The 55,057-nt window shown below is 69.3% G+C and carries 55 protein-coding genes and 2 pseudogenes (1 of these 57 cut by a window edge); 39 read left to right on the top strand and 18 right to left on the bottom strand.

The genetic code is table 11. The features are described 5' to 3' along the window. Window positions 1-199, bottom strand: the 5' portion of a protein-coding gene (locus tag ACFOWZ_RS39935; RefSeq protein ID WP_382379163.1) for a YidH family protein. The gene continues 146 nt to the left of window position 1, outside the view; the window shows 199 of its 345 coding nt (coding positions 1-199); the start codon lies at window positions 197-199; its stop codon lies off the left edge, out of view. A 213-nt stretch (window positions 200-412) separates the two neighbouring features. Here ACFOWZ_RS39935 and ACFOWZ_RS39930 point away from each other — a divergent pair, with 213 nt between their 5' ends. Then, on the top strand, window positions 413-1,156 hold the full coding sequence (locus ACFOWZ_RS39930) for an SDR family NAD(P)-dependent oxidoreductase (protein ID WP_382379162.1): 744 nt from the start codon (window positions 413-415) through the stop codon (window positions 1,154-1,156). A gap of 23 nt (window positions 1,157-1,179) precedes the next feature. After that, window positions 1,180-2,034: an SDR family NAD(P)-dependent oxidoreductase gene (locus tag ACFOWZ_RS39925; RefSeq protein ID WP_382379161.1), complete on the top strand. Its 855-nt coding sequence runs from the start codon at window positions 1,180-1,182 to the stop codon at window positions 2,032-2,034. Window positions 2,035-2,245: 211 nt separating this feature from the next. On the opposite strand, the gene ACFOWZ_RS39920 is transcribed toward ACFOWZ_RS39925, so the two are convergent. Further along, complete coding sequence (locus ACFOWZ_RS39920; protein WP_382379160.1) at window positions 2,246-2,641, bottom strand: DUF5313 family protein; 396 nt, start codon at window positions 2,639-2,641, stop codon at window positions 2,246-2,248. After that, window positions 2,638-3,030, bottom strand: a complete 393-nt coding sequence (locus ACFOWZ_RS39915; RefSeq protein ID WP_382379159.1) for a response regulator — start codon at window positions 3,028-3,030, stop codon at window positions 2,638-2,640. Before ACFOWZ_RS39915 ends, ACFOWZ_RS39920 begins: the two co-directional genes overlap by 4 nt. 106 nt (window positions 3,031-3,136) lie before the next feature. Here ACFOWZ_RS39915 and ACFOWZ_RS39910 point away from each other — a divergent pair, with 106 nt between their 5' ends. The 10 genes from ACFOWZ_RS39910 (at window position 3,137) to ACFOWZ_RS39865 (ending at window position 13,414) form a co-directional block, all read left to right on the top strand. Continuing rightward, the gene (locus tag ACFOWZ_RS39910) at window positions 3,137-3,487 is read left to right on the top strand and encodes an ArsR/SmtB family transcription factor (RefSeq protein WP_382379158.1); all 351 of its coding nucleotides are present in this window, start codon (window positions 3,137-3,139) and stop codon (window positions 3,485-3,487) included. Window positions 3,488-3,575: 88 nt separating this feature from the next. Beyond that, window positions 3,576-4,061 (top strand): NADH-quinone oxidoreductase subunit B family protein, encoded by a 486-nt coding sequence (locus ACFOWZ_RS39905; protein WP_382379157.1) that lies wholly within the window; start codon window positions 3,576-3,578, stop codon window positions 4,059-4,061. Continuing rightward, window positions 4,058-6,052 (top strand): proton-conducting transporter transmembrane domain-containing protein, encoded by a 1,995-nt coding sequence (locus ACFOWZ_RS39900; RefSeq protein WP_382379156.1) that lies wholly within the window; start codon window positions 4,058-4,060, stop codon window positions 6,050-6,052. Before ACFOWZ_RS39905 ends, ACFOWZ_RS39900 begins: the two co-directional genes overlap by 4 nt. Beyond that, the gene (locus ACFOWZ_RS39895) at window positions 6,049-6,996 is read left to right on the top strand and encodes a respiratory chain complex I subunit 1 family protein (protein WP_382379155.1); all 948 of its coding nucleotides are present in this window, start codon (window positions 6,049-6,051) and stop codon (window positions 6,994-6,996) included. The genes ACFOWZ_RS39900 and ACFOWZ_RS39895 overlap by 4 nt, the downstream gene beginning before the upstream one ends. A 27-nt stretch (window positions 6,997-7,023) precedes the next feature. Further along, a complete protein-coding gene (locus ACFOWZ_RS39890) occupies window positions 7,024-7,668 on the top strand; it encodes a hypothetical protein (RefSeq protein ID WP_382379154.1) in 645 nt (214 codons plus the stop codon). Further along, a complete protein-coding gene (locus ACFOWZ_RS39885; RefSeq protein WP_382379153.1) occupies window positions 7,668-9,122 on the top strand; it encodes a proton-conducting transporter transmembrane domain-containing protein in 1,455 nt (484 codons plus the stop codon). The genes ACFOWZ_RS39890 and ACFOWZ_RS39885 overlap by 1 nt, the downstream gene beginning before the upstream one ends. After that, window positions 9,119-10,591, top strand: coding sequence for a hydrogenase large subunit (locus tag ACFOWZ_RS39880; RefSeq protein ID WP_382379152.1), 1,473 nt, complete (start codon window positions 9,119-9,121; stop codon window positions 10,589-10,591). Before ACFOWZ_RS39885 ends, ACFOWZ_RS39880 begins: the two co-directional genes overlap by 4 nt. Window positions 10,592-10,671: 80 nt before the next feature. After that, complete coding sequence (locus ACFOWZ_RS39875) at window positions 10,672-10,878, top strand: hypothetical protein (protein ID WP_382379151.1); 207 nt, start codon at window positions 10,672-10,674, stop codon at window positions 10,876-10,878. Beyond that, the gene (locus ACFOWZ_RS39870; protein WP_382379150.1) at window positions 10,875-11,627 is read left to right on the top strand and encodes a hypothetical protein; all 753 of its coding nucleotides are present in this window, start codon (window positions 10,875-10,877) and stop codon (window positions 11,625-11,627) included. The genes ACFOWZ_RS39875 and ACFOWZ_RS39870 overlap by 4 nt, the downstream gene beginning before the upstream one ends. Then, window positions 11,624-13,414 carry a phosphoenolpyruvate carboxykinase (GTP) gene (locus ACFOWZ_RS39865; protein WP_382379149.1) on the top strand — a complete coding sequence of 597 codons (1,791 nt, stop codon included), beginning with the start codon at window positions 11,624-11,626 and terminating at the stop codon, window positions 13,412-13,414. Before ACFOWZ_RS39870 ends, ACFOWZ_RS39865 begins: the two co-directional genes overlap by 4 nt. Window positions 13,415-13,424: 10 nt before the next feature. On the opposite strand, the gene ACFOWZ_RS39860 is transcribed toward ACFOWZ_RS39865, so the two are convergent. Next, window positions 13,425-14,090 carry a CBS domain-containing protein gene (locus ACFOWZ_RS39860; protein WP_382379148.1) on the bottom strand — a complete coding sequence of 222 codons (666 nt, stop codon included), beginning with the start codon at window positions 14,088-14,090 and terminating at the stop codon, window positions 13,425-13,427. 155 nt (window positions 14,091-14,245) lie between these two features. Between ACFOWZ_RS39860 and ACFOWZ_RS39855 the strand changes: the two genes are divergently transcribed. Continuing rightward, window positions 14,246-14,614 carry an ArsR/SmtB family transcription factor gene (locus ACFOWZ_RS39855; protein WP_382379147.1) on the top strand — a complete coding sequence of 123 codons (369 nt, stop codon included), beginning with the start codon at window positions 14,246-14,248 and terminating at the stop codon, window positions 14,612-14,614. A gap of 307 nt (window positions 14,615-14,921) precedes the next feature. Here ACFOWZ_RS39855 and ACFOWZ_RS39850 read toward each other — a convergent pair whose 3' ends face one another. The 5 genes from ACFOWZ_RS39850 to ACFOWZ_RS39830 all read right to left on the bottom strand — a co-directional run bounded on the left by ACFOWZ_RS39850 (window position 14,922) and on the right by ACFOWZ_RS39830 (window position 19,115). Beyond that, a complete protein-coding gene (locus ACFOWZ_RS39850) occupies window positions 14,922-15,329 on the bottom strand; it encodes a four-helix bundle copper-binding protein (protein ID WP_382379146.1) in 408 nt (135 codons plus the stop codon). 148 nt (window positions 15,330-15,477) lie between these two features. After that, entirely contained in the window at window positions 15,478-17,700 is a 2,223-nt protein-coding gene (locus tag ACFOWZ_RS39845; protein WP_382379145.1) for a heavy metal translocating P-type ATPase, read from the bottom strand. Then, window positions 17,690-18,565 carry a hypothetical protein gene (locus tag ACFOWZ_RS39840; protein ID WP_382379144.1) on the bottom strand — a complete coding sequence of 292 codons (876 nt, stop codon included), beginning with the start codon at window positions 18,563-18,565 and terminating at the stop codon, window positions 17,690-17,692. Before ACFOWZ_RS39840 ends, ACFOWZ_RS39845 begins: the two co-directional genes overlap by 11 nt. 24 nt (window positions 18,566-18,589) lie before the next feature. Next, window positions 18,590-18,796: a heavy-metal-associated domain-containing protein gene (locus ACFOWZ_RS39835; RefSeq protein ID WP_030469930.1), complete on the bottom strand. Its 207-nt coding sequence runs from the start codon at window positions 18,794-18,796 to the stop codon at window positions 18,590-18,592. A 37-nt stretch (window positions 18,797-18,833) separates the two neighbouring features. Continuing rightward, complete coding sequence (locus ACFOWZ_RS39830; RefSeq protein WP_030469931.1) at window positions 18,834-19,115, bottom strand: metal-sensitive transcriptional regulator; 282 nt, start codon at window positions 19,113-19,115, stop codon at window positions 18,834-18,836. A 175-nt stretch (window positions 19,116-19,290) separates the two neighbouring features. Here ACFOWZ_RS39830 and ACFOWZ_RS39825 point away from each other — a divergent pair. Continuing rightward, window positions 19,291-20,259 (top strand): annotated as a pseudogene (locus ACFOWZ_RS39825) (multicopper oxidase family protein); the annotation flags it as partial. 147 nt (window positions 20,260-20,406) lie between these two features. Next, a complete protein-coding gene (locus ACFOWZ_RS39820) occupies window positions 20,407-20,802 on the top strand; it encodes a multicopper oxidase domain-containing protein (RefSeq protein ID WP_382379179.1) in 396 nt (131 codons plus the stop codon). Between the two features lie 5 nt (window positions 20,803-20,807). Here the strand turns inward: ACFOWZ_RS39820 and ACFOWZ_RS39815 are convergent, their stop codons facing one another. From ACFOWZ_RS39815 to ACFOWZ_RS39790, 6 genes are all read right to left on the bottom strand, one after another. Then, the gene (locus tag ACFOWZ_RS39815) at window positions 20,808-21,752 is read right to left on the bottom strand and encodes a M56 family metallopeptidase (protein ID WP_382379143.1); all 945 of its coding nucleotides are present in this window, start codon (window positions 21,750-21,752) and stop codon (window positions 20,808-20,810) included. After that, the gene (locus ACFOWZ_RS39810) at window positions 21,749-22,111 is read right to left on the bottom strand and encodes a BlaI/MecI/CopY family transcriptional regulator (RefSeq protein ID WP_382379142.1); all 363 of its coding nucleotides are present in this window, start codon (window positions 22,109-22,111) and stop codon (window positions 21,749-21,751) included. The genes ACFOWZ_RS39815 and ACFOWZ_RS39810 overlap by 4 nt, the downstream gene beginning before the upstream one ends. A gap of 68 nt (window positions 22,112-22,179) precedes the next feature. Further along, window positions 22,180-23,112, bottom strand: coding sequence for a M56 family metallopeptidase (locus ACFOWZ_RS39805; RefSeq protein ID WP_382379141.1), 933 nt, complete (start codon window positions 23,110-23,112; stop codon window positions 22,180-22,182). Next, entirely contained in the window at window positions 23,109-23,471 is a 363-nt protein-coding gene (locus ACFOWZ_RS39800; RefSeq protein WP_382379140.1) for a BlaI/MecI/CopY family transcriptional regulator, read from the bottom strand. The genes ACFOWZ_RS39805 and ACFOWZ_RS39800 overlap by 4 nt, the downstream gene beginning before the upstream one ends. Window positions 23,472-23,597: 126 nt before the next feature. Further along, window positions 23,598-24,206: a DUF305 domain-containing protein gene (locus tag ACFOWZ_RS39795; RefSeq protein ID WP_382379139.1), complete on the bottom strand. Its 609-nt coding sequence runs from the start codon at window positions 24,204-24,206 to the stop codon at window positions 23,598-23,600. 56 nt (window positions 24,207-24,262) lie between these two features. Further along, window positions 24,263-24,640 carry a DUF6153 family protein gene (locus ACFOWZ_RS39790; protein WP_382379138.1) on the bottom strand — a complete coding sequence of 126 codons (378 nt, stop codon included), beginning with the start codon at window positions 24,638-24,640 and terminating at the stop codon, window positions 24,263-24,265. 162 nt (window positions 24,641-24,802) lie between these two features. Here ACFOWZ_RS39790 and ACFOWZ_RS39785 point away from each other — a divergent pair, with 162 nt between their 5' ends. From ACFOWZ_RS39785 to ACFOWZ_RS39760, 6 genes are all read left to right on the top strand, one after another. Continuing rightward, on the top strand, window positions 24,803-25,765 hold the full coding sequence (locus tag ACFOWZ_RS39785) for an NlpC/P60 family protein (RefSeq protein ID WP_382379137.1): 963 nt from the start codon (window positions 24,803-24,805) through the stop codon (window positions 25,763-25,765). A 3-nt stretch (window positions 25,766-25,768) separates the two neighbouring features. Further along, window positions 25,769-26,473, top strand: coding sequence for a M23 family metallopeptidase (locus ACFOWZ_RS39780; RefSeq protein WP_382379136.1), 705 nt, complete (start codon window positions 25,769-25,771; stop codon window positions 26,471-26,473). A 57-nt stretch (window positions 26,474-26,530) separates the two neighbouring features. Beyond that, window positions 26,531-27,031, top strand: coding sequence for a DUF4396 domain-containing protein (locus ACFOWZ_RS39775; RefSeq protein ID WP_382379135.1), 501 nt, complete (start codon window positions 26,531-26,533; stop codon window positions 27,029-27,031). Window positions 27,032-27,142: 111 nt separating this feature from the next. Beyond that, window positions 27,143-28,543 (top strand): MFS transporter, encoded by a 1,401-nt coding sequence (locus ACFOWZ_RS39770; protein ID WP_382379134.1) that lies wholly within the window; start codon window positions 27,143-27,145, stop codon window positions 28,541-28,543. Between the two features lie 252 nt (window positions 28,544-28,795). After that, window positions 28,796-30,196, top strand: a complete 1,401-nt coding sequence (locus ACFOWZ_RS39765; protein WP_382379133.1) for a DHA2 family efflux MFS transporter permease subunit — start codon at window positions 28,796-28,798, stop codon at window positions 30,194-30,196. Window positions 30,197-30,215: 19 nt separating this feature from the next. Beyond that, window positions 30,216-30,794: a TetR/AcrR family transcriptional regulator gene (locus ACFOWZ_RS39760; RefSeq protein ID WP_382379132.1), complete on the top strand. Its 579-nt coding sequence runs from the start codon at window positions 30,216-30,218 to the stop codon at window positions 30,792-30,794. On the opposite strand, the gene ACFOWZ_RS39755 is transcribed toward ACFOWZ_RS39760, so the two are convergent. Further along, on the bottom strand, window positions 30,786-31,271 hold the full coding sequence (locus ACFOWZ_RS39755) for a DUF2269 domain-containing protein (protein ID WP_382379131.1): 486 nt from the start codon (window positions 31,269-31,271) through the stop codon (window positions 30,786-30,788). The genes ACFOWZ_RS39760 and ACFOWZ_RS39755 overlap by 9 nt on opposite strands. Window positions 31,272-31,451: 180 nt before the next feature. Between ACFOWZ_RS39755 and ACFOWZ_RS39750 the strand changes: the two genes are divergently transcribed. The 12 genes and pseudogenes from ACFOWZ_RS39750 (at window position 31,452) to ACFOWZ_RS39695 (ending at window position 44,088) form a co-directional block, all read left to right on the top strand. Continuing rightward, complete coding sequence (locus ACFOWZ_RS39750) at window positions 31,452-32,030, top strand: TetR/AcrR family transcriptional regulator (protein ID WP_382379130.1); 579 nt, start codon at window positions 31,452-31,454, stop codon at window positions 32,028-32,030. Window positions 32,031-32,215: 185 nt separating this feature from the next. After that, entirely contained in the window at window positions 32,216-32,428 is a 213-nt protein-coding gene (locus ACFOWZ_RS39745) for a DUF2933 domain-containing protein (protein WP_382379129.1), read from the top strand. Then, on the top strand, window positions 32,428-33,084 hold the full coding sequence (locus ACFOWZ_RS39740; RefSeq protein WP_382379128.1) for a methyltransferase family protein: 657 nt from the start codon (window positions 32,428-32,430) through the stop codon (window positions 33,082-33,084). The genes ACFOWZ_RS39745 and ACFOWZ_RS39740 overlap by 1 nt, the downstream gene beginning before the upstream one ends. After that, the gene (locus ACFOWZ_RS39735; RefSeq protein WP_382379127.1) at window positions 33,081-33,518 is read left to right on the top strand and encodes a hypothetical protein; all 438 of its coding nucleotides are present in this window, start codon (window positions 33,081-33,083) and stop codon (window positions 33,516-33,518) included. The genes ACFOWZ_RS39740 and ACFOWZ_RS39735 overlap by 4 nt, the downstream gene beginning before the upstream one ends. A 5-nt stretch (window positions 33,519-33,523) precedes the next feature. Beyond that, complete coding sequence (locus ACFOWZ_RS39730) at window positions 33,524-33,952, top strand: hypothetical protein (protein WP_382379126.1); 429 nt, start codon at window positions 33,524-33,526, stop codon at window positions 33,950-33,952. Beyond that, on the top strand, window positions 33,949-34,590 hold the full coding sequence (locus tag ACFOWZ_RS39725) for an ABC transporter ATP-binding protein (protein WP_382379125.1): 642 nt from the start codon (window positions 33,949-33,951) through the stop codon (window positions 34,588-34,590). Before ACFOWZ_RS39730 ends, ACFOWZ_RS39725 begins: the two co-directional genes overlap by 4 nt. Further along, window positions 34,587-36,050 carry an ABC transporter permease gene (locus tag ACFOWZ_RS39720; protein WP_382379124.1) on the top strand — a complete coding sequence of 488 codons (1,464 nt, stop codon included), beginning with the start codon at window positions 34,587-34,589 and terminating at the stop codon, window positions 36,048-36,050. Before ACFOWZ_RS39725 ends, ACFOWZ_RS39720 begins: the two co-directional genes overlap by 4 nt. Next, complete coding sequence (locus ACFOWZ_RS39715; protein ID WP_382379123.1) at window positions 36,047-37,447, top strand: multicopper oxidase family protein; 1,401 nt, start codon at window positions 36,047-36,049, stop codon at window positions 37,445-37,447. The genes ACFOWZ_RS39720 and ACFOWZ_RS39715 overlap by 4 nt, the downstream gene beginning before the upstream one ends. Further along, complete coding sequence (locus ACFOWZ_RS39710) at window positions 37,444-39,711, top strand: heavy metal translocating P-type ATPase (protein WP_382379122.1); 2,268 nt, start codon at window positions 37,444-37,446, stop codon at window positions 39,709-39,711. Before ACFOWZ_RS39715 ends, ACFOWZ_RS39710 begins: the two co-directional genes overlap by 4 nt. Window positions 39,712-40,164: 453 nt before the next feature. Beyond that, window positions 40,165-42,906 carry a beta-L-arabinofuranosidase domain-containing protein gene (locus ACFOWZ_RS39705; protein WP_382379121.1) on the top strand — a complete coding sequence of 914 codons (2,742 nt, stop codon included), beginning with the start codon at window positions 40,165-40,167 and terminating at the stop codon, window positions 42,904-42,906. A gap of 17 nt (window positions 42,907-42,923) precedes the next feature. Next, a pseudogene (locus tag ACFOWZ_RS39700) lies at window positions 42,924-43,052 on the top strand (pentapeptide repeat-containing protein); the annotation flags it as partial. A gap of 172 nt (window positions 43,053-43,224) precedes the next feature. After that, window positions 43,225-44,088, top strand: coding sequence for a phosphotransferase (locus tag ACFOWZ_RS39695; RefSeq protein ID WP_382379120.1), 864 nt, complete (start codon window positions 43,225-43,227; stop codon window positions 44,086-44,088). 9 nt (window positions 44,089-44,097) lie between these two features. Here the strand turns inward: ACFOWZ_RS39695 and ACFOWZ_RS39690 are convergent, their stop codons facing one another. Further along, complete coding sequence (locus ACFOWZ_RS39690) at window positions 44,098-45,672, bottom strand: PucR family transcriptional regulator (RefSeq protein ID WP_382379119.1); 1,575 nt, start codon at window positions 45,670-45,672, stop codon at window positions 44,098-44,100. Window positions 45,673-45,882: 210 nt separating this feature from the next. On the opposite strand from ACFOWZ_RS39690, the gene ACFOWZ_RS39685 reads away from it, so the two are divergent. The 3 genes from ACFOWZ_RS39685 to ACFOWZ_RS39675 are packed head-to-tail and all read left to right on the top strand — an operon-like array spanning window position 45,883 to window position 51,394. Beyond that, window positions 45,883-47,142 carry an aspartate aminotransferase family protein gene (locus tag ACFOWZ_RS39685; protein ID WP_382379118.1) on the top strand — a complete coding sequence of 420 codons (1,260 nt, stop codon included), beginning with the start codon at window positions 45,883-45,885 and terminating at the stop codon, window positions 47,140-47,142. Then, window positions 47,139-49,958, top strand: coding sequence for an FAD-binding and (Fe-S)-binding domain-containing protein (locus ACFOWZ_RS39680; RefSeq protein ID WP_382379116.1), 2,820 nt, complete (start codon window positions 47,139-47,141; stop codon window positions 49,956-49,958). Before ACFOWZ_RS39685 ends, ACFOWZ_RS39680 begins: the two co-directional genes overlap by 4 nt. Beyond that, on the top strand, window positions 49,955-51,394 hold the full coding sequence (locus ACFOWZ_RS39675) for an NAD-dependent succinate-semialdehyde dehydrogenase (protein WP_382379115.1): 1,440 nt from the start codon (window positions 49,955-49,957) through the stop codon (window positions 51,392-51,394). The genes ACFOWZ_RS39680 and ACFOWZ_RS39675 overlap by 4 nt, the downstream gene beginning before the upstream one ends. Before the next feature lie 50 nt (window positions 51,395-51,444). Here the strand turns inward: ACFOWZ_RS39675 and ACFOWZ_RS39670 are convergent, their stop codons facing one another. Continuing rightward, entirely contained in the window at window positions 51,445-52,191 is a 747-nt protein-coding gene (locus tag ACFOWZ_RS39670; RefSeq protein WP_382379114.1) for an IclR family transcriptional regulator, read from the bottom strand. Window positions 52,192-52,371: 180 nt separating this feature from the next. On the opposite strand from ACFOWZ_RS39670, the gene solA reads away from it, so the two are divergent. The 3 genes from solA to ACFOWZ_RS39655 form a co-directional block, all read left to right on the top strand. Beyond that, window positions 52,372-53,505, top strand: coding sequence for an N-methyl-L-tryptophan oxidase (gene solA / locus ACFOWZ_RS39665; RefSeq protein ID WP_382379113.1), 1,134 nt, complete (start codon window positions 52,372-52,374; stop codon window positions 53,503-53,505). Window positions 53,506-53,527: 22 nt separating this feature from the next. Beyond that, the gene (locus ACFOWZ_RS39660) at window positions 53,528-54,499 is read left to right on the top strand and encodes a succinylglutamate desuccinylase/aspartoacylase family protein (RefSeq protein ID WP_382379112.1); all 972 of its coding nucleotides are present in this window, start codon (window positions 53,528-53,530) and stop codon (window positions 54,497-54,499) included. A gap of 93 nt (window positions 54,500-54,592) precedes the next feature. After that, window positions 54,593-55,057 (top strand): transporter substrate-binding domain-containing protein (locus tag ACFOWZ_RS39655; protein WP_382379111.1); only part of this gene is annotated, 465 nt, incomplete at its 3' end.

The following is a 55,057-nucleotide window of genomic DNA, read 5'->3' as shown; positions in this document are numbered from 1 at the left end:
CGACGACGGCGGCCAGGACGATGCACGCGAGCGCGAGCAAGGTGGTCGCTCCGGCCACGGTGAACGGTGGCACGAACTGGCGTACCGCGACTCCGGCCGCGAGCAGCCCCAGCGCCGTGCGGATCCAGGCCAGAAAGGTGCGTTCGTTGGCGAGCGTGAACCGGTAGTCGGGCTCCTGGTCCGGTCGTTCGGCCGTCATCACCTCTCCTTGCTGTCGCGCGTGGCGGTGGGCTTGATCGTGATGGTAGGCGTGGGCTCGGCCGGATTCGTGGAGGTGACAAGAACCGGCTCGTCCTGCGTCGACACACCACATCCCGTCGTCAGGCGTGCGAGTCGTCTTTGCCGAGAGGTGGCCGACTGTGAAGTGGTTCACATGTGGTCACAGCCGAGCGGGGAGCGGTGTCTGGTGTGCATGACGAACGCGGAACAGACCACGGTGTTGATCACCGGAGGCAACAAGGGGCTCGGTCTCGAGGCGGCCCGCAGGCTCGGCGAGTTGGGCTGGACGATCTTTCTCGGCTCGCGCGACGAAGGTCGCGGACAGGCGGCGGTCGACAAGCTTGCAGCCGGCGGCGCGCGGGTGTTCCTGGTCCCGCTGGACGTGACCTCGGACGAGTCGGTGGCCGACGCCGCACGGCTGGTTCGAAAGCACACCAGCCGGCTGGACGTGCTGATCAACAACGCCGGCGCGCCGGGCGGGATCGTCCACCCCGCGGAGGCCACAGCCGACGAGATCCACGCCGTCTACGACACCAACGTGTACGGGCCGGTCCGGGTCACGCACGCGTTCCTGCCCCTGCTGCAGGCGGCCGACCAGCCGCGGGTGGTGATGGTGTCCAGCGGCGGCGGTTCCTTCGCGGTCGTGACCGACCCGAACCAGGCCGTCTCGAAAATGCACGAGCTCGCCTACAGCTCGTCCAAGGCGGCACTGAACATGCTCACCGTCCGGTACGCCCAGGCGTTCCCGAACATCAAGTTCAACGCCGTCACGCCCGGCGAGGTCGCCAACCACAAGTTCACTGCCACGGACATGAACAACCACATGGGCCAGCTGACGGTCACCGAGGGCGCCGACCCGTTCATCAAGCTGGCGACGCTCGGCGCCGACGGCCCGACCGGAATCTTCATCGACCGCCTCGGCCCCGTGGCCTGGTAACCCACTCCACTGAAAGGGAAGTCATGAACAGCAAGGTTTGGTTCGTCACCGGTTCTTCCCGCGGCCTCGGTCGCGAGTTCGTCGAGACCGCCCTGGCCCGCGGTGACAAGGTGGCCGCGACCGCACGAAAGGCCGGCAGTCTGGACGACCTGGTCGCCGAGTACGGCGACGGGGTGCTCCCGCTCGAGATGGACGTGATCGACAAGGCCGCTGTCTTCGAGAGCGTGCAGCGGGCCAAGGAACACTTCGGCCGGTTGGACGTTGTCGTGAACAACGCCGGTTACGCCCAGGTCGGTGCGATCGAGGAGCTGACCGAGTGGGAGATGCGGGACCAGTTGGAGACCAACCTGTTCGGTGCGATGTGGGTCATCCAGGCCGCGCTGCCCCACCTGCGTGAGCAGGGCGCGGGGCACATCATCCAGCTGTCCTCGGCGGCCGGGCTCATCGCCGTACCGCTGGGTGGCGCGTACCACGTCTCCAAGTGGGCTGTGGAAGCCCTGAACGAGGCCCTCGCCGGTGAGGTCGCCGGCTTCGGCATCAAGGTGACCATCATCGAGCCCGGCGGTTTCGCCACGAGAGACGGCAAGAACCCGAACCCGCTGGACAACGGTCACCTGGCCCAGATGAACCCGGCCTACGACGACGTCCGCCGGCGCTTGGCCCGCTTCACGAACAAACAGCCCTCCGGCGACCCGGCCGCCGCGGCCCAGACGCTCCTCAAGATCGTCGACATGGACAACCCGCCGCTTCGAGTCCTTTTCGGACAGGGTTTCTACCCCATGATCCAGCAGGCCTACGCCGACCGCCTCAAGACCTGGGCCGACGGGCAGGACCTCTCGGTGGCGGCCCACGGCAAGCTCGACCAGGACGCCCAGTGACGCGTGTCCGGCAACCAGGAGACCTTCAGCCGTTTCCATGACGCCGTGAACTCCGGCGATGCGGAGCTCGTCTCAAAGGCGATCGACTACCGCCAGGCGGGACACTGGCCAACCGGTGGAGTCGCACAACCTCAGCCGGGGCGGACAGCAACAGCCGCCGAGTTCGAACGGTCCGGTGCCGTCCACGCGGTAACGGTGCTTCGCGCGTCGTTCAGGAGTTGCTGCGGTAAAGCTGTTCATAGGCGGCTTTGGCGCGTGCGTCGGCTTCAGCGTGTCTGGCCCGGCGGGTCTGCTCGCCGAGGCCACGCGTGAACCCCTGTTTGACCAGGCGTTGCTCAGTCGTGTGCCACATGTAGGTCATGGAGTAGAAGTAGCCGACGAACATGCCGAGCAGGATCGACAGGATCCTGATGTAGAGCGGCCCCGGCAGCAGGAGCAGCAGCAGGATCGGCGACATCTGGAAGAAGGCGCGGATGAAGTGCCGTACACCCCAGGTGCGGCAGGTGACGTCGTGCAGGACCCACGGGTTGCATCGCTGGGGGAGTCGCCCGCCCACCGCGTACCACAGCCATTGGAACGGGTTGGGTCTGGTTCCGCGCAGTGTCACAGGGTGGCGCCTTCCTCGGCTGCTCGGCGGATGGCCGCCAGGATCTTGCGGTTCGGCACGCCTTTGATCACGTACTCGACGACGCCCAGCTCGCGGAGTTCGGTCTCGGATGGCGCGTCGATGAAGCCGCACAACGCGACGACCTTCACCGCGGGTGTCTTCTGATGGATGCGGCGGATGGCGTGCAGGCCGTCGCCGGGCAGGTGGACGTCCACGACGGCGACCTCGGGCTCGTGCTGGTCGGCCAGGCGGATCGCGTCGTCCGCTGAGCCCGCGACGGCGACGACATCGATGTCAGCCGCGTCGCGAAGGACCTCCCGGAGCGTGTCGCGGAACAACGACGATCCGTCGGCGACGAGAACTCGCAGCTGGGCGGGAGTTCCGGGCACGGGCTTGGTCCTGTCGAGTTGTGCTGTTTCGGACTTGCTAAGGTTAGCAAGTGTTGAAGCGTGCGACCAGGTGACGGGTGACGCGTGAGCGGGAAGGGGCGCGCGGATGAGCAAGCCGCTGTACCAGCTCAAGGCGGAGTTCTTCAAAACGCTCGGGCATCCGGCGCGGATCCGGGTGCTGGAGCTGCTGAGCCTGCGTGAGCACGCGGTCGCGGAGATGGTGCCGCAGGTGGGCGTCGAACCAGCGAACCTGTCGCAGCAGCTCGCGGTGCTGCGCCGGGCAGGCCTGGTCGCCACCCGGAAGGAAGGCGCGGCCGTCCATTACTCGCTGACCAGCCCGCACGTGGCCGAGTTGCTGGTCGCAGCGCGCCGGATCCTGTCGGGGGTGCTGTCCGGGCAGGCCGAGCTGCTCGAGGATCTCCGCGCCACGAGTCCGCCGGTGCCGCGCACCGGTTGAGCCGCGGTCACCCCGTGTCCCTCCCCCGACGGCGGGGTGACCGCACCTGCTTCTCTGATCTGACCGACTCCATCGCGGGAGCGAGATCGTGCTGAGTCTGTGGCGCAAGATCCGCCGGACCGGGCGAGTGGCTGAACCTCCACCGCCGCTGCCGGAGGGCGACCGGCCCGAGGGGGCGGCGGTGCTGGGCGGGTCGGTGCAGATCCGGCACGTCGACGCGGGGTCGTGCAACGGGTGCGAGATCGAGATCGCGTCGGCGTTCGGGCCGGTCCACGACGGCGAGCGGTACGGAGCGAGGCTGGTGGCCTCACCGCGGCACGCCGATGCGTTGCTGGTGACCGGGGTCGTGACGCGGAACATGGCCGAGCCGTTGCGGCGGACGTTCGACGCCGTGCCTGCACCGAAGCTGGTGGTGGCGGTCGGGGACTGCGCCCGCAACTGCGGGGTGTTCGCGGGTGCCTACGGGGTGGCTGGTGCCGTGCGCGATGTCGTGCCGGTCGACGTGGAGATTGCGGGCTGTCCACCACGGCCCGAGGCGATCGTCGAGGGACTGCGAAAGCTGACCGGCCGATGAACCTCTCCGCGACGGGGATGGCCGCGGCTGTGGCCATCGGACTGGTGACGGCGCTGCTGGCCGTGGTCCGCGCGCGGGCGGCGGTAGTCGGTGCGGGCACCGCGCTGACGGGCGCGGCCGCGGTGTTCGCGGGTGCCGCAGCGCTGGCCGGTGGATCGTTTTCCCTTGCTCTGCCTGGCGTGTTGCCACTGTCGGGCGTGGCGCTGACGCTGGATCCGCTGGGCGGGTTGTTCGTGGCGGTGACCGGTGGCGTCGCGGTGGCGACGGGGATCTATGCGATGTCCTACGCGGACACTCCGGATCTGCGGGCACGCGGCGTGCAGGTGGCGTTACCGGTGTTCGTCGTGGCGATGGTGCTGGTGCCGGCGGCGGCGAACGCGGCCACGTTGCTGGTGTGCTGGGAGCTGATGGCGCTGGCGTCGCTGGTGCTGGTGGTCGCCGAGCACCGGCGCGGCCCACAGGTGGCGTCGGCGGGCCGGTGGTACGCGGTGATGACACACCTGGGGTTCGTGTCAGTCCTGATTGGACTGATGGTGTTCGTCGCGCACGCTCCGGACGATTCGTTCACCGCGTTGCGTGAGGCGGGGCGGCATCTGTCGCCGGCGGTGTCGGGCGTGGTGTTCGTGGCGGCGCTGGTGGGTTTCGGGTCGAAGGCGGGCATCGTGCCGTTGCACGCGTGGCTGCCGCGGGCGCACCCGGAGGCACCCAGTCACGTGTCGGCGTTGATGTCGGCGGCGATGGTGAACCTGGGCGTCTACGGACTCGTTCGGGTCGGGGTCGACCTGCTCGGTGGTGGTGCGGCGTGGTGGTGGCTGCTGGTGCTCGCGCTGGGCGCGGTGTCGGCGGTGTACGGGATCCTGCAGGCCGCGATGAGCTCGGACCTGAAGCGACTGCTGGGTCAGTCGACGACCGAGAACATGGGCCTGGTGCTCATCGGGGTCGGTGCGGCCGGGCTGTTCACCTCCTTCGGTGATCACTCCCTGGCGGCGCTGGCGTTGACCGCGGCGCTGCTGCACGTGGTCGGGCACGCGGCGTTCAAGACGTTGCTGTTCCTAGCGGCGGGATCGGTGCTGCACGCGACCGGTAGCCGTGATCTGGACGCGCTGGGCGGGTTGCGGCCGGTGATGCCGGTGACCACGGCGGCGTTCGGGCTGGGGGCGCTGGCGGCGTCGGCGTTGCCGCCGGGGACGGCGTTCGTGTCGGAGTGGCTGTTGCTGCAGGCGTTGATCCACGGTCTGCCCGCGGGTGGGGTGACGGCGGCGATCGCGATGCCGGTCGCGGTGGCGGCGGTGGCGCTCACCGCCGGCTTGGCGGTGGCCACGTTCGTGAAGGCGTTCGGGGTCGGCTTCCTGGCCAAACCGCGCAGCGAGGCCGCCGCGAACGCGCACGAGAGCCCGTTCACCATGCTCGCTGGAACGGGTGTCGCGGCGGTGGTCTGCGTGGTGCTCGCGCTGTGGCCGGCCGGGATCCTGCCCGCGGTCCAGGCCGCGGCCGGTGAGGCTGCCGTGTCCGGTGACGTGACACTGCGGCTGGATCAGGCCACCGGCGCGTTGTCACCACTCCTGCTGACCCTCGGGCTCGTCGCCGCTGTGATCGTGGTGGCGGGCGTGGTTCGGGCCGTCGTCGCACGGCGAGTGCGTCGGGAAGCGCGGTTGTGGGACTGCGGCGGGGGACCGATGTCGCCGCGGATGGAGTACACGGCGACGTCGTTCGCAGAGCCGTTGCAGCGGGTGTTCGACGACGTGGTGCAGCCGGAGCTGGACGTGGACGTGTCGCACCACCAGGAGTCCCGCTACCTCGTGCAGGCCGTGGAGTACCGGCGGAAGGTGCCCGACCGGATCGAGCGGCGTCTCTACCGGCCGGTGCTGAGCGTGATCACCGCGTGGGGCCGGGCCGGGCGTGGGCTCGCGCCGGGGAGCGTGCACCGCTACCTCGGCTACGGCTTCTACGCGGTGTGCGGCGTGCTGATCCTGTTGGCGGTGACGCGGTGAGCGCGCTCGGGGTCGTCGGCGGAGTGGTGCAGCCGGTGCTGATCGTCGCGGGTTCGCCGTTGCTGGTCGGGCTGATGCGGCAGGTGCGTGCCCGGCTGGAGGGACGCGCCGGTGCGGGTGTCGTGCAGCCGTGGCGTGACCTGCGCAAGTTGCTGCGCAAGGAGCGGATCGCGCCGCGGGGCACGAGCGAGGTGTTCCGGTTCGCGCCGCTGGTGCTGGTGGCCACGACGCTGGTGGTCGCGGTCGTGGTGCCGTTCGTCGCCACGGAGTCCGCGCTGGACCCGGTGGCGGACCTGTTCGCGGTGGTGGCGCTGCTGGCACTGGGTGCGGTGGCGCTCGCGCTGGCGGGCCTGGACACCGGCACCGCGTTCGGCGGGATGGGCGCGAGCCGGGAGATGACGATCCTCGCCCTGGTCGAGCCCACACTGCTGGTGGCGATCTTCGCGCTGTCGGTGCGGGTCGGGTCGACCAACCTGGGCGCGATCGTCTCGTCGACGCTGCACGACCCGGCGCGGGTGATCTCGCCGGCGAGCCTGCTGGCCGCGGTCGCACTGATCGTGGTGATCGTGGCGGAGACCGGACGCATCCCGGTGGACAACCCGTCGACCCACCTCGAGCTCACGATGGTCCACGAGGCGATGGTGCTGGAGTATGCGGGCCCTGATCTGGCGCTGGTGGAACTGGCGTCCGCCATGCGGCTGTCGGTGTTCCTCGGGCTGCTGGCGAACTTGTTCGCACCGTGGGGAATCGCTACCGAGGCCACCCCGCTGGCGGTGCTGATCGGGGTGCTGGCCCTGGTCGTGAAGGTCGCTGTGCTGGGCGGGCTGCTCGCGGCCGCCGAGGTGTTCGTCGCCAAACTGCGGCTGTTCCGGGTGCCCGAGCTGCTCGCCGGGTCGTTCCTGCTCGCGCTGCTGGCCGTCGCGGCGTCGTTCTTCCTCGTTTGAACTCCTCCTGGGCCGGAAAGGGGAACCGTGGAGCTCTTGTACCTGGCTTGCGGCGCCTTGCTGCTGACGGCGGTGCTGGTGTTGTGGCGCCGCGAGCTCTCGGTGATCATCCGGGTGTTCGCGCTGCAGGGCGCGGCACTGGCTGTGCTCGTGGGAGTGCTTGCGGCACAGGAGAACTCCGCTGAGCTGTGGGTTGTCGCGGTCGGGGTGCTCGTGCTGCGCGCGGGCGTGTTGCCGTACTTGTTGCGCCGGGCGTTGGCGGGCGCGGGGGAGTCGCAGCGCGAGACCAGGCCGTTGGTGAACGTCTCGGCGTCGTTGCTGGCCGCCGCGGCGTTGACGCTGCTGGCCTACGCGGTGTCGCAGCCGTTGGTGGAGCTGGCGCCGTCGGCGGCGACCCAGGCGATTCCGGTCGGCGTGACGGTGGTGCTGATCGGGTTCTTCGTGCTGGTCACCCGGCGGCGTGCGCTGTCGCAGCTGGTCGGGTTCCTGTTGATGGACAACGGGATCACCGCGGTCGGCTTCCTCACCACCACGGGTGTCGGCCTCGTGGTGGAGCTCGGCGTGTCGCTGGACGTGCTGCTGGCCGTGCTGGTTCTGCAGGTGCTCACGACCCGGATGCGGGAGACCTTCGGCGGCACCGACCTCGACGAACTGAGGGAGTTGCGCGACTGATGACTCTGCTCGTTCCCTTAGGGGTGCCCGTGTTCGGTGCGCTCATCCACCTCGTCCTCGGATGGCGCCGCGCCACCACCTGGGTCAGCGCCGGATCTGCGGGTGTCGTGCTGGCCGCCGCGGTCGCGCTGGCCGTGCAGGTGAGCCGATCCGGCCCGGTGAGCGCGGTGGCCGGGTTGTTGCGCGCCGACGCGTTGTCGGCGTTCATGGTGCTGGTGATCGGTGCGGTCGGGCTGATCGCGACCGCCGCGACACCCGCGTACTTCCGCGGCGAGATCGAGGCGGGCAGGGCGACGGTCCGCACTGCCGCACAGCACAGCCTGCTCGTGCAGCTGTTCCTGGCCACGATGGCGCTCGCGGTGCTCGCCGCGAACCTCGGTGTGGTGTGGGTGGCGGTCGAGGCCACCACGATCGTCACCGCGTTCCTGGTCGGGCAGCGCCGCACCCGCGCCTCGGTGGAGGCGGCGTGGAAGTACGTGGTGATCTGCTCGGCAGGGATCGCCCTCGCGCTGCTGGGCACCATCGTGCTCAACTTCGCCGCCGCGCACGCTCCCGGCGCAGCGGGACTGGATCTGGCCACGCTCGCCGCGCAGGCGCCGGATCTGGATCCTGGCGTGACTCGGATCGCGGTGGTGTTGCTGGTGCTCGGGTTCGGCACCAAGGCAGGCTTGGCACCATTGCACGCGTGGTTGCCCGACGCGCATTCCCAGGCCCCGGCGCCGGTGTCGGCGCTGATGTCGGGGGTGCTGCTGTCGGTGGCGTTCTACGCGATCCTGCGCGTCAAGGTGATCAGTGACGGTGCATTGGGCCCGGGGTTCGCCCGCACCCTGCTCGTGGTGATGGCGCTGGCCTCTCTCGCGTTGGCCGCGTCGTTGCTGATCGGACAGCGCGACTACAAACGGATGCTGGCCTACTCGAGCATCGAGCACCTCGGCCTGGTCGCTTTCGGTGCGGCGATCGGCAGCCCTCTGGCACTGACCGCGGCGCTGCTGCACGTCCTCGGACACGGGCTGGCCAAGGCGGTGCTGTTCCTCAGCGCGGGCCGCATCCTGCAGCTCACCGGCACCAGCCAGATCGACGGGGTGCGCGGCCTGGTCGCCCACCACCCCGCGGTGGCCACGACGTTCGGGTTCGGTGTGCTCGCCTTGATCGGCCTGCCTCCGTTCAGCCTGTTCGCGAGCGAGCTCGGCATCGCCCGCGCCGGCTTCACCGCCGGTCTCGGCTGGTTCACCGCTGCCGCGCTGCTGCTGGTGCTGGTGATCGCCGCCGCGCTGATCTCCCGCACCAGCCGGATGCTGCTCGGAGCACCGTCCACTTCGGACAGCGCAGCCGTTTCGCCGATCCCGATCGCGCTGACCGGTGGGCTGCTCGCCTGTGCCGTGCTCGGCGTCGTCGCCGGGCCACTGCCCGTCCTGCTCGACCTGGCCACCCAGCCTCTGGCGGTGACTCGATGATCACGAGAACTCTCACCCCGGCGGAGCTGCCCGGCCGGGCGAGTTCCCTGCTGGAGCGGGGTTTCCGGCTCGCGCTGGTCGCCGGTCACGACGACGGGGACAGGTTGCGCGCGGTGTACCTGTTCACCGCCGCCGCGCCGGACCGCAGGGTCGAGCTGCACGTGCTGCTCGACCCGGACACCCCGGAGGTGCCTAGCCTGGCCGGGTTGTCGTTCGCCGCCGGACGGTTCGAACGCGAGATGCACGACCTGTTCGGCATCGTGCCCACCGGCCACCCGCTGCCACAACGACTGGTGCGCCACTTCCACTGGCCTCAGGGCTGGTATCCCATGCTCACGGAGGCGGGCGACCCGCCTGAGTTCGGCAGCGTCGACGGCCCGTACCCGTTCCGCACGGTCGAAGGTCCTGGCGTGTACGAGATCCCGGTCGGTCCGGTGCACGCCGGCATGATCGGTCCTGGTCACTTCCGCTTCTCCGTGGTCGGCGAGACGATCCTCAACCTCAAGGCGCGCCTCTGGTTCGTCCACCGAGGTCTCGAGAAGCTGTTCCACGGGCGCACTCCGGGGGAGGGGATCGAGCTCGCGGAACGGGTCAGCGGCGATACGACCGTCGGCCACACGCTCGCGTACTGTCTGGCGGTCGAGGACGCTCAGCGGTGGCCGGTACCTGAGGACGCGCAACGCATCCGCGCGATCCTGCTGGAGCTCGAACGCCTCTACAACCACATCACCGACATCGGCGCTCTGTGCAACGACGTCGCCTACGGCGTGCTCAACGCCCACTGCCAGCGCGTCCGCGAACGTCTCCTGCGTCTCAACGACACCGTCACCGGGCACCGGCTGCTGCGTGGGGCCGTCCACCCCGGTGGCGCCACGATGGCCGCCCTGCCCGACCCGCACGTGCTGGCCGCCGTCGGCGCCGACGCGGCCGAGATCGTCGACCTGGCCCTGTCGAACACCGTGGTGGCCGACCGGTTCACCGGCACCGCACCGCTGGGGCGCGACCAGGCCGCCGACCTCGGCACGCTCGGCGTCGTCGCCCGCGCGAGCGGCCTGGACGTCGACGCCCGGCACGACCACCCGTTCCTGTCCGCGGAGTTCCCGCGCACCACGCACTCCCGCACCGACGGCGACGTGCTGTCCCGCTTCCTCGTGCGCGCAGAGGAAATCACGACGTCCATCGCCATGATCACCAGCCTCTCGGACATGCTCGGCGGCCGTACGACCGCGACAGGGCCGGTCACCAGCGGCACAGGTGGCTCCGGGGTCGGCATCGTCGAGGGCTGGCGCGGCACGATCGTGCACCGCGTCGAGCTGACCGGCGACGGGCGGCTGAGCCGGGTGAAGATCGTGGACCCGAGCTTCTTCAACTGGCCCGCACTGCCGGTCGCGCTGGCCGACACGATCGTTCCCGACTTCCCGTTGACCAACAAGAGCTTCAACCTGTCGTACGCCGGCAACGACCTGTAGTGACGCTGCACCCAAAGAGTTGCATAGTTCTTTAAGTCCGCAGATCATGGAGTCTGCGGACGAGGGAGATGTCGAGGATGATGAGCGAGTTCGAAGCAGAGCTGCGAAGCAGGGTCTCCGAGGCGGAGGAGATGCTGAAGCAGGCGGTGGAAGCCGGCCACGAGTACGAGATCCACCTGCACGGCGCCCGGATCCGCGACCTGCTCGACCGGGCCGCCCAGCACGGCGTCGACACCACCCGCTGGTTCGACCCGGCGCTGCTGGAGAACTCGGGACTCGGACGTTGACCGCGGAACGTGCCGTTGTCGCCGTGGTGGGTGGAATCGGCGCCACCACCGCCGTCCTGCGCCGCTACGCCGCGTTGGTCGAAGAGCAGGCAGGGCTGCAGACCCGCATGATCGCCTCGGACTACGGGCTGCACAACCTCCCGGCCGGCACCAGCGCTGTGCTTCTCGTCCGAGCCACGCCCGAACGCGTGCAGAAAGCGCGCAACTCCGTCGTCGGCATCCCGGTGCTCACTGATCAGGACACCACGGCCATCGCACTGACGGCGGCGGTGCTCACCATGCTGGCCCGCGCCGGCCGCACGCCGGAGACCAGCCGGGTCGTCATCGCGGGCGCCAACACCATGCCGCTGCTGAACCCCGTCCTGCTGACCGCGGGCATCCGGGACATCACCACCTGGAATCCCGTTGACGCGCTCGCGTTCCCGTTGCGCCGCATCGCCGCCGACGCCGACGCGGTGATCAACCTGGTCGGCGGAGGTGGCCGCTTCGCGTGGCCCCGCCACGCCGCACCCGCCGTGATCGTGCCGGACCCCGCCCGCGACCCGATGCTCGCCCTGCCGGGTCTCCTGCACGCGCTGACCCGGCATCCGCACGCGCGGCTGACCCCGGAGGTGCAGCACGCCTGTGCCGTCGCCCTCTCCGTCGCGACCCCGCCGGGCGAACAACTGCCCCGGCGTGCCGACGACACCCTCACCCGCCAGATCACCGACTTCGCCACCGACGCACTGCACCGAGGAGCCGCACGATGACCGCGCCGACCACACACCAGAAGCTGCTGGAGTGGGTGTCCGAGGTCGCGGAGCTGACCACCCCCGACCGAGTGGTGTGGTGCGACGGCTCGCCACTGGAATGGCGCCGGTTGACCGACAAACTGGTGCAGGCGGGCACGCTCGTGCGGCTCGACAAGAAGCCGAACTCGTTCTGGTGCGCCTCGGACCCCACCGACGTCGCGCGGGTCGAGGACCGCACGTACATCTGCTCGGCCGACGAAGCCGACGCCGGTCCCACCAACAACTGGATGGACCCGCTCGACATGAAGGTCATCATGACCGAGCAGTACCGCGGCAGCATGGCGGGTCGCACCATGTACGTCATCCCGTTCTGCATGGGACCGCTCACAGCTGACAAACCCCTGCTGGGCGTCGAGATCACCGACTCCGAGTACGTGGTGATCTCCATGCACATCATGACCCGTACGGGTTCCGACGCCCTGGCGCTGTTCGGGGAGGACGCGGACTTCGTGCGGTGCCTGCACTCCGTGGGCGCGCCGTTGAAGCCTGGACAGACCGATGTGCCGTGGCCGTGCGACCGGACCAAGTACATCAGCCACTTCCCCGAGGAACGGACGATCTGGAGCTACGGCTCCGGCTACGGCGGCAACGCCCTGCTCGGCAAGAAGTGCTACTCCCTGCGCATCGCGAGCGTGATGGCGCGAGAGGAGGGCTGGCTCGCCGAACACATGCTCATCCTCAAACTCACCTCTCCCCACGGCACGGTCCACTACATCGCCGCCGCGTTCCCCTCGGCGTGCGGCAAGACCAACCTCGCCATGCTCGAACCGTCGATTCCGGGCTGGAAGGTCGAAACGCTCGGCGACGACATCGCCTGGCTGCGCTTCGGTGACGACGGACGCCTCTACGCCGTCAACCCGGAGAACGGCTTCTTCGGCGTCGCACCCGGCACCGGCTGGAACACCAACCCCAACGCCATGCGCACCATCGCCAAGGGCAACTCCATCTTCACGAACGTCGCTTTGACCGACGACGGCGACGTCTGGTGGGAGGGCTGCACCGACACCCCGCCGGACTACCTCACCTCTTGGCGTCGCGACGACTGGACACCAGCTTCCGAGGACCTGTCTTCCCACCCCAACTCCCGCTACTGCACCCCGATCACCCAATGCCCTGCCACCGCGCCCGAGTGGGACGACCCTCAGGGCGTGCCGATCTCGGCGATCTTCTTCGGCGGCCGCCGCGCCACCACCGTCCCGCTGGTCACCGAGTCGTTCGACTGGCAACACGGCGTGTTCATGGGCGCCACCCTCTCCTCGGAGACCACCGCCGCGGCCGCCGGTGAGGTGGGTGTGGTGCGCCGCGACCCCATGGCGATGCTGCCGTTCATCGGCTACCACGCCGGGGACTACCTCCAGCACTGGATCGACACCGGCAAGCGTGCCGACACCGCGAAGCTGCCGAAGATCTTCTACGTCAACTGGTTCCGCCGCGGCGACGACGGCCGCTTCCTGTGGCCCGGCTTCAGCGAGAACTCCCGCGTCCTCAAATGGGCGGTGGACCGCATCGAAGGCCACGCGACCGCGTTCCAGACCCCGATCGGCTGGGTCCCCGGCGCCAAAGCACTCGACCTGCGCGGTCTCGACCCGTCGTCGCACTTCGACATCCGCCAGGCGCTCGCCGTCGACCACGACGAGTGGCGCGCCGAGCTCCCGCTGATCGAGGCGTGGTTCGCCACCATCGGCGACAAGCTCCCCACCGCCCTGCACGACGAACTCGAGGCGCTGCGGCATCGCCTCGACTGAGACAGCGGTCCTACAGTCCGGTGATCATCAGGTCGTCGACGTCGAAGGTCAGCCTGTTGCGCACCGCGATCACACCCGGAACCGCACGCGCGATCCACTCGGCCCGCTCGGTGGCGCTGCGCAGACACAGCGAGCCGTCCAGTGTGACCAGGCCGCTGGACACGCGCACCGCGACCCGGTGCACTGTCGACGAAGCTGGAAGCAGCTGCCGTTCGAGGTCAGTGCGGATCGCGTCATCGCCACGGAGGAACAGTCGCAGCGCGTCGCGCCGGGTGAGGATCCCCACGAGCGTGCCCGAACAGTTCACCACGCACAGCGCGTGTGCACGCCCAGTTGCAAGCTGCCGCAGCGCGGCACACAGACTCACACCCTCCGTGACGGTCGCCGCCGGGGTGGTCATCAGATCAGCTGCGGCAGTAGCGGACGACTTGTGCCACCGCGCCCGCGTGAGCGCGCCTCCCAGGACCGGCGGATTCGCCGCGCCCCCGCGGAACTCCAGCTTCGTCGCCAGATCCTCCTCGGACACGATCCCCACCGGTCTGCCGGCCGGGTCCACCACGGGGATCGCGCTCACCTCGTGAGCGATCATCAAGCCGACGAGTTCCTTGAACGGAGTGTCGAGCGCCGCGGTGATGACCCGCCGGCACATCACATCCGCCGTCTTGGGCTCGCTCATACCTGCCCTCCCGCAGTCGTGCGAGGTGACCAGGATTGCTGACTTGGTAAGATTAGCAACTGCTGAACCCTGTTGAAATGCATCCCGAGTCGCATCCGCAGGGATCAACCAGGGAGGATCAGCACCATGACGACGGTCGAAGGGAAGGGGCACCGATGAGCAGGCCCCTGTACCAGGTCAAGGCGGAGTTCTTCAAAACCCTCGGCCACCCGGCACGCATCCGGGTGCTCGAGCTGCTCAGCGAGCGCGAGCACTCCGTCGCCGAGATGCTGCCCGAGGTCGGCATCGAAGCCGCCAACCTCTCGCAGCAACTGGCCGTGCTGCGCCGCGCCGGACTCGTCACCACCCGCAAAGAAGGCTCGAACGTCTTCTACTCGCTGACCAGCCCGCACGTCGCCGAACTGCTCGCCGTCGCAAGGCTCATCCTCACCGGCGTCATCACCGGTCAGATGGAACTGCTCGAAGACCTCCGCACCCCTGCGGCGACAGCGCCCCGCGGCAGGAGCCGCCGGTCTTCGAACTGAGTCGGTGTCGCTCGCTGAAGAGTGATCAGGCGCTGGTGTCGATCAGTCCGCTGATCTTGAGCCATCGTGGCAACCACCACAAGATCCACCCGGCGGTCTGCGGTAGATCGTCAACGGGGAGCGTGGGCGTCCGGACTGATCGAGCCGCTGCGCGTTCCTCATGGTGCGCGGTGCACCCCGGTCTCGGCTCTGAACGAGGGGGCCGGTGATGGTCGCGCTGGCCGCAGATCGAGCGATGGATCTCTTCGACGTGACTACGTCGTGGTGGTGGGGCCCGCGTGCAGCCCCACCACCTCATCATGCGGAGTCAGCTCAGGGAGGCGATCAGCTCCCGGCACGCGCGCTCGCACCGACGGCAAGCTTCGGCGCACACCCGGCAGTGCTCGTGGTGGGACGCGTGCTGTTCGCACTCGTCGGCGCACGTCTTGCACGCCGTGGCGCATGCTTCGAGCATGGCTCGCGTGACGTTCGCGTCGTAGCCCGTGTGCCGGGAAAGCACGCGGCCGGTGGTGTCGCAGATGTCCGCGCAATCGAGGTCTGTGCGGATGCACTTCACGAGCTCGGCGACTTGCTCCTCGCTCAGACATGCGTCCGCACACGCGGTACAGGCCTGAGAGCACTCGAAGCAGGCCTCGATGCAGCGCGCCAGCGCGTCGCGGTCGACTTCACCCAGATCGGCCGGGTAGGTCCGCAGCATTTCCATCGCCTGCGTCATAACGCGTTCCTCCGTTCTCGATCCAACGATCACGGAGTACCCGCACACGACCCCCATACGCTGATCAACGGAGGCCGGCTGTGCGGGACGCCCTCACGGACAGCGTCCTCGACCGGGTGGCCGAGGACGCTGCTTCGCGTGAAGTGGATCAGCTGCTGACGCTGCGGAATCCGCGCAGGCGCAGGCTGTTGCTGACCACGAAGACCGACGAGAACGCCATCGCGGCGCCCGCGATCATCGGGTTGAGCAGGCCGAGAGCGGCCAGTGGGAGCGCCGCCACGTTGTAGGCGAACGCCCAGAACAGGTTGCCCTTGATCGTCGCCAGCGTCCGGCGCGAGAGCCTGATCGCGTCCACGGCGGCCCGCAGGTCACCGCGCACCAGCGTGAGGTCGCTGGCCTCGATCGCGACGTCGGTGCCGGTGCCCATCGCGAGTCCCAGATCGGCTTGGGCGAGCGCGGCGGCGTCGTTCACGCCGTCACCGACCATCGCCACGACCCGACCCTCGTCCTGGAGACGCTTCACGACGTCGACCTTGTCCGCGGGCAGCACCTCGGCGATGACCTCGTCGATGCCGACCTCAGCGGCCACCGCCTTCGCGGCGGCTTCGTTGTCACCGGTCAGCAGCACTGGACGCAGGCCCAGCGTGCGCAACCCCTGGATCGCCTCCTTCGACGTGGGCTTCACCGTGTCCGCGACGACGAGCACACCGCGTGCCTTGCCGTCCCACGCGACGATCACGGCGGTGCGGCCCTGTTCCTCGGCTGCCTTCTTGGCCTCGGCGAGCGTCGAGTCGAGGTGAACGCTCCACTCGGCGAGCAGGCGTTCCCGGCCGACGAGCACGGCGTGCTCCCCGACGACGCCCTGAACGCCCAGCCCCTCCAGGTTCTGGAACTCCTCCACGGCGGGCAGGTCGCCGACCCGCTCGGCCGCGCCCCTGGCGATGGCCTTGGCGATCGGGTGTTCCGAGGCGTGCTCCAGCGCACCGGCCAGGCGGAGCACCTCTTCCTCGTCCTCGTCGGTGTGAACGCTGACGAGGCTCATCTGGCCCGTGGTCACGGTGCCGGTCTTGTCGAGCACCACGGTGTCGACACGGCGAGTCGACTCCAGCACCTCCGGGCCCTTGATCAGGATGCCGAGCTGGGCGCCGCGACCGGTACCGACCAGCAACGCGGTCGGCGTGGCCAGGCCCAGTGCGCACGGGCAAGCGATGATCAGCACCGCGACAGCGGCGGTGAACGCGGCGCCGACGCCGTTGCCCGTGCCGAGCCAGAAGCCGAGCGTGCCGACTGCGAGCGCGATCACGATCGGCACGAACACCGCCGACACCCGGTCGGCCAGGCGCTGGACCTCGGCCTTGCCGCTCTGCGCCTCTTCGACCAACCGGGCCATCTGCGCCAGCTGCGTGTCGGAGCCGACGCGGGTCGCACGCACGACGAGCCTGCCGCCCGCGTTGACGGTCGCGCCCACAACGGCGTCACCCACGCCGACCTCGACAGGGACGGACTCGCCGGTGAGCATGCTGGCGTCGACCGCCGAGGTGCCTTCCTCGATGACGCCGTCGGTGGCGATCTTCTCGCCGGGCCGCACCACGAACTCGTCGCCGACGCGCAGGTCACCGGTCGGGATGCGGACCTCGCGGCCGTCCCGCAGCACGGCGACGTCCTTCGCGCCGAGCTCGAGCAGCGCCTTCAACGCGGCACCCGCGCGTCGCTTCGAGCGCGCTTCGAAGTAGCGGCCGGCGAGGATGAACGTCGTGACGCCCGCCGCGACCTCGAGGTAGATGTTGCCGGCCCCGGACATCCGCTCGATCGTGAGCGAGAAACCGTGCGTCATGCCCGGCGTGCCCGCGGTCCCGAGGAACAGCGCGTACAGCGACCACAGGAACGCCGCGCCCACACCGACGGAGATCAGCGTGTCCATCGTGGCGGCGCCGTGCCGCAGGTTCGTCCACGCCGCCTTGTGGAACGGCCACGCGCCCCAGGTCACGACAGGTCCGGCCAGTGCGAGCGACAGCCACTGCCAGTAGGTGAACTGCAGCGCCGGGATCATCGCCAGTGCGATCACCGGCACCGACAGCACCACGGAGGTGATCAGGCGTTGCCGCAGCGATCGCGTCGGGTCTGCCTCTTCAACCTGGACGGCGTCTGAGGCAGGCGGTGCGGGCAGTTCGGCGGTGTAGCCGGTGTCCTCGACCACCTTCACGAGATCGGCGGGAGTCAGCTCGCCGGGGAAGGTGACGCGTGCCTTCTCGGTCGCGTAGTTCACCGACGCCTCGACACCGTCGAGCTTGTTGAGCTTGCGTTCGATCCGCGCGGCGCAGGAGGCGCAGGTCATGCCGCCGATCGAGATCTCGATGGTTTCAGTGGCCATGACCTTCTCCTTCCTCGTGGGTCTGCGGCGCGGCCGGAGTCGCGGTGCCCACCGTCGAGACGGTGAACTCGGCGGTGCGGACCTGGCCCTCGTGCTGGAAGTCCAGGAACAGCCGGTATCGGCCGGCCGTGGGAACCTCGACGGCGAACTTCACCTCGGCGCTGTCCTCGGGATGCACGTGCAGGTACGCGAGGTCGGCCGCACGCAGCGCGACCAGGTGTCCCTTCGCGCCCAGGTAGTTCTGCAGGTCCGTCACCGGCTTGCCGTTCTTGCTGATGGCGATGGTGACGGTCGACGCGGTGCCGGCGTTCAGCTCACCGTTGAGGGTCACCTCGTAGCCGTCGACGCTGAACGTGGTGCTGTCGGCGTAGGTGCGCGGCTGGTAGTCGCCCGCGACCTGGAGGTCGGCGCCGAGAGTGGTCTTCGGGCCGTCCTCCGGCTTGAAATCGGCGAACACCCGGTAGGTGCCGGCTTCGGTGAGCGTGAGCGGCACCGACCACATGCCGTCCGGCGTCATCTCCGGGTGCACGTGGCGGAACTGCGAGCCGTCCCTGCGGACGACGATCAGGTGCAGGCGCTTCTCGTGCTCCACGGCGAACTTCGTGACGGGCTTGCCGTCCGGTCCGCTGATGTGGAAGCCCAGGGACTCCTTCTCGTGCAGCTGCAGCGTGTAGCCGTTCTCCGAAACGGACAGTCCCGGTGGGATCTTCGCCGGTTCGGCCTGGTGCTCGCCGTGGTTCACCGCGCCGGCCGCGTCCGACGGGCTACCGCCGGACGGGCCGATCGCGGCACCGGCCGCCCAGGTCCCGCCGAAGACGATCGCCAGCGCGAGGCCGTAGGCGGCGACTTTCTGGCCGGTCTTCATGATCTTTTCCCCCTCGAAGCGGTCTCAGCCGACCAGCTCGTAGCCGGCCTCGGTGACGGCGGCACGCACCGCGTCCTCCGCGACGGGCGCGTCGCTGGTGATCGTGACCTTGCCGGTGGGGAGGTCGACGTCGACCTGCTGCACGCCGCTGATCGCGCTGACCTCTTCGGTCACCGAGCTGACGCAGTGTCCGCAGGTCATGCCCTTGACGGTGTAGGTGGACTCGGCCATGGGTCGTTCTCCTCGAAGAAGGGTGGGGATGGAGAGGTCAGGAGCGGACCAGGCGGGCGATGGCGTTGCTGGCTTCCGCGATCTTCTCGTCGGCTGCCGCACCACCGTCGGTGATGGCCTGGCTCACACAGTGCTTGAGGTGCTCGTCGAGCAGTCCCAGCGAGACAGCCTGCAACGCGCGAGTGGCCGCGGAGATCTGGGTGAGGACGTCGATGCAGTAGTCGTCGTTCTCGATCATCCGCTGCAGTCCGCGGACCTGGCCCTCGATCCTCTTCAGACGGCGCAGGTGGGCGTCCTTGTTGTCGGTGTAGCCGTGCACGTCTCGCTCCTGTCGATCGGTCCACCGCGCGGCCGGTCCGAACTTGACCGGGGGAACGGCGGGCGCTTGGGTTGAACATACCCTAGGGGGGTAGGGGTTTACCAGGGTTCGCGTGTGACGTGGTGCACGTCTGACATGTTCTACTATCAATCATAGTAGTTACCGACTTGATGGGATGGGCATGACCACTTCAGACAGCCGCGGTCCGATCGGACGCCGGAGCTTTCTCCGGCTCGGCGTCGGTCTCGCCGCCACGGCCGGGCTGACGGCGTGCGCGTCCAGTGCTGATCCGGCCGGTAGGCGCATCGGCCCTGGATCGCCACGGGTGGCGGAGGTGGAGCGGGCGCGGCGCCTCGCGGGTGCCCGCAGCACCTCGGTCACGCTCAACGCGGTCTCCGCCCGGGTGGACCTCGGCGGCGTCGAGGTCCAGACGTGGGCTTACGGCGGTCAGCTGCCGGGCAGGGAGATCCGGGTCCGGCGAGGCGAGATCCTGAAGGTCGAGCTGAAGAACCAGCTCCCGGAGCCGACGAGCATCCACTGGCACGGGATCGCGCTGCGCAACGACATGGACGGTGTTCCCGGACTGACCCAGGACGACATCGGTGTCGGTACGTCCTTCACCTACGAGTTCGCCGTGCCGGATGCGGGCACCTACTTCTTCCACCCGCACTCGGGTGTGCAGCTCGACCGGGGGTTGTACGCGCCGCTCGTCGTCGAGGACCCCGACGACGGCGCTGACTACGACACCGAGCTGGTGATCGTGCTCGACGACTGGCTCGACGGCGTCGACCGCACGCCGGACGCGGCGCTCGAGGACCTGAAGAAGAACGGCATGGGCGGCATGGACCACAGCGCCATGCCCGGTATGACCATGCCGAAGTCGGAACTGCTCGGCGGCGACGCGGGTGACGTCACCTACCCGCACGTCCTGGCCAACGGGCGGACCTTCCGCGACCCGCAGGCGATCGAGGCGAAGGCAGGACAGCGGGTGCGGCTCCGGCTGATCAACGCGGCGGCTGACACCGCGTTCCGGGTCGGCGTCCCCGGTTCCCGGCTCAGGATCACTCACACCGACGGCTTTCCGGTGCAGGCGCAGGAGGCGGACGTCGTCCTCGTCGGCATGGGGGAACGACTCGACGCGGTCGTGACCATGCCTGCCGGTTCCGTCCCGGTGCTCGCCGTGGCGGAGGGGCGGGACCAGTACGCCCAGGTGGTGCTGCGCGATCCTGCTGCACAGCCGGTCTCGGCGGATGACGGCCTGGTGAAGAAGCTGATGGCGTTGCCAGTCCTCATGTCGACGTCACTTCGCGCGGCGGAACGTGTCGCCCTGCCGGTGAGGCAGCCTGACGTGGTGCACGAGCTCGTCCTGGAAGGGCCGGGGGACAAGTACACGTGGACGATCAACGGCAAGGTCTACGACCCGAACGACGGGTTGCCGATCCGGGAAGGGCAGCAGGTCCGCCTGAGGTTCGACAACAGGTCGCAGATGTTCCATCCGATGCACCTGCACGGACACACCTTCCAGGTGCGCGCTGACGGGCCGCGCAAGGACACCGTGCTGGTGTTGCCGGGACGTGCCGTCGAGGTGGACTTCAAGGCCGACAACCCCGGCCAGTGGCTGACCCACTGCCACAACATCTATCACGGTGAAGCGGGCATGATGAGCGTCGTGTCCTATGTGGAGTAAGTGCTTCACGTGGGGCAGTAGAAGGTCGAGGTGAAGGCGAACAGCCCGATGCCCACCACTGCGGGTAGTGCCGGTGCGGCCACCACCGTGGCCACCAGGGCGCCCGCGCGCAACCACGGCCTGGGACGTGACGCGCGTGCCAGCCTGCTGAGCCGAAGCTCGACGCAGTTGTCCGCCATGCCGAGAGCGCCGGCAGGCGAACCACCGGTCGTCACGCGCATGAGGGCCGAGCGCACCGTCTCCGCGCCGTGGGCAGCGGCGGCTGCGGAGTCCGCGGCCATCTCGACCAGCACGCGGATGGCGGCAGGGGCCTGGCGCATCAGCGGCACGAACGGCATGGCTGACGCTGCCGCGTCGGCGAGGCCGGTCAAAGCGTGGTGACGGCCGCGGAGATGAGCCCGTTCGTGTGCGAGCACGGCCGCGACCTGCTCGTCGGACAGGTGGTCCGTGAGACCGGTGGTGGCCACGATGAACGACGGTCGTCCGGCGACGCTGTACGCCAGCGGCTGGCCGTGGTCGAGCCACATGAGCGGCTCGTCGCCGGGAGTCCGCCTTGCCGCGAGACGAAGGAGCCCCAGTTGCCTGCTGTGGAGCTTGATCGCCTCTGACCGCCGTCGGAACGCGGCCAGGCCGAATCTGGCCAGCGCGCCGGCGATCAGCAGTGCACCGAACGTGCCCAGCACGTCGTCGAGCGCGGGAACGCTGCCGTGGGTCATGGCCGACCAGCACTCGTGCACCCGGTCGAGCAGCCAGCGCGCAGGCCCGTGGCCCGGGACGAGGATCAGCACGACTCCACTGAGCGCGGTGAGCAGCACGCTGAAACCGGTCGCGAACCACCACGCGATCACCACGGACGGCGCGACCTGGCCGGCGGTCATGCGTTCGAGGAATCGTGGCGCGGTGAACCCCACGATCGCGGCACCTGCCAGGAGTGCGACGGCGAGGATCACTGGTCCGCCGCCGTGTCGTCGAGGGCGCGGCGCAGGACCTCGGACTCGCGCGGTGAGACCGACCGCGCGAACCTCAGCAAGACCGACTCCGGATCTTTCGTGGAGTCCAGCAGTTCGCGCAACGCGTTGGCCACCGCGTCCTCCCGGCTTCTCGTGGCGACGTAGCGGTACGCCCTGCCGTCTCGTTCCCGGGAGACCCAGCCTTTGCGGTGCAGGTTGTCCAGGACCGTCATCACCGTGGTGTAGGCGAGGTCGCGTTCGGTGTTGAGCACGTCCAGCACGTCACGAACCCGCTGCGGGCCGGGATCGCGCCACAGCACTTCCATCACGGCTGTTTCCAGCTCGCCGAGTCCTTGCATCACACGCCTCCGTCGCCGTCCAGCAGCATTATCTACTAACCGGCTACGTAGGTGGTGCTTGTTCCGCTCTAGCTGTACGGGCAGACCATCAGCATCAGGGCCGTCAACGCGCCGACGGCCGCGATGGCGGGCAGCGCCATGGCCGCGGCTCCGGCGAGACCGCACGACAGCAGCCTCCGCACCGTGCTCGGGGCGCTGCGCCGCTGCTGCAGCCGCGCGAGCCTGGTCTCCACCGCGTCCCTGCTCATCGCCAGGGCCGCGCCAGGGACACCGTGCCCGGCCACTCGCAGCAACGCGACGCGCACGTTCTCCGCGCCGTGAGCACGCACAGCCGCTGTGTCGGCCGCCATCTCGACGAACTCGCGGACCGCGATCGCCGCCCGTTTGAACAGCGGCAGGAACGGCAGGGTGGCGGCCACGACGTCGCCGATGGTCACCAGGAGGTGGTGGCGTCCCTCCAGATGTGCCCGTTCGTGGGTCAGCACGGCCTCGACCTGCGCCGGGGTCAGGTGGCGGTGCAGCCCGTCCGTGGCGACGACGACGCCTGGTCTTCCCGCGAGGCTGAACGCCAGTGGACGGTCGTGCTCCAGCCAGAGCGTCGGGTGCGGGCCCGGATCCCGGCGGGCCGCGATCCGCAGGACGTCCAGGTGCTGCCGGCCCTCGTGCGCCCGCTGGCGTGCGGTGCGGCGGCCCACGACGGCGACACGGGCGAGCAGAGCTGTCAGCAGAGCCGCACCCGTCAAGCCGCTGACCGCCTCGACGGTGGGGCCGCTGCCGTGCTGCAACGAGTCCCAGCAGTGGTGGAACACCGTCAGGGCCCCGAGCCCGTGATCGGGGAGGAACAGCAGGAACACGGCGCCGGCGGCCGTGACGATCACGGCGACGACGGAAACGAGCCACGCGACCAGCGCCACCACCGGGTCCGCGAGCCGAACGAGCTGGCGGGGTGCCAGCCACCCGACCAGAGCGGATCCGAGGAGGAGCGCGAGGGCCACTGTCATTTCTTCGGGGCCTTCCTCCGCAACGCTTTGCGCAGCACGTCGGACTCCTCTGCGGAGGCCGTCTGAGCGAAGTGCAGCAGGGCGGCCTGCGGGTCACCGGAGGCGCTGAGGATCTCGCGCACCGCGTTCGCCGCGGCCTCGGCGCGGGTCACTGTCGCGGCGTACAGGTAGGCCTTGCCGTCGCGCTCGCGGGTGAGCCATTCCTTGCGGTGCAGGTTGTCCATCACCGTCATCACGGTCGTGTAGGCGAGGTCCTTGCCGGTGTCGAGGCGTTCGAGCACCTGACGCACCCGCAGCGGCTCACCGGCGTGCCACAGCACGTCCATCACCGCTGCTTCCAGTTCACCCAGTCCGCGCATCGCACACCCTTTCAGCGGGGCCAAGAATACGCGACAGGCCGTTCCGGATCTTCACGCCAAGACCTGTGCCGCGGTGGGGCGGCGGACGTGGTTCCCTCCACGTCCGCCGCCCCACCGCTCACCGCGTCAGACCGCCTTCAGCAGATCCTGCATCTCGGCGATCTCCTTCTGCTGAGCGTCGATGATGTCCTGGGCCAGCTTCTTGGCGTCGGCGTTGCTGCCCTTCTGCAACTCCGTCTTCGCCATCGCGACCGCACCCTCGTGGTGCTTGATCATCATGTCGAGCCACATCTTGTCGAACGCGGCACCCTTCGACTGCTCGAGCATCTTCATGTCCTCGGCGCTCATCATCCCGGACATGCCGGGCATCGAGCCGTGGTCCATGCCCGGCATCGAAGTGGGTGCGCCCCACGCCTTGAGCCACGCGTTCATCTTCTGGATCTCGGGATCCTGCCCGCCCTCGATCCGCTTCGCGAGGTCGAGCACCTTCGCGTTGGTGCTGCGCGACGGCACGAGCTTCGCCATGTCCAGCGCCTGCTGGTGGTGCGGCACCATGCCCTGTGCGAACGTCACGTCGTCGGCGTTGTTGCCCGCGGCCTGACCACTGCCGGTGGCCGCCGGAGCGGTCGGCGACGAGCTGTGGTTCATGCCGGCCATGTCGTTCCCGCTGCACCCTGCGACGAGCGCGACAACAGCGGCCCCGGCGGCGGCGATCCCGATCAAGGACTTCTTCATTCCCGGTGTTCCTCATCTGTGCTTCGTGGACTGTGATCGCGTGGGAACCGGGCAGATCACAACCTCAGCACGCAGACGGAGCTGAGCAACGCGCGGCCACCGACGGGTGGTGGGCGACCCGGTGCGCGCGGCCACGCCGAGGACTCGTGAGTTCGAGCGGTGTTGCGGGGTGTCGAGCGCACCAGCAACCAGGCCAGAAGAAGCAGGGACACGACCGCGCAGAGCACCGCGACGCACAAATGCAGCATGTCGTGGCCGGGGGAGGAGGGTGCAGGCTCCTCGGGTGAGTGCTCGTGGTGCGCGGTCGCGGTCGCCATGCCGTGGCCAGAGCTCATGTCGCCACTGGTGGCGACGTGATGCATCCCGACCACGCCCAGGAACAGCACGCACAGCAGCAGCCACTGAGTGGCTGTGTGACGTGTGCCGGCGACCATGCAACTACCGTACCTAGTAGATCTCATCAACGTGTCTTACGGGTCCGGCACCCGGATCGGTTCAATCCCGGTGAACTACTAAGTCCAATAGTAGACAGTTGGGGTGAAGTTCCCGTAGCTTCCGCCGACGTGATGTTGCAACGAAGCAGTTTTCGAGGTTCGGTGGCTGCTGCCGCGGCTCTGGTGCTCGCCGGAGCCGTTCCGGCGGGAGCGCAGCCGGCGGTCGATCCGGTCAAGCAGTACGAGGAGCTGAGCGGGCAGGCGGAGAAGCTCAACGACGAGGTCCTCAAGGCGCAGGAGAACCTGGACGCGAAGCAGGTGGAGCTCACGCAGGCGACCGCGGACGTGAACGCGGCGCGGCGTGCCGCGGAACAACTGCGTGGCCGGGTTGACGTGCTGACGGAGTCGACGTTCCAGGGAGCGCGGTTCAACCAGCTGTCCGCGCTGCTCGTCAGCGACTCCCAGCAGGACTTCCTCAACCGGATGTCCGCACTCCGGCTCCTGGCCGCGGACAACGCCGAAGCGCTCGACGCGCTGTCCACGGCGGTCGCGAAGGCGGACGAGCAGCAGCAGCGTGCAGAGCAGTCGGCGAAGGAGGCCGCCAAACACGCGGACGAGCTCAAACAGCGAAAATCCGACCTCGACGGTCGCATCGGCGAGCTGCGCAAGGCGGTGAACAACCTCAGCTCCGCGCAGAAGTCTTCGCTGGGCATGGGGCAGGTCAAGGACACCGGCGCCTACCTCGGGCCGCCCGGTGCCGCGAACACGGCGCTGCAGGCCGCGTTGTCCAAGCGGGGCTCCCAGTACCAGTGGGGCGGAAACGGCCCGAACGCGTTCGACTGCTCAGGGTTGACGAAGTGGGCGTACGCGGCGGCCGGGATCACGATCCCGCGCGTGGCGGTGGATCAGTACCGTGTCGGCAAACCCGTCGCGCAGAACGAACTCCTGCCCGGTGACCTGGTGTTCTACGACGACGGAACCGGCAATCCCGCGGCGATCCACCACGTGGCGATGTACGTCGGCGAGGGCAAGATGGTGGACGCCCCGACCGAAGGTCAGCTCGTGGACGTGCGTGCGATCCGCGGTGACGGCCACTACATCGGCGCACGCCGAATCGTTGGCTGACCAGTGGCGAAACACGCCGCAGCAGCCCGTCCCCGGCTGTCCGCTCACCTGGTCATCGCCGGTGTCGCCGCAGGTGCCGCGGTCTCGGCCTTTCAACTCGACGTGTCCGCGCCGGCTCCGCAGGTGAACGCCGGCGTGGGACTGGCTGCGAACCTGTCCGGCCTCGGCGGGGACGTCACGCCGACCCTGTTGCTGACCCGTGCGCCCACGCACGACGAGGTCGGCCAGCTCAAGAAGAGCATGCGCATGACCGAGCAGCGGGAGGCCGAGGCAGAGGCCCGGCGCAAGGCTGCCTACGAGGCCGAGCAGGCGCGCAAGATCAAGGTGTTCGCTCCGACCGCGGGCACGATCACGTCGAACTACGGTCCGCGCTGGGGAACGACGCACTACGGCCTCGACATCGCCAACCGGATCGGCACGCCGATCCGGTCCACCATGGACGGTGTCGTGCTGGAAGCCGGTCCCGCGAGCGGTTTCGGTCTCTGGATCCGGGTGCGGCACACGGATGGAACCACCGCGATTTACGGTCACATCAACAGCTGTTCCGTCCGTGAAGGACAACGGGTGAGTGCCGGTCAGGTCATCGCCGAGATGGGCAACCGCGGCATCTCGACCGGTTCGCACCTGCACTTCGAGCTGTGGGACCAAGCCGGACGAAAGCTCGATCCGCTGGCGTGGCTGCAGGGCAAAGGAGTCCAGCTCGGATGAACACTTGATACGGGTACCCCCCAGGGGTATGGTTCGCTCCGAACTGAAGGAGGAGTCATGAACCACGGCGCCGCACCCGCGAGCCTGACCAGGCAAGCCATCTCCGCCACGCTGCACTGCCTCACGGGCTGCGCGATCGGCGAGGTGCTCGGCATGATCATCGGTACCGCGCTGGGCTGGTCGAACCTCGCCACGGTCGCGCTGGCCGTCGTGCTCGCGTTCTTCTTCGGGTACGCGCTGACCATCCGTCCCGTGCTCAAGTCGGGTCTGCCGCTGAAGGCGGCGATCGGCGTCGCGCTGGCCGCGGACACCGTGTCGATCGCCGTGATGGAGATCGTCGACAACGCGGTGATGCTGCTGGTGCCGGGCGCGATGGACGCGGGTCTGACCAGCTGGCTGTTCTGGACGGCACTGGCCTTCGCGCTCGCCGTCGCCTTCGTGATCACCGTGCCGGTCAACCGGTGGCTGATCTCGCGGGGCAAGGGGCACGCGGTCGTGCACCAGTACCACGGTGGTCACGACCACGAGGCTCACGAAGGTCATCACGACCACCACTGATGTCGTCGCTGGAGCCGGGATGAGCCCGGCTCCAGTCCTCACCTGACAAACGTTTCTGACCGAGGTACACGTGTGTCGGTCAGATACCCCCTACCGGTATGGAGTATCGAAATGTCTGAGGTGCAGCAATCGCAACGGCGGTGGTGGGCCTTGGCGCTCATCGCGGCCGCCCAGTTCGTGGTGATCATGGACACGTCGATCATCGGGGTGGCCCTGCCGCGAATTCAGTCCGACCTCGGGTTCTCGCAGGAGAACCTGTCCTGGGTGTTCAACGCCTACGTCGTCGCCTTCGGCGGCCTGTTGCTGCTGGGTGGCAGGTTGTCCGACCTGTTCGGTGCCCGGCGGATGTTCGCCACCGGATGGTTCGTGCTGTTGATCGGTTCGGTCGTCGCGGGTGCGGCGGGCGAGATCTGGGTCGAGCTGGCCGGACGGGCACTGCAGGGCGCGGGTGCCGCGCTCATCGCGCCGTCGGCGTTGACCCTGCTGATGATGCTGTTCGGCGGTGAACCGCGGGAACTGGGCAAGGCGCTCGCTCTCTACGGTGCCGCGGCTCCCGCGGGCGGTACGGCCGGCGTGTTCCTCGGCGGTGTCATCACCGAGTACCTGAGCTGGCCGTGGGTCTTCTACATCAACATCCCGATCGCGGTCATCGCCCTGGTCGCGATCCCTGCGCTGATGCCCGCGGGTGCCGCTGGACGCGGTTCGACCGACCTGCTCGGCGCGGTCACCGTGACCGCCGGTCTCGCAGCCGCCGTGTACGCCGTCGTGCGTGCTCCGGAAGCGGGCTGGGGATCGGTCGAGACGATCGCCGGCCTGGCCGCGGCGGTGGCGCTGCTCGGCGTGTTCGTGGCCGTGCAGGCGAAGAAGAAGGCACCGCTCGTGCGGCTCGCGATCTTCCGCACGCCGAACCTCGGCGCGGCCAACACCGCGCAGCTGCTGCTCGGCGGCGCGTGGATCCCGATGTGGTTCTTCCTGAACCTCTACCTGCAGCAGGTGCTCGGCCTGGGCGCGTTCGCCAGCGGTTCGGCGTTGCTGCCGATGACCGTGCTGATCATGCTGCTGATGGTCGCCGTCGCACCGCGCCTGACCACGCGGTTCGGCGCCAAGCCGATGGTCGTCGCCGGACTCGTGCTGCTGGCGGCGGGCCTCGGCTGGCTGGCGCTCGTGCGCCCCGACGGCACCTACTGGGCCGACGTGCTGCCTGCCTCACTGGTCGCCGCGGCCGGCATGTCGCTCGCGTTCGTCCCGTCACTCGGCACCGCCATCTCCAGCGCGCGCCCCGAAGAGGGCGGCCTCGCATCGGGCATCGTCAACACCAGCTACCAGATCGGATCCGCACTGGGCCTGGCCGCGATGACCGCCGTCGCGGCGTCGTTCACCAGCCTGACCGACGGCATCTCGGCTGCCTTCGTGGGTGCCGCCGGTATCGCCGTCCTCGGTGCGTTGATCGCCGCAGTGACGGTGCGAGGCGCCCGGTCCGAAGCTCCTGAGCGCGAGACGGCCGCGGTCTGACCTCGTCCACGGTCGTCGCCCACGCCAGGTGGGCGACGACCACTACCGCGTCAAAGCGCACAGCGAGGGCGCGCGTGACGTCGACGAGCTGCGCGAGCACGGCTGGAGCGACCGCGTCATCTCCGACGCCGTGGGGCCCGTTCAACCTGGTCACCGGTATCGAACCCAACTAACTCGAACAACACTGTTCGACTTGTGGCGGATGCTGGCGTACCTTAAGTCGAACAGTGATGTTCAACTTAAGGAGTGGGCATGACCGGCGTGGCCGTGCGAACGAACTGGTGGGTGCTGGTGCTGCTGAGCCTGGCGCAGTTCATGGTGATCCTGGACGTGACGGTCGTGAACGTCGCGCTCCCGCAGATGGCGATCGACCTGGGCCTCGACCGCGCGGCGCTGACCTGGGTGGTGACCGCGTACACGCTGTGCTTCGGCGGCCTGATGCTGCTCGGCGGCAGGCTGGCCGACACCGTGGGCAGACGCCGGGTGTTCCTGGCCGGGTTGGTGGTCTTCACGATCGCTTCGCTGGCGTCCGGCCTGGCCGGCAGTGCGACGGCGCTGGTGGTCTCGCGGGCTGCACAAGGCGTTGGTGCCGCGTTGCTGTCTCCGGCGGCGATGTCGATCCTCACCACCACCTTCCGCGGGCCCGAGCGAAACCGCGCGCTCGGCGTGTGGGCGGCGATCGCCGGAGCCGGTGCGGCGGTGGGCGTGCTGCTGGGTGGCGTGTTCACCGCCGGCCCCGGCTGGGAGTGGGTGTTCTTCATCAACGTCCCGGTCGGCGTGCTCGTCGCCGTGATGCTGCCGCGTCTGGTCCCGTCCGGCCGAAGTGGACAGTCGGCGTCCGGTGTGGACGTGCCAGGAGCGCTGACCGTGGTTCTCGGTGTGGGAGCGCTGATCTACGGGTTGGTGCGCGCCGGTGACACGGGCTGGGGCGGCGGCAGCACGCCGTGGTTCCTGGCCGGGGGAGTGGCGTTGCTGGCGGTGTTCGTCCTCGTCGAGCGCCGGGCCGCCCGCCCGCTGGTTCCGTTGTCGCTGCTGGGCAGGCGGCCGGTGGTCGCGGGCAACCTGGTGATGCTGGCGGCGTCAGCTCTGCTGCTGGGCAACTTCTTCCTCAACTCCCAGTACCTGCAGCACGTTCTGGGACTCGACGCGTTGCAGACCGGGCTGATCTTCCTGCCGGTCGCGCTCGTGATCGGCCTCGGCACCCACCTGGGTGTGCGCGTGGTGAGCCGGTTCGGTGGACGCCCCGCGGTCGCGGCCGGGTTCGGCCTCGCTGCCGTCGGGGCGGTGTTGCTCGCTCAGGTCCCCGCGTCCGGAAATGCAGTGCTGGCAGTGCTTCCCGGCTTCCTGATCTCGGGCCTCGGGCTCGGCGCGGCGTTCGTCACGGCCACGACCACTGCCATGGCGCACGTCGGCCCGCACGACGCGGGCGCCACGTCCGGACTGGTCAACACCGGCCACGAGCTGGGTGCCACGCTCGGCATCGCCTTCGTGTCCACGATCGCCGCGCAGAGCCTGCAAGGCGGCGGCGTGACCGGGTTCGGTGCCGCGTTCACCGCGACCGCAGTCGTGGCAGCAGTGGTCGCGGTCGGTGCGACCCTGCTCGTGCCCGCCGGACGGCCACCCGCGACGGACGGCCCGGTGTTCGCGCACTGAGGTCCGTAGGCTCTCGGTCGTGGCCACCACGCAGACCCGGCGCCGCGCCGACGCCGAACGCAACATCGCCGCCATCCTCGACGCGGCCCTCGTGTCCTTCACCGAGGATCCGCAGGCGAGCATGGCGGCGATCGCGCGTGCCGCCGGCGTCGGCCGCGTCACCCTCTACGCCCACTTCCCGTCCCGCGAGGTCCTGCTGGAAGCCGTGCTGGACCGCACGATCGCGGCGGCGGGCGAGGTGATCGAGAAGGTGACTCCGGGTGAGGGTCCTGCCACAGACGCGTTGCGGCGCCTCCTGCAGTCGTCCTGGCACGAGCTGGACCAGCACCGCAAACTCTTCGACCTGGCTCAGCGCGAGCTCGGCGCCACTCGGCTCAGGCAACGTCACCGCGAGGTCGTCGACCACGTCGAATCGCTGCTGGTCCGCGGACAGCAGGAGGGCGTGTTCCGCTCAGACCTGCCGATGGCCTGGCTGGTCACGACCGTCTACAGCCTGCTGCACGCCGCAGCCGACGACGTGAACGCCGGTCGCCTCGCTGCCGAAGAGGCCGCCGGTGTGCTCGAAGCGACCTTGCTTCCGGCCCTCGCGTCACGCTGACCTGCCGAAGCGGGTCACACCACGCGGCTTGTACACCGCGAGCACCAATGCCACGACCAGCAGGGCGAGCGCTCCGGCGGAGTGCAGCACGAACGTCGGCGACCGCAGCGGCCCGATGTCCGCGGCGGAGTCCCCGGCGATGTCCGCGAGTTGACCGACGGTCTGCGTGTAGAGCAGCAAGACCGCCGTCGCGAACGCGTTGAGAACGAGCTTCAGCAGCACCCAGTGGTGCCGGAACAGACCCCAGGCGGAACCCGAGGACGAGATCAATCCGGTGAGCAGTGAGGCGACCGCGAACGGAACGATCACGTACCAGACCACGGGTTCCGCGACGAGGTGAGCGCCGCGCACCAGCCGGTCGTCCTCCGCAGTGACACCCACGAGCGCTAGTCCGAGAAACGTCAGCACCGCGCCGAACCAGCCGACCGAAGCGCCGATGTGTGCGGTGAGCGCGACCTTGCGGGCCCGTGGCCTCATCGGTGCATTCCAGGGCCGTGCTCGATCGGGAGCAGGAGCGCCACGACGACCAGTGCGACGACGACGGCCACGACGATCCACATGATCTTCGCCCAGCGGGGTGTGTCAGCCATGCAGAACAGTTTACGAGACAGTGTGTCTTTCTCAATACATAGTGTCTCGATCCCGTAGGATGTGGTTGTGCCGAAGCTGTGGAACGAGACGATCGAGACGCACCGCCGGGAGGTGCGACACGCGATCCTGAACACCACCGCGGCGCTGGTCGCTGAGCGCGGACTGCTCAACGTCACGATGTCGCAGATCGCGGAGCAAACCGGTATCGGCCGCGCGACCCTCTACAAGTACTTCCAGGACGTCGAGTCGATCCTGCGCGCGTGGCACGGCGAGCGGATCGCACACCATCTCGCGCACCTGATCGCGGTTCGCGACCGCGCGACCGGTCCTGGCGAGCGACTGGAAGCGGTGCTCGAAGGGTTCGCGGACATCTCGCGCCGGTCGCGCGGGCACTTCGACGCCGATCTCATGGCCGTCCTGCACCGGGACGAGCAGGTCACCGGCGCTCAGGCGCAAGTCCAGGACATGATCCGTGACCTCGTGGCCGACGCCGCGCAGGCCGGAGAGGTTCGCGACGACGTCGAGCCCGGTGAGCTCGCGACCTTCTGCGTCCACGCGCTCATCGCGGCGGGCAATCTCTCCTCCGAGGACGCCGTGCGCCGGCTCGTCGCTGTCACCCTTGCAGGGCTCCGTCCGGCTGACTGAGTGCTCCCGGTCGAGCCATGCCTTTAGGCTGCTAGAAAACCTCCTAAGATCCGTCGTAGGTTTCGACAGGGTCTCAGTCCCGTTCGGGACGGGGACCTTCGGACTTCCGCGCTGGCGACGAGCTGCTCTGCTGACCCGCTTTCCGGGCGGCGATTCTCGAAGCAGTCGAGGATGAGGAGGACGCCGTGAAGCGCAAGCAGCTGGGTCTGTACGCGATCGCCCTGGCGATCCTGATCGTCGGTCTCGCCTTCGCCGGTGTGCCCCTTCAGACAATGCTGTTCGGTCTGTTGGTGCTGGCCTGCCCGCTGATGATGATGTTCATGATGGGTGGGCACGGCGGCCGTGGTGGATCTGACGACCAGCACCACGATCAACGCCACACCACCGGCGGGTCGTGATGGCTGATGCCGCCTACGGGCTGTGGCCTCTGGTCGTCCTGAACATCGCGTTGTTCGTGATGTTCGCGACGAGCTTCTTCCGGCCGCGCACCAAGCGGGACTGGCGGGCGATGGGCGCGTTCACAGCGTTCCTCGTGGCCCTGTTCACCGAGATGTACGGCATCCCGCTGACCATCTACCTGCTCGGATCCTGGCTCGGTTCGCGATTCCCGCTGCTGAAGGACACCCACGCGGGCGGGCACTTGTGGAACGACCTCACCGGCTGGACCGGTGATCCGCACCTGAGCCCGTTCCACCTGGCCGGCTACATCGCGATCGCCGGAGGATTCTGGCTGATCTCCGCTGCGTGGGCTCGCCTGCACGAAGCCGCCAAGGAAGATCGGCTGGCCACCACGGGCCCCTACGCGCGGGTGCGCCACCCGCAGTACGACGGTTTTCTGCTGGTGATGATCGGCTTCCTGTTGCAGTGGCCCACCATTCCCACGCTGATCATGTTCCCCATCCTGGTCGTGGTGTACGCGAGGCTTGCACGAAGCGAGGAACGCGAGGTCGCACAACGGTTCGGCGAGGAGTGGTCCGCGTACGCCGATCGGACCCCGGCCTTCCTGCCACGCTTGCGCGCAGTTCCGGCTGTACGCGCCCGGAGCCGGCGATGAACACGAAAGCGATCTGTGCCGGGATCCTCGGAGCCACTGGCCTGGCTTTGTTCTACGCGGTGGTCGTCGGCTTCGCCGGCGGTCTCGCACACCTGGGGCAGCAGACCCTCGACGACTGGCCGTGGCTGCTGCTGATCCTGTCCGGGTTCGGCACCCAGATCGGGTTGTTCGTCGAGTTGCGGCGGCGTGAGCGACTGCACGCGGACGTGCGCGCCGCGACCGGAGGCGGAGCGGGCGCCTCGGCCGTCGGCATGATCGCCTGCTGTGCCCACCACGTCGCGGACCTCGCGCCGATCATCGGTGCGTCCGGCGCCGCCGTGTTCCTGACCGAGTACCGGATTCCGATCATGGCGATCGGAATCGCGATCAACGCGCTCGGTGTGTTCCTCGCGGCGCGCAGGCTGCGCCGCACGTCAGTCCCGGTTGGACGGTGAGCAGAATGGTGCACATCACCACGTCGTGGCGCGGAGTCGCCGTTGTCGTCGCGATCGCGTTGGTCGTGCTCGGAGTGGTCGCCTGGTTCCTCACCCGTCCCGAACCAGGTCAGGTAGAGCTGGGCAGCCGGACCGTCCAGGCCGGCGAGGTCGAGGTCACCATGACCGCGCTGACGCTGGACGGCTCCGGCGCCACGTTCCGGATCAAGTTCGACACCCACACCGTGGACCTCGGCCTCGACCCGGCCACCGCGGCTCGGCTGACCGTCAACGGAACGAGCGTGAACGGAGCCCGCTGGGACGGGCAGGGCCCCGGCGGCCACCACCGCGAGGGCACGCTCAGCTTCGCCACGCCCATTCCCGCCGGAGCAGCCGTGGAGCTGCGCATCACCGGACTTCCCCAGGACGCCGTCGGCAGCTGGAGCGCGCCATGACCACCACCGCACAACCGGTGCGAACCGCCGTGCTGGAGGCGAGCGGCATCGAGAAGAGCTATCGGCACGGGTTGCGACACCGCCAGAACGTGTTGCGCGGCGCGGACATCACGCTGCTGCCCGGTGAGGTTGTCGGCCTGGTCGGGGAGAACGGCTCGGGCAAGTCGACGCTGATGAAGATCCTCGTCGGCGCTCTGCGGCCGGATGCGGGAACTGTGTCGATCGCCGGCCGGCTCGGGTACTGCCCGCAGGAGCCGGTGTACTACGAGCGGCTCACCTGCGACGAACACTTCGAGCTGTTCGGCCGGGCCTACCGGATGAGCCAGGAGGCCGAGCGCCGGTCGCGGCGTGAGCTCTACGCGGCACTCGGCTTCGAGCGCTACGCGTCCACCCGTGCGGATCAGCTCTCCGGTGGCACGCTGGCAAAACTGAACCTGGGACTCGCGCTGCTCGCCGACCCCGAGGTGCTGCTGCTGGACGAGCCCTACGCCGGGTTCGACTGGGACACCTACCTGAGGTTCTGGGATCTGGTCGCACGTCGTCGTGAGCAGGGCCGCTCGGTGCTGATCATCAGCCACTTCGTCGCCGACGAGGAGCGCTTCGACCGCATCGTGCACCTGCGGGACGGCCGGACATGACCGCGCTGCCGTTCGTGCGCCGCTTCCTGGCCGACTACGCCCGCAACCCGGTCAACCCGCTCGTGCTCGTGCTGGTGCCGGTGGTGTTCGTCGTGGTCGCGGCCGGGTCGATGGCGGAGGCCGCCGAGCTGCTCGGCGGGACCGGGCCGTCGGTCGAGACCGCCACCGCAGGATGGGCCGCAGGCTTCCTCGCGGGCATCGCGCTGTACTTCCAGCTGCGGGCGGCCAGGGCCGCGGACCGCAGGCTCGTGCTCGCGGGGATGCCGGCCGCACGACTGGTCGCCGCACGGGTCACCACTGGTCTGGCACTCGCCGCGCTGGCCTCCGCCGCCGCGCTGGCAGCGCTGGCCGCCAGGACCGGGATCGAGGAGCCGGGGCGGGTCGCCGCCGGGACGCTGATGTTCGCCGTGATCTACCTGGCGATCGGAGCGGTCACCGGTGTGCTGGTGCGCAATCCCGTCAACGGCACGGTGCTGATCCTGTTCGTCTGGATCCTCGACGTGTTCTTCGGGCCCGCGCTCGGCTCACCGGACCGGCTCGCGACGCGCTGGCTGCCGACCCACTTCGTCACGTTGTGGATGGTCGACCTGCCGTCCCGGCACGGCGGCCAGGTGAGCGACCTCGGCTGGGCGCTCGTGTGGACGGCCGGCGCGCTGGTGTTCGCGTGTCTGGTGGTCACGGCGGTCACGAGAGCTGCCCGCCGACGTCGAGTGCGGGCAGGGCAGTTCATCATCGCGTTGCGCATGGGACTGCGTGACTACCGGCGCAACCCGGTGCTGTGGGTACTGCTCGTCGCGGTGCCTGTCGTGTTCATCTGGCTGTCCAAGGTGATCACACCCGACGACACCATGGTGCTGTCCCTGGTGGACGACGGTGTGCGGCGCCCGTTCTCGTTCTGGCTGCCCGACGTGCACGCCGGCACGATGACCCCGATCGCCATCGCCTCACTGGCTGCGCTCGCAGGGTTGTTCATCGTCCTCGACGCCCGCGCGGGTGACCAGCGCCTCACCCTCGCCGGCTTCCGCACGCCCACACTGCTCACCGCGCGCCTGGGCGTGATCGGTTGCGCCGTCCTGCTGGTGACCGCGGCGTCGCTGCTGGTCACCGCGACCGTGTTCGACGCGGAGCAGTGGCCGGTCTACGCGGGCGGCAACGCGTTGCTCGCGGCGACCTACGCGCTGATCGGGGTGTGCATCGGACCGGTCTTCGGTCGCGTGTCCGGAGTGTTGATCGCGTTCCTGGTGCCGTTCCTCGACATCGGCATCGCGCAGAGCCCGATGCTGCGGGCGGAACCACCGGACTGGGCGCGTTTCCTGCCGGGCTACGGCGCCGATCGCGTGCTGCTCGACGGCGGGCTGACCACGAGTTTCGACGAAACCGGGGCGTTGCTGCCGGGGCTGGGCTGGCTGCTCGGGCTCGGCGTGCTGGCGACCTGGCTGTTCCGGAAGGCGACCGCATGAGCCCCTTCACCCGCCGGGCCTTTCTCGGCGCGACCGTTCTCGGCATCGCCGGCTGCACCGCCGCCGAGAACCCGCTGGTCCTGCCCACGGATCCACTGGTCGAGCGCACCGAGACGGCCCGCGGAGGCACCGGCCGCACCCGTGCGGTCACGCTGACTGCGACCGAAGGCCAGATCGACCTGGGTGGCCCGGTGGTGCGCACCTGGACCTACGACGGGGTGCTGCCCGGCCGGGAGATCCGCGTCGGCGCCGGGGACCTGATCGAGGCGAGGTTGGTGAACCGGCTGCCCGCGGACACGTCGGTGCACTGGCACGGTCCGGCGTTGCGCAACGACATGGACGGCGTGCCTCCGCTCACCCAGGCCGCGATCAGACCAGGTGCGGACTTCACCTACCGGTTCATCGCTCCGACTCCGGGCACGTACTGGTTCCACCCGCACACCGGCACCCAGCTCGATCGCGGCCTGTACGCCCCGCTGATCGTGGAGGATCCGGCCGAACCGGGCGCGTACGACGCAGAGTGGGTGGTCGTGCTGGACGACTGGCTCGACGGCACCGGCACCGACCCGGACCAGGTGCTCGCCGGCCTGCGCAAGCGCGGCGGTCACATGATGCACGGTGCGTCCGCGCTCGGCGGCGACGTGGCTCATCCGCACCACTTGATCAACGGCCGTGTCGCGTCTGCGCCCCTCACGTTCGCAGCGAAACCCGGCCAACGTGTCCGCATGCGGCTCATCAATGCCGGTGCCGACACCGCCTACCGCGTCGCGCTGGCCGGACACCGAATGACGGTCACGCACACCGACGGCGTCCCCGTCGTCCCGGTGGACACCGACGCCCTGGTCATCGGCATGGGTGAGCGTTACGACGTGCTGGTCACGCTGGCTGATGGTGTCTTTCCGCTCGTGGCCGTAGCGGAGGGCAAGAGCGGCGCAGGACTGGCCGTCGTGCGCACCGGTGCGGGCACCGCGCCGGTGCCCGACGTGCGGCCGGCCGAACTGCGCGGCAAGGTCGTGGGATACGACGAGCTCAAGGCGACCACACCGCTGCCTTCGCGGAAGCCGGACGTGGTGCACCGGCTGGAGCTGACCGGGGGCATGATGAGCTACGAGTGGGGCATCAACGGCCGCTCGGACGGCCTGCAAAGGGTCCGAAGTGGACAGCGCGTGCGCCTGGAGTTCGTCAACACCACGATGATGTGGCACCCCATGCACCTGCACGGCCACACGTTCCAGTTGAACGGTCCGCGCAAGGACACCGCCGTCGTGCTCCCCGGCCAGACCGTGGCGTGCGAGTTCGACGCGGACAACCCCGGCCAGTGGATGGTCCACTGCCACAACGCCTACCACGCCGAAGCCGGGATGATGGCCGTGCTCGGCTACGAGGAGCAGCGATGAACTCCGTGGTGCTGGACGTCAGCGGACTGCACTACGCCACCGAGCAGAACGTCGTCAACGCCAAGCTCGGCAGGCAACCCGGCGTGCACCACGTCGAGGTGAACCCGGCCGCACAGACCGCGACCGTGCACTTCGACCCGGACACGACCTCCGTGGCACAACTGCGTCAGTGGGTGATCGACTGCGGCTACCACTGCGCCGGCCAGTCGGTCCCCAACCACATCTGCGATCCCACCGCGGAACCGGGAGCCGAGCACTCGCCGCACGAGATGATGGGCCACGGCGGGCACGCGGGCATGTCGATGGCCGCGATGGTCGCCGACATGCGCAACCGGTTCCTCGTGGCGGTGCTGTTCTCGATCCCGATCGTGCTGTGGTCGCCCATCGGCACCGAGGTGTTCGGACTGCACCTCCCGACACCGTTCGGAACGCGCGCGGACGTGTGGTCGCTGCTGCTGAGCCTGCCGGTGATCTTCTACTCCTGCTGGATCTTCTTCGACGGCGCCTGGAGGGCGCTGCGGGCCCGGACACTCGACATGATGGTGCTCGTGGCCGTCGCCGTCGGCGCGGGCTGGCTGTACTCGGTGGTCATCACGCTGACCGGCGGGGGAGAGGTCTTCTACGAGGCCGCGACCGTGCTGGCCGCCTTCGTCCTGTTGGGACACTGGTTCGAGATGCGCGCCCGCGGCGGCGCCAACGACGCGATCCGCACGCTGCTCGACCTGGCGCCACCGAAGGCGGTCGTGCTGCGGGACGGCGAACCGGTCGAGGTGCCCACAGCCGAGGTCGTGGTAGGTGACCTGTTGCTCGTGCGGCCCGGCGCGAAGATCGCGGTGGACGGCGTCGTCGAGGAGGGCGAGTCCGAGGTCGACGAGTCGATGGTGACCGGCGAAAGCCTGCCCGTGCACAAGGCTCCGGGCTCGATCGTCGTCGGCGCCACGATCAACGCCAACGGCACCCTGCGGGTCCGGGCGACCAAGGTCGGCTCCGACACCGCGCTCGCGCAGATCGTCAAACTCGTGCAGGAGGCCCAGAACTCCAAGGCTCCTGGCCAACGACTCGCGGACCGGGCGGCCTTCTGGCTGGTGTTCGTGGCGCTCGTCGGCGGAGGTCTCACGCTCGCAGCCTGGTTGCTGTCCGGTGCCTCGTTCGCCACGGCCATGCTGTTCGCCATCACCGTCGTAGTGATCACGTGTCCCGACGCTCTCGGCCTCGCCACCCCGACCGCGATCATGGTCGGTACCGGCCTCGGCGCGAAACGCGGGGTGTTGTTCAAGAACGCCATGGCTTTGGAGACCTCCGCCCGCATCGAGGTCGTGGTGGTGGACAAGACCGGCACCCTGACCAAGGGCGAGCCGGAGGTCACCGACGTGATCACCGACGGCTTCGGCGAGGACGAGCTGCTGCGCCTGGTCGCCGCCGTCGAACGCGAGTCCGAGCACCCGCTCGCCGAGGCCATCGTCCGCCGCGCCGCAGACCTCGACGGGCTGCGGGCGGCTCGATTCGAGAACGTCCCGGGGCACGGAGCGATCGCGGAGGTCGACGGCCGGCGTGTGGTCGTCGGCAACCGGCGGCTGCTCGAGCGGGAAAGCGTGGAGCTCGGCCCGTTGGCGAGCCGCCGGGACGAGCTCGCCGCCACCGGCCGCACCGCGGTGCTGGCCGCGATCGACGGTGTGCCCGCCGGAGTGATCGGCATTGCCGACGCGCCGAGGGAGACCTCGGTCGCGGCCGTTCAGGCGCTGCACGACCTCGGCGTCGAAGTCGTGATGCTGACCGGCGACAACCACGCCACCGCCCAACGCATCGCCGCGCAGCTCGGCATCGACACGGTGATCGCCGAGGTGTTGCCAGGGGACAAGGCTGCGAAGGTGGCCGAGTTGCAGTCCAGCGGCCGGCGCGTCGCCATGGTCGGCGACGGTGTCAACGACGCTCCCGCGCTGGCCCAGGCCGATCTCGGCATCGCCATCGGTGCCGGGACCGACGTGGCCATCGAGACCGCCGACGTGGTGCTGATGCGCTCTGATCCGCTCGACGTCCCGATCGCGCTGCGCATCGGTCGCGGCACCCTGCGCAAGATGCGGCAGAACCTCGGCTGGGCGATCGGCTACAACACCATCGCGCTGCCCATCGCGGCCGGCGTGTTCGTTCCGGCCTTCGGCCTGATGCTGCGTCCCGAGATCGCCGCTCTGTCGATGTCCGGGTCCAGCGTGATCGTCGCTCTCAACGCACTCGCGCTCAAGCGACTGCGGCTCCCAACCAGATGACTGTCAAGAGTTTCCGGTCGGCAGAACGGGGAGCCGCTCGACGAACTTGATCTCGGCGGGGTGGCAGCGCACCTCGTCAGCCCTGCTCGACCGGTATCTCACGCCGGGACGAGTGTGTCGAGTGGAGTGTCGTTGCCGGTTGTGGCGACCAGTTCCTGGTTGGTGCCTTGTCGCCGGTCGTGTGGGTTGGAGGGACGAACAGGGCCAGTTCGGCCTGCTGTGCTCGAGAACCCGGCTCACCCGGCCGTGGCGAGGATCCCGCGGTCCGGAACTTCCCTGCCGGTGACATCGCCGGTGAGGACGCCGCCTTCGACCACTTGGTGCAGCACGTCGCGACCCTGGACACTGCACCAGCGTTCCCCTGCTGGACCACTGATCGCCCGGCCGTTGACGCCTGTCCGAGCCCAGGTCTATGTTAGCGCTCACATTTCTCGACGGCGAGGAGCGGGGCAGATGGCGGACGGGTTCGCGCGGCGCGGCTTCCTGAAGGCGGCTTCCCTGACCGCCGCGACGCCCCTGCTCAGCGTGACAGGGCGAGAGGCGATGGCGGCACCGCAGACCTTGGCGTCGAGTGGCCTCCTTCCGTTCGGACTGTCTGAAGTGGCGCTGACCGAAGGCGTTTTCTCGAGGAAGCGCGACCTCGTTCTCGCCTACGCGCGTGGCTACGACGTGAACCGGTTGCTCCAGGTGTTTCGCGCCAACGCGGGCCTGGACACGTTGGGCGCCATCGCGCCTGGTGGCTGGGAAGGTCTCGACGGGGAGGCGAACGGCAACCTCCGCGGCCACTTCACCGGGCACTTCCTGTCGATGCTGGCCCAGGCGTACGGCAGCACCGGCGACCCGGTGTACCTGGAGAAGATCCGCACGATGCTGGGAGCGTTCGTCGAGTGCAGGGCCGCGCTGCGCCGTGATCCGCAGGTGCTGAGCGTGCCGGGGAAGTCCGGGCGGGCGGCCGAGCAGGTGCGGGGCTCGTACCAGTACATCGATCTTCCGGCTGAGCCGCTGCCCGCGATGTTCACGTTAACAGCGTGGGTGCGGCCGTCGCACGACGCGAACTGGGCGCGGATCTTCGACTTCGGCAACGACAACACCCGGTACCTCTACCTGGCCGCCCGCAACGGGAGCGGCGTGCCGCGGTTCGCCATCACGACCAACGGTCCGGGCGGCGAACAGGGCATCGACGGCACCGCGCCGCTGCCGTTGCGCGAGTGGAGCCACGTCGCGGTGACGATCGCGGGCACCACCGGCACGTTGTACGTCAACGGCGTCCAGGTCGGCACGAACACCGCGATGTCGTTGAACCCGGCGGCACTCGGCTCGCTCGCGCACCACTGGCTGGGGCGGTCGCACTTCGGCGGTGACCCGGTGTTCGCCGGGGCCTTCGACGACGTGAACCTGTTCTCGCGGGCTCTGAGCGCGGACGAGATCACCGCGTCTCTCAAGGGAGATCTGAGCTCTTACGCGTTCGACGAGACGACCGGTGGGACGTTCGCCGACGCGTCCGGACGCGGGCGGCACGCGACGTTGCGCCGCACGTGGGGCGGTCCGAGCCACCCCGGTTTCCTGGCCGCGTACCCGGAAACACAGTTCATCACGCTGGAGACGATGACGCGCCCGGACTACCAGGTGGTGTGGGCGCCCTACTACACCGCGCACAAGATCCTCAAGGGCTTGGTCGACGCCTACCGCAACACCCAGGACGTGCGGGCCCTGGACCTTGCGGACGGCTTGTGCGACTGGATGTTCTCGCGATTGAGCAAACTGTCCGCCGAGGTGCGTCAGCGGATGTGGGGCATCTTCTCCAGCGGCGAGTACGGCGGCATCGTCGAGGCGATCGTCGACCTGCACGCGATCACCGGAAAGCACCTGGAACTGGCCAGGCTCTTCGACCTCGACTCGTTGATCACCGCGTGCGCCGAGAACCGCGACGTGCTGGAAGGTCTGCACGCCAACCAGCACATCCCGATCTTCACCGGCCTGCTCCGGCTCTACGAGGCGACCGGTGAGCAGCGGTACTGGCTGGCGGCCAGGAACTTCTGGGGCATGGTCGTGCCGCCGCGGATGTTCAGCATCGGCGGCACGAGCACGGGCGAGTTCTGGAAGGCGCGCAACGTCGTCGCCGGCGGGTTGAGCGACACGTCGGCGGAGACCTGCTGCGCGCACAACATGCTCAAGCTCAGCCGCCAGCTGTTCCTGCACGAACAGTCGCCCAAGTACTTCGACTACTACGAACGCGCGCTCTACAACCAGATCCTGGGGTCCAAACAGGACCGCGCCGATTCCGAGCTGCCGCTGATGACGTACTTCGTCGACCTCACTCCGGGTGGTATCCGCGACTTCACCCCCAAGCAGGGCACGACGTGCTGTGAGGGCACCGGCATGGAGAGCGCGACGAAGTACCAGGACTCGGTGTACTTCCGTGCGGCGGACGACTCGCGGCTGTACGTGAACCTCTACAGCCCGTCGGTGCTGAAGTGGAAGGGCGTCACCGTCACCCAGACCACCGGTTTCCCGGTCGAGCAGGGCACGACGCTGCGGATCACCGGCAGGGCCCGGTTCGACCTGAGCCTGCGAGTTCCCGCGTGGGCGAGGCAGTTCACCGTGACGGTCAACGGTGTCCCGCAACACGTCAACGCCCTGCCCGGCACCTATGTGACGTTGTCCCGGTCGTGGCGCAACGGGGATGTTGTGCGCGTGCGGATGCCGTTCGGCTTGCGGACGGAGCGCACGCCGGACCAGCCTCTCGTGCAGTCGCTGATGTACGGTCCGATCAACCTCGTGGCACGCGATGCGCGGCGCGAGTTGCTGGAACTCGGCCTGTACGGACGCGCGGCGCTCTCCGGCGATCTCGCCGGCAACCTCCAGCCGGTCGCGGGCAGGCCGCTGCACTTCCGGCTCGGTGAACTGACGCTGGCACCGTTCTTCGAGGGCACCGAGGACGCCTACCACTCCTACTTCCGCCGCGCTGAGCCGAAAATCGCGTTCGCAGGGGTGGACTCCGGCGTCGCGAACCCGGTGCGCGCGGACGGGTCGACGTTCCTCGACGAGGTGTGGGTTGCGGCGCCGTTTTCGTCCAGAAGCGTGTTCCTGGACCGGGTGACCGCCGTGGCGCGGCGGTGGGTCGGTGAAGGCCTGATGTCCGTCGCCGACCACGATCGCGTGATCCGCACAGCCCGCAACGCGCCGATGAGGTAGACCGCAGCGAAGATCGCATCGAACCAGTCGACCGAGCTGCTACCCACCTGTGGCGTCCCGCGTCTCAGCGTTGCCAGGGCGCTCACCTCACGAACGTGACGCTCATCGACGCAGACCTCGTCGACGCGAACCTCAGGGGTGCGAACCTCGTCGGCACGTGGCACGACTCCACCAGATCCACGGTGTTGTCACGGACGCCCGCACGCAGGGCGGATGGTGGTCATAGCGCACGGCGATGTCACCATGATCGGGTGACGGGAGAGGGTGGGCCGTGCCAGCGCCGTTCGTCGGCGCCGTCCTGGTCGACGGGGTGGTCGGGTGAGCCTGCCGTTGCGGATTCTGCTCGGGCTCGCGCCGCAGCTCGTCCTGATCGGCGCTGTGGTGGTCGGGGCGGTGACCGCTTATCACGGCCGAGTCGGTTCCGGGCTGTTCGTCGGGTGCGTGGTCGTGGTGCTCGTGGCGGTCGTGGGCTTCGTCTTCGTGCAGCAGGAGTTCTCGTTCGGGTGGCCGGCGGGGATGCTGCTGCTGGCGGGACTGGTCGCGGCCGTGTTCGCGCCCTCGGGCCGGGTGCCGGCCGTGTTGGCCATCGATGCGGAGGCCGGGGCAATGGTGTTGGAGGAGATTCTGCCCGGCACCGAAGCCGAGGACCTGCCGGGCGCAACATTGCCGCGGCAGTGGGGAGAGTTGCTGGCCGCACTGCACGGCGTGGCTGTGCCCGCGCACTGGCCGTGGGATCTACGCGGTCGGCTTGACGAGGCCTTCGGCCGAATCGGCCAGAGGCTGACCGAACCGGCCATCGGCGCACGGATCGATCAGACCACGTGGCAGCGGGCGATACGACGCTGCGAGACGTTGCTGGACACTCAGACCAGGCTCGTGCTGTTGCACGGCGATCTGCACCTCGGCAACGTCTTGGACGGCGGCCCGTCGCGGGGTCTGGTCGCGATCGACCCGAAGGCGTGCATCGGCGATCCGTGTTTCGACGCCGTCGACTACGTGGTGGCCGGTGCCGGTCACGAGGGCGTCGAGGCTCGTTGCCAAAGGGTGGCCACCGCATGCGGGCTCGACGGGGACAGGCTGTATTCCTGGAGCCAGGTGATCGCGCCCGTGTTCGCCATCGCGCATCTCACCCACGGCGGGCGAGAGCCCGTGATCGATGACCTGCTCGCAGTGGCTTCCTGACACCCACGATCAGGACATTCGCAGAATGTCGAGCGCGATGAGGGAGACGTGCACCTCGGTGCGTTGCTCGCCCACCTCGAGGTCGCAGTCGAGCAGTCGTTCCACCAAGCGCAGGCGTTCGTAGAGGGTCTGCCGGGACAGGCCGCTGCGGCGGGCCGCGATGGTCTTGCTGCCCGCTGCGTCGAGGTAGTGGCGCAACGTGGGCAGCAGTTCGGTGCCGTGCCTGGCGTCGTGCTCGATCAGCCGGCCGACCTGGCGTTCGACGTAGTCCTGGACGCGCACGTCGTTGCGCAGGGTGTGGAGCAGGTGCCGCAGGCCGATGTCGGACAGCTGGTGGTAGAGCTGGTCGGTGCCGGGGAGCACGGCTTCGGCGACTCGTCCGGCTTCGCGGAACGAGCGGGCGACGTGTGAGAGGTCGGTGACCTCGCATCCGACGCTCACCACCGCGTCGGGATCAGCCTCACGTGCGGTGCGGCTCAGTTGCTCCACAGTGGACTGCCACGGTTGTCCGCCGCGCACGGAGAGCAGCACTCCTACGCGCCGGTCTTCGAGCGCGCCCACCAGGCCTGTCCGTTCGAGGGCAGGCGCGATGAGGGTTTCGACCTCGGTGGCGTCGTGCCGGGTGTCGATCAGCACGGCGAGGAAGGTGGCATCGGCTACCGGCAGTCCGAGCGCGGTGGCACGGGCTCGGGCTTCGGCGGGGGAGCGGTGGCGTTGCTCGGCGATGTCACGCAGAACGTGGCGGTGTGCGCGGCGCTCCCAGGACGTGGAGTGGATGAGCCGGGCGATGGTCAACGTCATCGCCGCCCGTTCGAGCACGGTGATGTCCTCGGTGCGGAAAGCGGCGCCCGGCGTGGGCAGCATGACGACCCGGCCCCAGCGTTCGCCCTGGAACTCCACAGGTGTGGTCAGCCAGCCGTCCTGTTCGTGCGACGTGGTGCGCACCTCGACGGTGACGGCCCTTGACCTCCGTTCCCACTGTGATAGTGCCTCTTCCGCGCTTGTTCCAACGGGTTCGCAGATCACCGCCTGATGGGCCAGGTTCTCCAGCACGACGGTGTGGTGGCTCATCTCGGCCGCTGTCCTGACCACGTCCTCCGGTCCGGCACCGCGCAACGTCAGAGCGGTGAAGGTGTCGTGGATCTGCTGGGTGCGGCGCAGGACCTCGGTCTGGTTGCCCAGGATCAACGCGTGGACCACCTGCGTGACCTCGAGGAAGTTGACGTCCCGCGACAGCGTGATCAACGGGAGGCCGCGGGTGCGACAGGCGCGGATCAGCGGATCGGGCGCGCGGTGGAACCGGCGGACGAGTTCGAGGACGAGGGCAGCGGCGCCGACGTCGGCGAGCTCGTCGACGTAGCGGCGCACCTGCGAGGTGTCGCCCGGCAGCGGCACGCCTGTGGTGAGGACCAGTTCGCCGCCCTTGAGGAACGACGCGGGGTCGGTCAGCTCCGTGATGTGGACCCAGCGCACCGGCCGGTCCAGGCCCGGTTCGCCGGCGACGACGACCTCCGGCAGACCCGCGGCCAGCACGGGTAGCGCCAGCACGTCCGCCACGGTCGGTGGGCCTGGGTTCTCGGGCACGCCGTCACTTTGACAAGCGCCTCTCACCTGCGCAAGCGCGGATCTCGCCGACTGCAGGGCCGTACCGATCCGCCGAGCTGTTGCTCTGGTTTGACAAAACGTCCAAACAACGCCTCTCGACCGGACAGAACGCGCGTTGTGGGAGGTCGTCGCTCCGGCGACGCTCAGGTGGCCGCACCAAGAACAAGATCACTCGGCTGGGAGATGACCATGACCGCACTGTCGCCTCACCTGCGTCAAGCCACCCCTGTAGTCGCGGTTCGTGGTGAGGGCGTGCACCTGTACGGCGAAGATGGTCGCCGGTACCTGGACTTCACCGCGGGCATCGGCGTCACCAGCACCGGGCACTGCCACCCCAAGGTCGTCGCCGCCGCCCAGGAGCAGGTCGCGACGCTGATCCACGGCCAGTACACGACGGTCATGCACCAGCCGCTGCGACGGCTCGTCGCCAAGCTGGGCGAGGTGCTGCCGGAGGGCCTCGACAGCCTGTTCTTCGTCAACTCCGGCAGCGAGGCCGTGGAGGCGGCGATGCGGCTCGCGCGGCAGGCGACCGGCAGGCCGAACATCCTGGTCTGCCACGGTGGTTTCCACGGCCGCACGGTTGCCGCCGCGTCCATGACCACCTCGGGCACGCGGTTCCGGTCCGGCTTCTCCCCGTTGATGAGCGGGGTCGTCGTGACGCCGTTCCCGACCGCCTACCGCTACGGCTGGGACGAGGACACCGCGACGCGGTTCGCGTTGCAGGAGCTGGACTACGTGCTCCAGACGATCTCCTCGCCCGCCGACACGGCGGCGCTCATCGTGGAGCCGGTGCTCGGCGAGGGCGGCTACGTCCCGGCGCCCCGCGCGTTCCTGGAGGGGCTGCGTGAGCGCGCCGACCGGCACGGCTTCCTGCTGATCCTCGACGAGGTGCAGACCGGCGTCGGGCGCACCGGCCGGTTCTGGGGCCACGAGCACTCCGGTGTCACGCCGGACGTCCTCGTCACCGCGAAGGGCCTGGCCAGCGGCTTCACCCTGTCCGGCATCGCGGCGAGCGAGGAGCTGATGAGCAAGGCCTGGCCGGGCTCGCAGGGCGGCACGTACGGCGCGAACGCCGTGGCGTGCGCGGCCGCCGTCGCCACGCTGGAGGTCGTCGAGGAGGAGAAGCTCGTGCAGAACGCCGAGCTGATGGGCGCGCGGCTGCGGGCGGGGCTGGAGGCGATCGCCGCCAGGACGCCCGCCATCGGCGACGTGCGGGGCGCCGGGCTGATGCTCGCGACCGAGTTCGTCACCGAGGACGGCCGCCCCGACCCGGAGACCGCCGGCCGGGTCCAGCGCGCCGCCGTGGACGAGGGTCTGCTCCTGCTGCTCTGCGGTGCGTGGAACCAGGTCGTGCGCATGATCCCCGCTCTCGTGATCGACGAGAACGCCGTCGACGAGGGTCTGCGGGCCTGGTCCGCCGCTGTGGAAGCAGGGGTTTCGGCGCGATGAGTGCCCACCCGCTGGTGCGACTGCTCGCCAGGACCGCCCCCGGACTGCGCGTGGAGTCGGAGGCCGGAGGAACTGCGCCCTTCGCCTACGACGCCTCGAACTACCGGGTGGCGCCTCGCGCCGTGGCCTTCCCCCGTTCACCCGAGGAGGTGTCCGCGGCGCTGCGGGCCTGCCGGGAGCTCGGGGTGCCGGTCACGGCGCGGGGAGGCGGCACGAGCATGGCGGGCAACGCCGTCGGCCCCGGCCTCGTGCTCGACTTCTCCCGCGGCATGAACCGGATCCTCGACATCGACCCCGGTGCGCGCCTCGCCCGCGTCGAGCCCGGCGTGGTGCTGGACGACCTGCGTGACGCGGTCGCGCCGCACGGCCTCACGTTCGGCCCGGATCCGTCCTCGCACAGCCGTTGCACGATCGGCGGCATGATCGGCAACGACGCGTGCGGCAACCGGTCCGTGCGGCACGGGCGGACCAGTGGCCACGTCGAGTCGCTGGAGATCGTCACCATCGACGGGCTGCACGCGATCGCGGACCACACTGGCCTGCGGCCGCTCGACGCCGCGCAGGACCAGGTCGCCGAGCTGGACGCCCGGCTGCGGCGGCTGATCGGGGAGAACCTCGCGCCGATCCGCACCGAGCTGGGTCGCATCCCGCGGCAGGTCTCCGGGTACCAGCTGCACCACCTCCTGCCGGAGAACGGCTTCGACCTGGCCCGTGCGCTGGTCGGCACCGAGGGCACGTGCGCGGTCGTCGTCGCGGCCACGGTGCGGCTCGTGCCGACCGCCCGCGCGGCGACGTTGCTGGCGCTGGGCTACGACGACGTCGTGGACGCGGCCGAGGACGTGCCCGAGATCCTGCGGTGGACGCCCACCGCGGTCGAGGGGATGGACTCCGCGATCGTCGCCACCATGCGCGCCCGGCGCGGCTCCGGCTCGGTCACCGGTCTCCCGGACGGCCGCGCCTGGCTGTACGTCGAGCTGGACGGCGACGACGAGACAGACGTCGCGGTGCGAGCCGGGCAGCTGCTCGACACGCTGAAGGCACGCGGGCGGATGCTCGACGGCAGAGTCGTCGACAGCGAGGCCCAGCGACGTTCGCTGTGGCGGGTGCGCGAGGACGGGGCGGGACTCGCGGCCCGGCTGGTCGACGGCGGCGAGTCGTGGCCCGGCTGGGAAGACGCGGCGGTGGCGCCCGAGAATCTCGCGGGCTACCTGCGCGACTTCCGCGCCTTGCTGACCGCCCACCGGCTCACCGGCGTCCTCTACGGACACTTCGGTGCCGGGTGCGTGCACGTGCGCATCGACTTCGACCTCGCGAGCGAGCAGGGCAGGGAGGCCACCCGCCGGTTCCTGCGCGAGGCCGCCGAGGTCGTGGTCCGCCACGGCGGCACGCTCTCCGGCGAGCACGGCGACGGACGGGCGCGCAGCGAGCTGCTGGAAGTCATGTACAGCCGGGAGGTCATCGGGGCGTTCGCGGCGTTCAAACGGATCTTCGACCCGGACGGTCTGCTGAACCCCGGCGTCATCGTGGCGCCTGCGGCGGTAGACGCGGATCTCGCGCTGGACGTCCCACGGCCGCAAGGGCGCACAACGCTCTTCACCTTCCCCCACGACCGCGACGGTTTCGCGGGCGCGGTCCGGCGCTGCGTCGGCGTCGGCCGATGTCGCAGCAACGCCGGTGGCGTGATGTGCCCCAGCTACCGCGCGACGGGGGAGGAGAACCACTCCACCCGCGGACGCGCCCGGATGCTCCAGGAGATGGTGCGCGGAGACCTCGTCCGCGACGGCTGGCGCTCCACCGAGGTCAAGGACGCGCTGGACCTCTGCCTGTCGTGCAAGGCGTGTTCCACGGACTGCCCGACCGGCGTGGACATGGCCACCTACAAGGCCGAGTTCCTGCACCAGCACTACCGCGGCCGGATCCGTCCGCGCTCGCACTACTCACTGGGATGGTTGCCCGCGACGTCCAAGCTCGCCGGATACGTCGCACGGCCGCTCAACGCGGTCCTGCGCGGCCCGCTGGGCAAGGTCGCCGCCTGGCTGGGTGGCATCACCCGGCGCCGGGCCATCCCGCCCTTCGCGTCCCGCCGTGCGCTGAAGACCGTTCTGCGCACGGCGGTCGACAGACCGGCCGCGTTGCTGTTCGTCGACAGCTTCACGCGCGCCTTCCGCCCGCAGGTCGCCGGCGCCGCCTCCCGCGTGCTCGACGCCGCCGGCCTGCCCTGCACACCGAGCAGCGGACTGTGCTGCGGCCTCACGTGGGTCAGCACCGGTCAGCTTTCGGTGGCGCGCCGGGTGATGGCCCGCACCATCGCCCGGCTCGATCGTGGCCCGCACCGCGACCTGCCGATCGTGGTGGCGGAGCCGAGCTGTGCGGCGGCCCTGAAGCGGGACGTGCCTGAACTGCTGGGCACCGAGGCCGCCCGGCGGGTCGCGGCACGCGTGCACACGCTGACGTCCGCGCTGACTGATCTGTCCACTTCGGACTGGCAGCCCGGCGTGCCGGACTCGGTGGTGCTGCAGACCCACTGCCACGAGTACGCCACGTTCGGTGGTCCGCGTGACCTGCTGCGCAAGCTCGGTGTGCGAACGGTGACCGAGGCCGAGGGCTGCTGCGGGCTCGCCGGCAACTTCGGTTTCGAGGAACAGCACTACGACACGTCGATGGCCGTCGCGGACCTGTCCCTGCGGCCACGGCTGGAAGAGAACCCGGATGCCGTCGTCGTGGCGGACGGCTTCAGCTGCGCCACCCAGGTCGACCATCTCGGCGTCCGCGCCGTGCACCTGGCAGAACTGCTCGACCCAGGAGAGAAGCCATGATCGACGTTCCGAAGCAGTTGTTCATCGCTGGCACGTGGGTGGACGCCGCGGACGGCGCCACGATGCCGGTCGACAACCCGGCGACCGGCGAGGTCGTCTGCCACGTCGCCGACGCCGGAGCCAAGGATGCCCAGCTCGCCGTCGACGCCGCGGTGCGGGTCCAGGAGGAATGGGCCGCCACCGCGCCGAGGGCGCGCAGCGAGATCCTGCGCCGTGCCTACGACATCATCATCTCGCGCACCGACGAGCTCGCGTTGCTGATGACGACCGAAATGGGCAAGCCGCTGGCGGAGGCCAGGGGCGAGGTCGCCTATGCGGCGGAGTTCTTCCGCTGGTTCTCCGAGGAGGCAGTGCGGATCGAGGGCGGCTTCGGCACGCTGCCGGACGGTCGCAACCGGATGCTGCTGATGCGCCGCCCGGTGGGGCCGTGCCTGCTGATCACGCCGTGGAACTTCCCGCTGGCGATGGGCACCCGCAAGATCGGCCCGGCGATCGCGGCCGGGTGCACGATGGTGCTCAAGCCCGCGCCGCAGACCCCGTTGTCGAGCCTCGTTCTGGCGGAGATCCTGCGCGAGGCCGGGCTGCCGGACGGCGTGCTGAACGTCGTCACGACGTCCAAGCCGGGCGAGGTCGTCGAGCCGCTGTTGCGCGGCGGGCGCATCCGCAAGCTGTCGTTCACCGGGTCCACGGGCGTGGGCAAGCTGCTGCTCGAGCAGTGCGCCGAGCAGGTCGTGCGCACGTCGATGGAGCTGGGGGGCAACGCGCCGTTCATCGTGTTCGACGACGCCGACCTGGACAAGGCGGTCGACGGCGCGATGGTCGCCAAGATGCGCAACATGGGCGAGGCCTGCACTGCGGCCAACCGGTTCTTCGTGCACCGCGACGTGGCGGAGGAGTTCGCCGTGCGGCTGTCCGCACGCATGAGCGCACTCAACGTCGGTCCGGGCACCGAACCGGGGGTCGATGTCGGGCCGTTGATCGACCGGAACGGCCGCCGCAAGGTCGAGCGGCTGGTCGAGGACGCGGTTCAGCGTGGTGCGCGAGTCCTCGCCGGCGGACGGACGCCGGACGGTCCGGGCAGTTTCTACCCGCCGACCGTGCTGAGCCGGGTGTCGCCGGACAGCGACCTGATGGGGACGGAGATCTTCGGTCCGGTCGCGGCGATCCTGACGTTCGACGACGAGGACGAGGTCGTGCGCCAGGCCAACGACACCGAATGGGGACTCGTGGGCTATGTGTTCACGGAGTCGCTCGACCGCGCGCTACGCGTGAGTGAACGGCTGGAGGCGGGCATGGTCGGCCTGAACACCGGCCTGGTGTCCAACCCGGCTGCCCCGTTCGGTGGCGTGAAGCAGTCCGGCCTCGGCCGCGAGGGCGGCCGCGTCGGCATCGACGAGTTCCTGGACTACAAGTACGTCGCCGTGCCGGTTTCCTGACCGAGAGATCGACGGGGAGCCTTCCACGTCGGGAAAGCTCCCCGTCGACGTCAGGAACCCAGTCTGCGGGCGGAGATTTCCTTGGCGGTTTCCGCGACCAGGCGCCCCAGCTCCGGGAGCCGGTCCTCCTCGAAGCGGGAGTCCGGCATGGAGATCACCACGGCGGCCAGCGGTGTGCCGTCGGAGTCCAGGATCGCCGAGGCGATCGCGCACACGCCGGGCCGGAACTGGTTGCGGTTGAGCGCGTAGCCGTACGCCGACACCTGTCGCAGCTCCGCCTTGAGCAGCTGCGCGTCGGTGAGGGTGGCCTCGCTGTAGCTCTCCAGCGGGCGGCCGAGCACCTCGTCCACATCGGACCTGTCCGAATTGGCCAGTATCGCCCGCCCTCCCGCAGTCGCGTGCAACGGTGAGATGTCCCCGATCTCGTGGAACGTGCGCACCGCGTGCGACGAGTCCACGCGGTCGACCACGACCATGCAGTCCAGCGCGTCCGGCACCGCCAGGTGGACCGTCTCGTTGACCTTGTCCCGCAACCGGATCATCGGGTCGCGCGCGGCCGCGAACAGGCTGGAGCCCTGCAGGGCGGCCGGTCGCACCGCGAGCACGCGCGCGCCGATCTCCCAGCGCGTCGTGTCCTTGCGGTTGGCCCGCAGCCACCCCGCCTCGTGCAGCGTGACGAGCGTGCGCTGCACCGTGGACTTGGGCAGCCCGAAGATCTTGGTCAGTTCTCCCACCGTGACCGGCTGGTGCTGCGCAACCGCCTCCAGGATGCGCAGCGACCTGGTCACGCTTTTCATCTCCACACGTTACCCCCGGTTAATCCTCTGTCCTGCCATGAGACACCTCTTGACGCGCCTTGTACCGGGTGCCATCCTCGTGCCAGATTCTAGCACGGCGTGCCACATTGTGGCACAGCCCCGCTGAAAACCCCTCGGACACGTCAGCTTCACCGTCCGGTGAGCCGAAAGGAAGTCCCAGTGCCTGCCAGCAAGCGTGTCGCCGTCGTCGGCGTCGGAACGATGGGCAGCCAGGTCGCCTGGCGCCTCGCGGCCCGCGGGGCCGAGGTCGTCGGGTACGACCGGTTCGCTCCGGGCCACGACCGCAGTGCCGCCGGTGGTGAGACGCGGATCTTCCGCAGCGCCCACTTCGAGGACTCGCGCTACGTCCCGCTGCTCAAGCACGCCGACACGCTGTGGGGCGAACTCCAGCGCGAGACCGGGCGGGAGCTGCGCCGGCTGACCGGCTGCCTGCTCATGGGGCCGACCTCGCACCAGCAGATGGCCACCGTCCTGGAGTCCATCGCCGAGCACGGTCTCGACCACGAGGTCCTCGACGCCGAGCTGCTCGCGAAGCGCTTCCCGCAGTACCGCATCGAGGACGGCGACGCAGCCGTGCTCGACCGGCACGCCGGGTTCATCCGGCCGGAGCTGACCGTGCAGACCGCTGCCCGCCGCGCGGAGGAGCTGGGCGCAACCATCCACCGCTACACGCCGGTTCGCGAGATCACCAAGACGGGCGGCGGTGCCACGGTCCGCACCGACGAGGGCAGCGAACACTTCGACGCCGTCGTGGTGACGGTCGGCCCGTGGGTCAACGACCTGCTGCCCGACCTGCCCTGGGAGGTGGAGATCCGCCGGCTCGTCAGCGCCTGGTACACGCCCACCACCGACGCGTGGTTCGGTGAGCAGCGCCCGGCGTTCATCCGCACCGCGCCGACGCACTGCTACGGCCTGCCGTCGCCTGATGGCGTCTCGGTCAAGCTCGGCCTGTCCCGAACCCTGCACCGGCTGGTGGACGACCCGAACCGTCTCGACAGGACGGTCCAGCCGTCCGAACTGGACATCTTCGGCGAGCTGATCGGCCGGTACCTGCCGGATCTGCACCCGAACCCCATCCGGCTCTCCGTCTTCATGGAGGGCTACACCGAGAGCAGCCGGCCGCTGGTCGGTCCGCTGCCGGGCAACGAGAACGTGATCCTGCTGGCCGGTTTCTCCGGCCACGGCTTCAAGCTCTCCCCGGCCTTCGGCGACATCGCGGCGGACCTGGTGCTGAGCGGCTCCTCGCCGCAGCCGATCGACTTCATCACCACCCACGCCCGCACTGTGGCCTGAGCCCGAACGAGGTAGGCAAGGCATGAACCTGACCATCGGTCCGCTGAGCGCAGAGCCCGGCCAGAAGACCCGCGGGAGTCTGACCGCCGACCTCGGCGCGACGACGGTGGACGTTCCCCTGATCCTCATCAACGGCTCCCGGCCCGGCCCCAGGGTCGTGCTCACCGGTGGTGTCCACGGCGGCGAGTTCATCCCCCTCGAGGCCACCACCCGCCTGGCCGGGCTGCTGGAACCGGACGGCGTCGCCGGTCAGGTGGTGATCTGCCCCGTGGCCAATCCGGCGGCCGTCTACGGCGGGCGGCTCAACATCTCCCCGCTGGACGGCGTCAACATCAACCGGGTCTTCCCGGGAGACCCCGACGGTGGCCCCACAGACCGGATGGCGGCCTGGTTGTTCGAGCACCTGATCGACGGCGCCGACGCCTACGCGGACCTGCACAGCGGTGGCATCGACCAGTACCTGCTCGACTTCGTCGGTTACCGCGTGACCTCCGACTACGAGCTCAACGCGAAGATCAGGGGAATGGCCCACGCAGTCGGCTACGAGCGGGTCATCTTCGGCACCAGCCCGGATGGCGGCAACAGCCACGCCGCCGCGAACCGGCAGGGTGTTCCCGCGATCCTGATCGAGACCGGGCAGCTCGGCGACCGGGAGCCCGCCACCGTGCGCAGGCTGCTCGACGCCCTGTACCGGCTCCTGCACCACCTCGGAGTCGTCGAGGCACCGCAGAACATCGCACCGGTGACCACGCAGCCGCGTGACTGGATCTGGACGGGCGAGGTCGAGTCCGAACTCACCGGCCTCTGGTACCCGGACGCCGTCACCGGCGACGAGGTGACCGAGGGACAGACGATCGGCCGCATCGTCGACCCGGTCGACGGCGCCGAGCACAAGATCGCCGCCGGCTCCTCCGGAACGATCATCTACCACATGAACGGGCTGTCCGTCCGCCCCGGCACGCACCTCGCCGCCATCGCCACCCCACGCGATTGACAGACATCATGCCCGCCCCTGCACGGCCCCCGGCGTGCTTTCCCTTCGAGTAGGAGCAAACCCATGCGAGTCAGCAGAAGCTTGAGCGTATCGATGGTCACGACGGCCTTGGCCGTCGCGCTCGCCGCATGCGGGTCGAACGGCGCTCCGCAGAGCGCCCAGCAGAGCGGTGAGCCCGGCCAGTCGGTCGAGCACACCGACGACATCTCGGCCGGTGTTCAGGCTGATCCCGCCGCGGTGAAGCTGTTGCCCGAGGCGGTGAAGGCCAAGGGCAGGATCTCGGTGGCGATGGACCTGTCGAGTCCGCCGACCACCTTCATGGCGACGGACAACAAGACGCCGATCGGGTTCAACCCGGACATGGCGCGGTTGATCGCGGCCAAGCTCGGGGTGACGCTGCAGATCGACAACGTCAAGTTCGACACCATCATCCCGGGTCTGCAGGGCGGCCGGTTCGACTTCACCGCGACCACCATGGGTGCCACCGAGGAACGCCTGAAGGTCCTCGACATGATCAACTACTTCCAGAACGGCACCGGCGTCGCCGTCCCCAAGGGC

It is taken from the genome of Lentzea rhizosphaerae (assembly GCF_042649515.1).
GTDB classification, from domain to species: domain Bacteria; phylum Actinomycetota; class Actinomycetes; order Mycobacteriales; family Pseudonocardiaceae; genus Lentzea; species Lentzea aerocolonigenes.
The sequence above is the reverse complement of the archived record's forward strand: the minus strand, read 5'-3'. Positions and strand labels throughout refer to the sequence as shown.

Bases quoted from the DNA above. Each gene is read 5' to 3' on its own strand.
- ACFOWZ_RS39930 (WP_382379162.1), top strand. From the start codon at position 413: ATGACGAACGCGGAACAGACCACGGTGTTGATCACCGGAGGCAACAAG.
- ACFOWZ_RS39925 (WP_382379161.1), top strand. From the start codon at position 1,180: ATGAACAGCAAGGTTTGGTTCGTCACCGGTTCTTCCCGCGGCCTCGGT.
- ACFOWZ_RS39910 (WP_382379158.1), top strand. From the start codon at position 3,137: ATGAGCAAGCCGCTGTACCAGCTCAAGGCGGAGTTCTTCAAAACGCTC.
- ACFOWZ_RS39900 (WP_382379156.1), top strand. From the start codon at position 4,058: ATGAACCTCTCCGCGACGGGGATGGCCGCGGCTGTGGCCATCGGACTG.
- ACFOWZ_RS39885 (WP_382379153.1), top strand. From the start codon at position 7,668: ATGACTCTGCTCGTTCCCTTAGGGGTGCCCGTGTTCGGTGCGCTCATC.
- ACFOWZ_RS39880 (WP_382379152.1), top strand. From the start codon at position 9,119: ATGATCACGAGAACTCTCACCCCGGCGGAGCTGCCCGGCCGGGCGAGT.
- ACFOWZ_RS39875 (WP_382379151.1), top strand. From the start codon at position 10,672: ATGAGCGAGTTCGAAGCAGAGCTGCGAAGCAGGGTCTCCGAGGCGGAG.
- ACFOWZ_RS39865 (WP_382379149.1), top strand. From the start codon at position 11,624: ATGACCGCGCCGACCACACACCAGAAGCTGCTGGAGTGGGTGTCCGAG.
- ACFOWZ_RS39860 (WP_382379148.1), bottom strand. From the start codon at position 14,090: ATGAGCGAGCCCAAGACGGCGGATGTGATGTGCCGGCGGGTCATCACC.
- ACFOWZ_RS39855 (WP_382379147.1), top strand. From the start codon at position 14,246: ATGAGCAGGCCCCTGTACCAGGTCAAGGCGGAGTTCTTCAAAACCCTC.
- ACFOWZ_RS39850 (WP_382379146.1), bottom strand. From the start codon at position 15,329: ATGACGCAGGCGATGGAAATGCTGCGGACCTACCCGGCCGATCTGGGT.
- ACFOWZ_RS39845 (WP_382379145.1), bottom strand. From the start codon at position 17,700: ATGGCCACTGAAACCATCGAGATCTCGATCGGCGGCATGACCTGCGCC.
- ACFOWZ_RS39840 (WP_382379144.1), bottom strand. From the start codon at position 18,565: ATGAAGACCGGCCAGAAAGTCGCCGCCTACGGCCTCGCGCTGGCGATC.
- ACFOWZ_RS39835 (WP_030469930.1), bottom strand. From the start codon at position 18,796: ATGGCCGAGTCCACCTACACCGTCAAGGGCATGACCTGCGGACACTGC.
- ACFOWZ_RS39820 (WP_382379179.1), top strand. From the start codon at position 20,407: ATGTCGACGTCACTTCGCGCGGCGGAACGTGTCGCCCTGCCGGTGAGG.
- ACFOWZ_RS39810 (WP_382379142.1), bottom strand. From the start codon at position 22,111: ATGCAAGGACTCGGCGAGCTGGAAACAGCCGTGATGGAAGTGCTGTGG.
- ACFOWZ_RS39805 (WP_382379141.1), bottom strand. From the start codon at position 23,112: ATGACAGTGGCCCTCGCGCTCCTCCTCGGATCCGCTCTGGTCGGGTGG.
- ACFOWZ_RS39800 (WP_382379140.1), bottom strand. From the start codon at position 23,471: ATGCGCGGACTGGGTGAACTGGAAGCAGCGGTGATGGACGTGCTGTGG.
- ACFOWZ_RS39795 (WP_382379139.1), bottom strand. From the start codon at position 24,206: ATGAAGAAGTCCTTGATCGGGATCGCCGCCGCCGGGGCCGCTGTTGTC.
- ACFOWZ_RS39790 (WP_382379138.1), bottom strand. From the start codon at position 24,640: ATGGTCGCCGGCACACGTCACACAGCCACTCAGTGGCTGCTGCTGTGC.
- ACFOWZ_RS39775 (WP_382379135.1), top strand. From the start codon at position 26,531: ATGAACCACGGCGCCGCACCCGCGAGCCTGACCAGGCAAGCCATCTCC.
- ACFOWZ_RS39770 (WP_382379134.1), top strand. From the start codon at position 27,143: ATGTCTGAGGTGCAGCAATCGCAACGGCGGTGGTGGGCCTTGGCGCTC.
- ACFOWZ_RS39765 (WP_382379133.1), top strand. From the start codon at position 28,796: ATGACCGGCGTGGCCGTGCGAACGAACTGGTGGGTGCTGGTGCTGCTG.
- ACFOWZ_RS39755 (WP_382379131.1), bottom strand. From the start codon at position 31,271: ATGAGGCCACGGGCCCGCAAGGTCGCGCTCACCGCACACATCGGCGCT.
- ACFOWZ_RS39740 (WP_382379128.1), top strand. From the start codon at position 32,428: ATGGCTGATGCCGCCTACGGGCTGTGGCCTCTGGTCGTCCTGAACATC.
- ACFOWZ_RS39735 (WP_382379127.1), top strand. From the start codon at position 33,081: ATGAACACGAAAGCGATCTGTGCCGGGATCCTCGGAGCCACTGGCCTG.
- ACFOWZ_RS39730 (WP_382379126.1), top strand. From the start codon at position 33,524: ATGGTGCACATCACCACGTCGTGGCGCGGAGTCGCCGTTGTCGTCGCG.
- ACFOWZ_RS39725 (WP_382379125.1), top strand. From the start codon at position 33,949: ATGACCACCACCGCACAACCGGTGCGAACCGCCGTGCTGGAGGCGAGC.
- ACFOWZ_RS39720 (WP_382379124.1), top strand. From the start codon at position 34,587: ATGACCGCGCTGCCGTTCGTGCGCCGCTTCCTGGCCGACTACGCCCGC.
- ACFOWZ_RS39715 (WP_382379123.1), top strand. From the start codon at position 36,047: ATGAGCCCCTTCACCCGCCGGGCCTTTCTCGGCGCGACCGTTCTCGGC.
- ACFOWZ_RS39710 (WP_382379122.1), top strand. From the start codon at position 37,444: ATGAACTCCGTGGTGCTGGACGTCAGCGGACTGCACTACGCCACCGAG.
- ACFOWZ_RS39705 (WP_382379121.1), top strand. From the start codon at position 40,165: ATGGCGGACGGGTTCGCGCGGCGCGGCTTCCTGAAGGCGGCTTCCCTG.
- ACFOWZ_RS39685 (WP_382379118.1), top strand. From the start codon at position 45,883: ATGACCGCACTGTCGCCTCACCTGCGTCAAGCCACCCCTGTAGTCGCG.
- ACFOWZ_RS39680 (WP_382379116.1), top strand. From the start codon at position 47,139: ATGAGTGCCCACCCGCTGGTGCGACTGCTCGCCAGGACCGCCCCCGGA.
- ACFOWZ_RS39675 (WP_382379115.1), top strand. From the start codon at position 49,955: ATGATCGACGTTCCGAAGCAGTTGTTCATCGCTGGCACGTGGGTGGAC.
- ACFOWZ_RS39670 (WP_382379114.1), bottom strand. From the start codon at position 52,191: ATGAAAAGCGTGACCAGGTCGCTGCGCATCCTGGAGGCGGTTGCGCAG.
- ACFOWZ_RS39660 (WP_382379112.1), top strand. From the start codon at position 53,528: ATGAACCTGACCATCGGTCCGCTGAGCGCAGAGCCCGGCCAGAAGACC.